This window comes from Pseudomonas sp. HMSC057H01, assembly GCF_001836405.1.
Classification (GTDB): Bacteria; Pseudomonadota; Gammaproteobacteria; order Pseudomonadales; family Pseudomonadaceae; genus Pseudomonas; species Pseudomonas aeruginosa.
The window spans coordinates 1-56,266 of record NZ_KV828500.1 but is presented as its reverse complement, the minus strand read 5'-3'; the positions used below and the strand labels follow the sequence as shown (position 1 = coordinate 56,266).

Annotated in this window: 47 protein-coding genes and 2 pseudogenes (1 of these 49 cut by a window edge); 29 read left to right on the top strand and 20 right to left on the bottom strand. The window is 69.5% G+C overall.

All coding sequences use genetic code 11. The annotated features are described in order from the left end of the window. Positions 1 to 90 carry the final stretch of an NAD(P)/FAD-dependent oxidoreductase gene (locus HMPREF2581_RS20640; RefSeq protein ID WP_003139346.1) on the top strand. 1,146 nt of this gene lie to the left of the window's left edge, so 90 of the gene's 1,236 nt are visible here — the last part of the coding sequence; its start codon lies off the left edge, out of view; its stop codon occupies positions 88 to 90. Positions 91 to 120: 30 nt separating this feature from the next. Here HMPREF2581_RS20640 and HMPREF2581_RS20635 read toward each other — a convergent pair whose 3' ends face one another. From HMPREF2581_RS20635 to HMPREF2581_RS20595, 9 genes are all read right to left on the bottom strand, one after another. Further along, positions 121 to 1,053 carry a carbohydrate kinase family protein gene (locus HMPREF2581_RS20635; protein WP_003139348.1) on the bottom strand — a complete coding sequence of 311 codons (933 nt, stop codon included), beginning with the start codon at positions 1,051 to 1,053 and terminating at the stop codon, positions 121 to 123. Between the two features lie 41 nt (positions 1,054 to 1,094). Next, the gene (gene xylB, locus HMPREF2581_RS20630) at positions 1,095 to 2,603 is read right to left on the bottom strand and encodes a xylulokinase (protein WP_003139351.1); all 1,509 of its coding nucleotides are present in this window, start codon (positions 2,601 to 2,603) and stop codon (positions 1,095 to 1,097) included. Next, entirely contained in the window at positions 2,600 to 4,075 is a 1,476-nt protein-coding gene (locus HMPREF2581_RS20625) for a mannitol dehydrogenase family protein (protein WP_070867375.1), read from the bottom strand. The genes xylB and HMPREF2581_RS20625 overlap by 4 nt, the downstream gene beginning before the upstream one ends. Positions 4,076 to 4,097: 22 nt before the next feature. Then, positions 4,098 to 5,210, bottom strand: coding sequence for an ABC transporter ATP-binding protein (locus HMPREF2581_RS20620; RefSeq protein WP_003089446.1), 1,113 nt, complete (start codon positions 5,208 to 5,210; stop codon positions 4,098 to 4,100). Positions 5,211 to 5,249: 39 nt separating this feature from the next. Continuing rightward, positions 5,250 to 6,083 (bottom strand): carbohydrate ABC transporter permease, encoded by an 834-nt coding sequence (locus HMPREF2581_RS20615; protein ID WP_003139354.1) that lies wholly within the window; start codon positions 6,081 to 6,083, stop codon positions 5,250 to 5,252. A gap of 10 nt (positions 6,084 to 6,093) precedes the next feature. After that, entirely contained in the window at positions 6,094 to 7,026 is a 933-nt protein-coding gene (locus tag HMPREF2581_RS20610) for a carbohydrate ABC transporter permease (RefSeq protein WP_003111701.1), read from the bottom strand. A 75-nt stretch (positions 7,027 to 7,101) separates the two neighbouring features. Next, positions 7,102 to 8,412 carry an ABC transporter substrate-binding protein gene (locus HMPREF2581_RS20605; RefSeq protein ID WP_003139355.1) on the bottom strand — a complete coding sequence of 437 codons (1,311 nt, stop codon included), beginning with the start codon at positions 8,410 to 8,412 and terminating at the stop codon, positions 7,102 to 7,104. Positions 8,413 to 8,569: 157 nt separating this feature from the next. Beyond that, entirely contained in the window at positions 8,570 to 9,475 is a 906-nt protein-coding gene (locus HMPREF2581_RS20600) for an AraC family transcriptional regulator (protein ID WP_003089438.1), read from the bottom strand. Positions 9,476 to 9,697: 222 nt separating this feature from the next. Next, on the bottom strand, positions 9,698 to 10,603 hold the full coding sequence (locus tag HMPREF2581_RS20595; RefSeq protein ID WP_003089436.1) for an AraC family transcriptional regulator: 906 nt from the start codon (positions 10,601 to 10,603) through the stop codon (positions 9,698 to 9,700). Between the two features lie 104 nt (positions 10,604 to 10,707). Here HMPREF2581_RS20595 and HMPREF2581_RS20590 point away from each other — a divergent pair, with 104 nt between their 5' ends. From HMPREF2581_RS20590 to HMPREF2581_RS20565, 6 genes are all read left to right on the top strand, one after another. After that, positions 10,708 to 11,268 carry a carboxymuconolactone decarboxylase family protein gene (locus HMPREF2581_RS20590; protein WP_003089433.1) on the top strand — a complete coding sequence of 187 codons (561 nt, stop codon included), beginning with the start codon at positions 10,708 to 10,710 and terminating at the stop codon, positions 11,266 to 11,268. A gap of 49 nt (positions 11,269 to 11,317) precedes the next feature. Further along, positions 11,318 to 12,385 carry an acyl-CoA dehydrogenase family protein gene (locus HMPREF2581_RS20585; protein WP_003139356.1) on the top strand — a complete coding sequence of 356 codons (1,068 nt, stop codon included), beginning with the start codon at positions 11,318 to 11,320 and terminating at the stop codon, positions 12,383 to 12,385. Next, entirely contained in the window at positions 12,382 to 13,218 is an 837-nt protein-coding gene (locus HMPREF2581_RS20580) for an ABC transporter ATP-binding protein (RefSeq protein WP_003115101.1), read from the top strand. The genes HMPREF2581_RS20585 and HMPREF2581_RS20580 overlap by 4 nt, the downstream gene beginning before the upstream one ends. Continuing rightward, on the top strand, positions 13,184 to 14,383 hold the full coding sequence (locus HMPREF2581_RS20575; RefSeq protein WP_003139357.1) for an ABC transporter substrate-binding protein: 1,200 nt from the start codon (positions 13,184 to 13,186) through the stop codon (positions 14,381 to 14,383). The genes HMPREF2581_RS20580 and HMPREF2581_RS20575 overlap by 35 nt, the downstream gene beginning before the upstream one ends. Further along, positions 14,380 to 15,144: an ABC transporter permease gene (locus HMPREF2581_RS20570; protein ID WP_003089428.1), complete on the top strand. Its 765-nt coding sequence runs from the start codon at positions 14,380 to 14,382 to the stop codon at positions 15,142 to 15,144. Before HMPREF2581_RS20575 ends, HMPREF2581_RS20570 begins: the two co-directional genes overlap by 4 nt. A 225-nt stretch (positions 15,145 to 15,369) precedes the next feature. Then, positions 15,370 to 16,779 (top strand): LLM class flavin-dependent oxidoreductase, encoded by a 1,410-nt coding sequence (locus HMPREF2581_RS20565; protein WP_003107490.1) that lies wholly within the window; start codon positions 15,370 to 15,372, stop codon positions 16,777 to 16,779. Between the two features lie 59 nt (positions 16,780 to 16,838). Here the strand turns inward: HMPREF2581_RS20565 and HMPREF2581_RS20560 are convergent, their stop codons facing one another. The 6 genes from HMPREF2581_RS20560 to HMPREF2581_RS20540 form a co-directional block, all read right to left on the bottom strand. Next, positions 16,839 to 18,074 carry an SfnB family sulfur acquisition oxidoreductase gene (locus tag HMPREF2581_RS20560; protein ID WP_003107493.1) on the bottom strand — a complete coding sequence of 412 codons (1,236 nt, stop codon included), beginning with the start codon at positions 18,072 to 18,074 and terminating at the stop codon, positions 16,839 to 16,841. A 30-nt stretch (positions 18,075 to 18,104) separates the two neighbouring features. Further along, positions 18,105 to 19,364 carry an acyl-CoA dehydrogenase family protein gene (locus HMPREF2581_RS20555; RefSeq protein WP_003139358.1) on the bottom strand — a complete coding sequence of 420 codons (1,260 nt, stop codon included), beginning with the start codon at positions 19,362 to 19,364 and terminating at the stop codon, positions 18,105 to 18,107. Positions 19,365 to 19,581: 217 nt separating this feature from the next. After that, a complete protein-coding gene (locus tag HMPREF2581_RS20550; protein WP_003139360.1) occupies positions 19,582 to 21,207 on the bottom strand; it encodes an NADP-dependent glyceraldehyde-3-phosphate dehydrogenase in 1,626 nt (541 codons plus the stop codon). A gap of 164 nt (positions 21,208 to 21,371) precedes the next feature. Then, a complete protein-coding gene (locus tag HMPREF2581_RS33220) occupies positions 21,372 to 21,515 on the bottom strand; it encodes a hypothetical protein (protein ID WP_003111383.1) in 144 nt (47 codons plus the stop codon). Positions 21,516 to 21,540: 25 nt separating this feature from the next. Further along, positions 21,541 to 22,893: a GntP family permease gene (locus HMPREF2581_RS20545; protein WP_003107128.1), complete on the bottom strand. Its 1,353-nt coding sequence runs from the start codon at positions 22,891 to 22,893 to the stop codon at positions 21,541 to 21,543. 96 nt (positions 22,894 to 22,989) lie between these two features. Continuing rightward, complete coding sequence (locus HMPREF2581_RS20540; RefSeq protein WP_003139362.1) at positions 22,990 to 23,511, bottom strand: gluconokinase, GntK/IdnK-type; 522 nt, start codon at positions 23,509 to 23,511, stop codon at positions 22,990 to 22,992. 194 nt (positions 23,512 to 23,705) lie between these two features. Here HMPREF2581_RS20540 and gntR point away from each other — a divergent pair, with 194 nt between their 5' ends. Next, on the top strand, positions 23,706 to 24,737 hold the full coding sequence (gene gntR / locus HMPREF2581_RS20535) for an HTH-type transcriptional regulator GntR (RefSeq protein ID WP_003111384.1): 1,032 nt from the start codon (positions 23,706 to 23,708) through the stop codon (positions 24,735 to 24,737). Between the two features lie 221 nt (positions 24,738 to 24,958). Here gntR and HMPREF2581_RS20530 read toward each other — a convergent pair whose 3' ends face one another. The 3 genes from HMPREF2581_RS20530 to HMPREF2581_RS20520 form a co-directional block, all read right to left on the bottom strand. Continuing rightward, positions 24,959 to 25,324: a cupin domain-containing protein gene (locus HMPREF2581_RS20530; protein WP_003089408.1), complete on the bottom strand. Its 366-nt coding sequence runs from the start codon at positions 25,322 to 25,324 to the stop codon at positions 24,959 to 24,961. 32 nt (positions 25,325 to 25,356) lie between these two features. Then, positions 25,357 to 26,655 carry an NAD(P)/FAD-dependent oxidoreductase gene (locus tag HMPREF2581_RS20525; protein ID WP_003089406.1) on the bottom strand — a complete coding sequence of 433 codons (1,299 nt, stop codon included), beginning with the start codon at positions 26,653 to 26,655 and terminating at the stop codon, positions 25,357 to 25,359. 103 nt (positions 26,656 to 26,758) lie between these two features. Next, positions 26,759 to 27,652, bottom strand: a complete 894-nt coding sequence (locus tag HMPREF2581_RS20520; RefSeq protein WP_003139365.1) for a LysR family transcriptional regulator — start codon at positions 27,650 to 27,652, stop codon at positions 26,759 to 26,761. Positions 27,653 to 27,769: 117 nt separating this feature from the next. Between HMPREF2581_RS20520 and HMPREF2581_RS20515 the strand changes: the two genes are divergently transcribed. The 3 genes from HMPREF2581_RS20515 to HMPREF2581_RS20505 all read left to right on the top strand — a co-directional run bounded on the left by HMPREF2581_RS20515 (position 27,770) and on the right by HMPREF2581_RS20505 (position 31,000). Further along, positions 27,770 to 28,945, top strand: coding sequence for a serine hydrolase domain-containing protein (locus HMPREF2581_RS20515; protein ID WP_003139367.1), 1,176 nt, complete (start codon positions 27,770 to 27,772; stop codon positions 28,943 to 28,945). Continuing rightward, positions 28,945 to 30,198 (top strand): MFS transporter, encoded by a 1,254-nt coding sequence (locus HMPREF2581_RS20510; RefSeq protein ID WP_070867373.1) that lies wholly within the window; start codon positions 28,945 to 28,947, stop codon positions 30,196 to 30,198. Before HMPREF2581_RS20515 ends, HMPREF2581_RS20510 begins: the two co-directional genes overlap by 1 nt. Positions 30,199 to 30,496: 298 nt before the next feature. Next, on the top strand, positions 30,497 to 31,000 hold the full coding sequence (locus HMPREF2581_RS20505; RefSeq protein ID WP_016254185.1) for a hypothetical protein: 504 nt from the start codon (positions 30,497 to 30,499) through the stop codon (positions 30,998 to 31,000). Between the two features lie 75 nt (positions 31,001 to 31,075). Here HMPREF2581_RS20505 and HMPREF2581_RS20500 read toward each other — a convergent pair whose 3' ends face one another. After that, positions 31,076 to 31,657 (bottom strand): helix-turn-helix domain-containing protein, encoded by a 582-nt coding sequence (locus tag HMPREF2581_RS20500; protein WP_003122724.1) that lies wholly within the window; start codon positions 31,655 to 31,657, stop codon positions 31,076 to 31,078. 54 nt (positions 31,658 to 31,711) lie between these two features. Continuing rightward, a complete protein-coding gene (locus HMPREF2581_RS20495; protein WP_003089396.1) occupies positions 31,712 to 31,870 on the bottom strand; it encodes a hypothetical protein in 159 nt (52 codons plus the stop codon). A 289-nt stretch (positions 31,871 to 32,159) separates the two neighbouring features. On the opposite strand from HMPREF2581_RS20495, the gene HMPREF2581_RS20490 reads away from it, so the two are divergent. From HMPREF2581_RS20490 to HMPREF2581_RS33040, 18 genes and pseudogenes are all read left to right on the top strand, one after another. Further along, complete coding sequence (locus HMPREF2581_RS20490; RefSeq protein WP_003139374.1) at positions 32,160 to 33,047, top strand: TauD/TfdA dioxygenase family protein; 888 nt, start codon at positions 32,160 to 32,162, stop codon at positions 33,045 to 33,047. Between the two features lie 40 nt (positions 33,048 to 33,087). After that, a complete protein-coding gene (locus HMPREF2581_RS20485; RefSeq protein WP_003089389.1) occupies positions 33,088 to 34,110 on the top strand; it encodes an ABC transporter substrate-binding protein in 1,023 nt (340 codons plus the stop codon). 7 nt (positions 34,111 to 34,117) lie between these two features. Continuing rightward, complete coding sequence (locus tag HMPREF2581_RS20480) at positions 34,118 to 34,966, top strand: ABC transporter ATP-binding protein (RefSeq protein WP_003131719.1); 849 nt, start codon at positions 34,118 to 34,120, stop codon at positions 34,964 to 34,966. Between the two features lie 16 nt (positions 34,967 to 34,982). Further along, complete coding sequence (locus HMPREF2581_RS20475; RefSeq protein ID WP_003089385.1) at positions 34,983 to 35,849, top strand: ABC transporter permease; 867 nt, start codon at positions 34,983 to 34,985, stop codon at positions 35,847 to 35,849. 109 nt (positions 35,850 to 35,958) lie between these two features. Continuing rightward, positions 35,959 to 36,576 carry a LysE family translocator gene (locus HMPREF2581_RS20470; RefSeq protein WP_003089383.1) on the top strand — a complete coding sequence of 206 codons (618 nt, stop codon included), beginning with the start codon at positions 35,959 to 35,961 and terminating at the stop codon, positions 36,574 to 36,576. Between the two features lie 95 nt (positions 36,577 to 36,671). Then, entirely contained in the window at positions 36,672 to 40,421 is a 3,750-nt protein-coding gene (locus HMPREF2581_RS20465; RefSeq protein WP_011666649.1) for a non-ribosomal peptide synthetase, read from the top strand. Between the two features lie 28 nt (positions 40,422 to 40,449). Further along, positions 40,450 to 41,538, top strand: coding sequence for a TauD/TfdA family dioxygenase (locus HMPREF2581_RS20460; RefSeq protein ID WP_003139384.1), 1,089 nt, complete (start codon positions 40,450 to 40,452; stop codon positions 41,536 to 41,538). Beyond that, on the top strand, positions 41,535 to 42,554 hold the full coding sequence (locus tag HMPREF2581_RS20455; RefSeq protein ID WP_003139385.1) for a TauD/TfdA family dioxygenase: 1,020 nt from the start codon (positions 41,535 to 41,537) through the stop codon (positions 42,552 to 42,554). The genes HMPREF2581_RS20460 and HMPREF2581_RS20455 overlap by 4 nt, the downstream gene beginning before the upstream one ends. Before the next feature lie 19 nt (positions 42,555 to 42,573). Further along, on the top strand, positions 42,574 to 48,951 hold the full coding sequence (locus HMPREF2581_RS20450) for a non-ribosomal peptide synthetase (RefSeq protein WP_003139386.1): 6,378 nt from the start codon (positions 42,574 to 42,576) through the stop codon (positions 48,949 to 48,951). A 67-nt stretch (positions 48,952 to 49,018) separates the two neighbouring features. Further along, complete coding sequence (locus tag HMPREF2581_RS20445) at positions 49,019 to 49,561, top strand: YbaK/EbsC family protein (RefSeq protein WP_003089366.1); 543 nt, start codon at positions 49,019 to 49,021, stop codon at positions 49,559 to 49,561. 218 nt (positions 49,562 to 49,779) lie between these two features. Next, positions 49,780 to 51,231, top strand: coding sequence for a carbohydrate-binding protein (locus tag HMPREF2581_RS20440; RefSeq protein WP_003139388.1), 1,452 nt, complete (start codon positions 49,780 to 49,782; stop codon positions 51,229 to 51,231). Positions 51,232 to 51,407: 176 nt separating this feature from the next. Further along, positions 51,408 to 52,157 carry a GntR family transcriptional regulator gene (locus tag HMPREF2581_RS20435; protein WP_003089358.1) on the top strand — a complete coding sequence of 250 codons (750 nt, stop codon included), beginning with the start codon at positions 51,408 to 51,410 and terminating at the stop codon, positions 52,155 to 52,157. After that, positions 52,154 to 53,878, top strand: coding sequence for a fumarate reductase/succinate dehydrogenase flavoprotein subunit (locus tag HMPREF2581_RS20430; RefSeq protein ID WP_003139390.1), 1,725 nt, complete (start codon positions 52,154 to 52,156; stop codon positions 53,876 to 53,878). The genes HMPREF2581_RS20435 and HMPREF2581_RS20430 overlap by 4 nt, the downstream gene beginning before the upstream one ends. 85 nt (positions 53,879 to 53,963) lie before the next feature. Beyond that, positions 53,964 to 54,209, top strand: a complete 246-nt coding sequence (locus tag HMPREF2581_RS20425; protein WP_003089354.1) for a 4Fe-4S dicluster domain-containing protein — start codon at positions 53,964 to 53,966, stop codon at positions 54,207 to 54,209. A 149-nt stretch (positions 54,210 to 54,358) separates the two neighbouring features. Then, a pseudogene (locus HMPREF2581_RS20420) lies at positions 54,359 to 54,550 on the top strand (ABC transporter ATP-binding protein); the annotation flags it as partial. Further along, positions 54,547 to 55,512 carry a HEAT repeat domain-containing protein gene (locus tag HMPREF2581_RS20415; protein WP_003139392.1) on the top strand — a complete coding sequence of 322 codons (966 nt, stop codon included), beginning with the start codon at positions 54,547 to 54,549 and terminating at the stop codon, positions 55,510 to 55,512. The pseudogene HMPREF2581_RS20420 and the gene HMPREF2581_RS20415, both read left to right, overlap by 4 nt. Next, positions 55,509 to 55,790, top strand: coding sequence for a DUF971 domain-containing protein (locus HMPREF2581_RS20410; protein ID WP_003139394.1), 282 nt, complete (start codon positions 55,509 to 55,511; stop codon positions 55,788 to 55,790). Before HMPREF2581_RS20415 ends, HMPREF2581_RS20410 begins: the two co-directional genes overlap by 4 nt. 340 nt (positions 55,791 to 56,130) lie before the next feature. Further along, positions 56,131 to 56,266 (top strand): annotated as a pseudogene (locus HMPREF2581_RS33040) (porin); the annotation flags it as partial.

The window sequence follows — 56,266 nt, the reverse complement described above, 5'->3', positions numbered from 1 at the left end:
GCCTGGCTGCTCAAGCGCCACGTACTGCCCTGGGTGTACTGGAACGCCATGCTCAAGGGCCGGGAGTGGCTGGCGCGGCCGGGGCGCTAGACCGGGCGGCAGCCCTCGGCCTGACCGGCCTCAAAGCTCGTGGGCGAACGGCAGGTCCGGCCCCACCCGCGAGCAGGTGACCGCCGCCGCGCGGATGGCGAAGGCGAGCATCGCGTCGATCGCTTCCCGCGACAGCGCGGCTAGCCCGGCCGGGCTGTCGGCGTCGAGGCGGCGGAGGTAGGCGAGGGTCGCCGCCTGGAAGGTATCGCCGGCGCCGACCGTATCGCGCAGCGCCAGGGCGGTATCCGCCGGGCGACTCCAGCTGCCGTGGGTGCAGTGCACGCTGGCGCCGGCGCCGCCGTGGGTGACGAAGACCAGCCGGCAGCGCGGGTTCAGCCAGCCGCGGGCCACCTCGCCGGGATCGCGGTCGGGGTAGAGCAGGGCCAGGTCTTCCTCGCTGGCTTTGATCAGGTGCGCATGACTGGCGAAGGCCTCGACCCGGCGCCGCCAGAGGTCGATGTCCGGCTGCGGGTCGAGGCGCACGTTGGGATCCAGGCTGACCAGGCGCCGGCCGCTCTCGCGCCGGACCAGCGCCAGCAGGGTGTCGGCCACCGGCGTCACCACCAGGGTGTAGGAGCCGACGTGCAGCCCGCGTATCCGCCCATCCAGCGTCGGCAGGTGTTCCAGGCGCACCTGGCGGTCGGCGCAGCCCTCGCCGCGGAACTGGTATTGTGCCGAGCCGCTGGCGTCGAGGCCGACCATCGCCAGGGTGGTCGGGGCGTCGCTGGGCACCAGGAAGCCGCAGTCCACGCCTTCTTCTTCGAGCACCCGGCGCAGCCGCGCGCCCAGGTAGTCGCTGGACAGCCCGCCGAACAGCGCCGCCTCCACGCCCAGCCGGCGCAGGCCGACGGCGACGTTGAACGGCGAGCCGCCGGCGATCGCGGTGAAGCCCAGCTCGTTGCTGCGCGCAGCGCTTTCCAGGCTGAAGACATCGAAAAGGGCCTCGCCACACACCAGGTACATGCAGATCTCCAAAACGCCAGAAGAGGAAGGAAAGCCGGCCATTATCGCGGAGGCAGGTGCTCCAGGTAACGCCGGTAGGCCTGTTCGTAGGCTGCCTGTCGTCGCGCCTGGGGCTGGGTGCGGGTCGCCTCGTCGAGCGCCACGCAGCGCTGGCACAGGGCTTCCAGGCTTTCACCGGCGCCGCTTTCGCGGCCCAGGCTCCAGGCCGCCTGGAGCGCCGCGCCAAGGGCGGCGGCCTCGGTCTGCCGTGGACAGACCAGCGGCAGGCCGAGCAGGTCGGCGAGCGTCCGCCGCCACAGCGGGTTCTTCGCCGCGCCGCCGACCAGGCGGATTTCCTCGCCCGGCAGGCCGCTGGCGCGCAGCAGGTCGAGGCCGTAGCGCAGGCCGAAGGCGGTGCCTTCGAGCACCGCCCGGCAAAGATTGGCGCGGCTCAGGTTGGCCGCGGTCATGCCATGCAGGCTGGCGCTGGCATGCGGTAGCGCCGGAACCCGCTCGCCGTCGAAGAACGGCAGCATCAGCAGACCCTCGGCGCCGACCGGCGCCTGGGCGGCCAGCCGGGAGAATTCGTCGAGGTCGAGGTGCAGCAGGTCCTGTACCAGGCCGCAGGCACCGGTGAGGTTCATCGTGCAGGCCAGCGGCAGCCAGCCGCCGGACGAGGCGCAGAAGGTCGCCAGCTCGCCGTGCGGACTGACCAGCGGCCGCTCGGCATAGGCGCTCAGGGTGCCGGAGGTGCCCAGGCTGGCGGTGAGCAGGCCGGGGCGGATGTTGCCGGTGCCGATGGCGGCGAGCATGTTGTCGCCGCCGCCGCCGGCGACCCGCGTGTGGGGAGCCAGGCCGAGGGCGGCGGCCGCTTCGGGGCGCAGGTTGCCGATGCAGGCGCCGGGCTCGATCAGCTCCGGCAGCGCTGCCGCCAGGCGTCCGCCCGGCTCGACCAGCTCCAGCACGTCGCTGGCCCAGGTGCGCCGGCGCACGTCGAAGTAGCCGCTACCGGAGGCGTCGCCCGCTTCGCTGCAGACGCGGCCGGTGAGCCAGTGGTTGAGGTAGTCGTGGGGCAGGAGGATATGCGCGACGCGGGCGAACAGCTCGGGAAAGCGTCGCTTGCTCCAGAGCAGCTTGGACAGCGTGTAGCCCGGCGCGAGCACCAGCCCCAGGCGTTCCAGCGAGCCGGCCGGGCCGCCGAGGGCTTCCAGCAGCTCGCGGTTCTCCGCCGCGCTCTCGGTGTCGCACCAGAGCTTGGCCGGGCGCAGCGCCCGGCCCTCGGCGTCGAGCAGGAGCAGCCCATGCTGCTGGGCGGAAACCGCCAGGGCGCGGACCTCGCGGCCGTCCACCGCGGCTTCTTCCAGGGCCATGCGTACCGCGCTGGCCATGGCTTCCAGCCAGTCCGCCGGGTCCTGCTCGCGGCGTCCGTCGCGGCCTTCCGGCGGGCGCTGCGCGGCGCTGCCCAGGCCCAGCGTGCGGCCGCTGCCGGCGTCGAGCAGCAGCGCCTTGCTGCCTTGGGTGCCGCAATCGATGCCGAGGAACAATCCGTGCATGCGGCCCTCCGGAGTCATTCGCCGAGTACCTGGCGCAGGGTTTCGCTGACGCCGTGTCGGCGCAGGCTGTCGTAGAGGCGCTCGAAGGCCTCGACGAAGGCCGCCGAGGCCGGGATCGCCGGGCCGAACACGGTCTCCACGCCGAGCAGGCGCCGGCCCAGGCCGTGGCGTTCGGCAACCAGCGCCTGGCATTCGGCGGCGCGCGGATCGGGAATCGGGTAGTGCTCGCCATGCTCGTCGACCCCGCCCAGGTACAGCGCCCAGGCCGCCACCACCAGGGCCACCCGTTCCAGTGGGCGGCCGGCGGCGATCAGCCGATTGGCGGTGGGGACGATGAACTTGGGAAACTTCGACGAGCCGTCCGAGCAGACCCGTTCCAGTTGGTCGGCGATGGCGCGGTTGGCGAAGCGCTCGACCAGGCTGTCCTTGTAGCGCTCCAGGTCGATCCCCGGTACCGGCGCCAGCAGTGGGGCCGCGTCGCGGTCCATGAAGGTCCGCACGTAGCGGCGCAGCAGCGGGTCGCCGAGGGTCTCGTGGACGAAGCGGTAGCCGCGCAGGAAGCCCAGGTAGGTGAGCGCCAGGTGGCTGCCGTTGAGCAGGCCGATCTTCATCTCCTCGTAGGGCGTGACGTCGTCGGTGAACTGCACGCCGACCTTTTCCCAGGCCGGGCGCCCAGCGCTGAAATGATCTTCCAGCACCCATTGCACGAAGGGTTCGCAGACCACCGGCCAGGCGTCTTCCACGCCGTGCCGTTGGGCCAGTTGGCGGCGGTGGGCGGGGCTGGTCATCGGGGTGATGCGGTCGACCATGGCGTTGGGAAAGCTGACGTGCGTCGCGATCCAGCGCGCCAGCCCCGGGTCGAGCCGTTCGGCGAAGGCCAGCAGCGCCTTGCGCGCCACCTCGCCGTTGTGCGGGAGGTTGTCGCAGGACATCACGGTGAACGCCGGCACGCCTGTGTCGCGGCGCCGCCGCAGAGCCTCGCAGAGAAAGCCGAAGACCCCGCGCGGGGTCCGCGGGTTGGCCAGGTCGTGGCGCACCAGCGGCAACTCGGCGAGGAACTCGCCGCTGCCATCGTCGATGCAGTAGCCGCCTTCGGTGATGGTCAGCGAGACGATGCGGATGGCCGGCTCGGCAAGCTTTTCCAGCAGCGCCTCGGCGCCGTCCTCGGCGAGCAGCATGCCGCTGATGGCGCCGATCACGCGAACCTCGGTGTCCGGTTGGTCGCCCAGCTCGTAGAGGGTGTAGAGGTAGTCCTGGGCGGCCAGGGCGTCGCGCATGGCGCGGTCGTCGCTGCGCAGGCCGGCGCCGCAGATCGCCCAGTCGAGGGCTTCGCCGCGGTTCATCAGGGCGTCGGTGTAGGCCGCCTGGTGCGCGCGGTGGAAGCCGCCGACGCCGATGTGGACGATGCCCTGGCGCAGTTGCGCGGGGTCGTAGGACGGGCGGGCGACAGCGGTCGCCAGCAGGGGGAGGTGCTGCCGGTTGAGTTTCATCGGTGGGTTCCCGCTGGCGGCTTCAGGCCGCCTGTTGCAGTCGTTTGTCGAGGGCCTGGCCGTTGCTGTCGAACAGATGGCAGTGCGCCGGATCGAAGCCCAGCTCCAGGGGGGCGCCGTAGTCCGGTGCGAAATCGCCGCGCACGCGCAGGGTGAGCATTTCCCCCGAGTCGGCGCGGACATGGCAGAAGCTGTCGCTGCCCAGGCGCTCGCTGACGTCGGCGGCGACCCGCAGCAGGCCCTGGAAGGCATGGCCCGGGCGGGCGATGTTCAGGTGTTCCGGGCGGATACCGAGGGTCACCGGGCTGCCGGTGGCCAGCTCGCCGGCGCATAGCGGCAGGCCGACGCGCGCGCCGCATTCGAGGGCGACCTCGCAGCGCTCGCCCTGATTGCGGCTGAGATGGCCGCGCAGGAAGCCCATCTTCGGCGTGCCGAGGAAGCCGGCGACGAACAGGTTGGCCGGATGGTGGTAAAGCTCCAGCGGCGAGCCGACCTGCTCGACGCGTCCGCCGTTGAGCACCACGACCTTGTCCGCCAGGGTCATCGCCTCGACCTGGTCGTGGGTCACGTAGATCATGGTCGCCGCCAGTTCCTGGTGCAGCCGCGCCAGTTCCAGGCGCATCTGCACGCGCAGGGCGGCGTCGAGGTTGGACAGCGGTTCGTCGAAGAGGAATATCTTCGGGTTGCGCACGATCGCCCGGCCGATCGCCACTCGCTGCCGCTGGCCGCCGGAGAGCTGGCGCGGCTTGCGCTCCAGCAGCGCTTGCAGTTCGAGGATGCGTGCGGCGGCGTCGACCTTGGCGGCGACCTCGCGCTTGTCGACGCCGGCCAGGTCGAGGGCGAAGGAGAGGTTCCTGCGCACCGTCATGTGCGGGTACAGCGCGTAGGTCTGGAAGACCATCGCCAGGTCGCGTTTCGCCGGCGGGGTGTCGGTGATGTCCGTGCCGTCGAGGGCGATGCTGCCGCCGCTGGCCTCTTCGAGGCCGGCGATCAGGCGCAGCAGGGTCGACTTGCCGCAGCCGGAGGGGCCGACGAAGACCACGAACTCGCGGTCGCGGACGTCGAGGTCGATGCCCTTGATGATGGCCTGGCCGTCGAAGCCTTTCTGCAGGTTGCGGATCTTGAGATCAGCCATGGCGGAATACCTCCGTGGACGAAAGGATGGGGATGCGCTTCATTTCACGGCGCCGAAGGAAAGGCCGCGTACCAGCTGCTTCTGGCTGATCCAGCCGAAGACCAGGATCGGCGCGCAGGCGAGGGTGGAGACGGCCGAGAGCTTGGCCCAGAACAGTCCTTCGGGGCTGGAATAGGAGGCGACCAGGGCGGTCAGCGGGGCGGCGGCCGAGGAGGTCAGGTTGAGCGACCAGAAGGCCTCGTTCCAGCACAGGATCAGCGACAGCAGGAGGGTCGAGGCGAGCCCGCCGCGGGCGATCGGCAGCAGCACGCGGACGATCTCCTGCCAGGTGCCGGCGCCGTCCAGGCGCGCCGCTTCGAGGATGTCCACGGGGATGTCCTTGAAGTAGGTGTACACCATCCAGACCACGATCGGCAGGTTGATCAGGGTGTAGACGATGATCAGCGCCAGCCGCGAATCGAGCAGGCCGAACTGCTTGGCCAGCAGGTAGATCGGCATCAGTACGCCGACCGGCGGAAGCATCTTGGTCGACAGCATCCAGAGCAGCGTGCGCTTGGTGTGGCGGGTCTCGAAGAAGGCCATGGAGTAGGCCGCCGGCACCGCGACGAGCATGCACAGGAGGGTCGCCGAGGAGGAGATCAGCAGCGAGTTCCAGGCATAGGCGAAGTAGTCGCTGCGCTCGTTGATGTGCAGGTAGTTCTCCAGGGTCGGCTGGAAGATGAACTGCGGCGGCGTGGCGAAGGCGTCGATCTCGCTCTTGAAGCTGGTCAGCAGCATCCAGAAGATCGGGAAGAACAGCAGCAGGGCGATGCCCCAGCAGAGCAGGCCGAGCAGGCCGTTGCGCAGGCGGCGGGATTGCTTGAGTGTCAGCATGGCGGGTTCCTCAGCTGCGCTCGGTAAGGTTCTTGCCGATCATCCGCACCAGCACGATGGCGGCGATATTGGCGATCAGCACCGCGATCAGGCCCCCGGCCGAGGCCATGCCGACATCGAACTGCAGCAGCGCCTGGTTGTAGATCAGGTAGGCGAGGTTGGTCGATTCGTAGCCGGGGCCGCCGCTGGTGGTGGTGAAGATCTCGGCGAACACCGAGAGCAGGAAGATCGTCTCGATCATCAGCACCACCGCGATGGGCCGCGCCAGGTGCGGCAGGGTCAGGTGCCAGAAGATCGCCAGCGGACCGGCGCCGTCGAGGCGGGCGGCCTCCTTCTGCTCCTGGTCGAGGGACTGCATGGCGGTCATCAGGATGAGGATGGCGAAGGGCAGCCATTGCCAGGAGACGATGAGGATGATCGACAGCAGCGGATAGTGCGCCAGCCAATCCACCGGCTCGGCGCCGAACAGGCGCCAGACGGCGGCGAGGATGCCCGAGACCGGGTGGAAGATCAGGTTCTTCCAGAGCAGCGCGCTCACCGTCGGCATGATGAAGAACGGCGAGATCAGCAACACCCGCACCGCGCCGCGACCGAAGAACTCGCCGGCCTCCAGCAGCGCGGCGATGAGCACGCCGAACGCCACGCTGATCGCCAGCACGCTGCCCACCAGCAGCAGGGTGTTCAGCGCGCCGGGCAGGAAGCCGGCGTCGGTGACGAAGAAGGTGAAGTTCTCCACGCCGACGAAGGCATTCTCGCCGGGATACAGCAGGTTGTAGCGGATCAGCGAGAAATACAGGGTCATGCCCAGGGGCACGATCATCCACAACAGCAGCAGCGCCACCGAGGGGCTGACCAGGAGCCAGCCGGGTCCGCGCCGGCGGCGCTGGAGGCGACGGTGGGCGGGACGGGCCGGGAGCGGGGTATCGAGGGCCGAGGTGTTCATGGCGACTCCGTCTGGATCTTCAAGGGCAAGCGCTCGAGCAGCGCCGCGCCGGGCGCGGCTGCGCCCGGCGGCGGACTACTTCGGATAGCCGGCGCGCTTCATCTCGCGGGCGGTGCTCTGCTGCGCGGCGGCGAGCGCCTGGTCGCTGCTCATCTGCCCGGTGAGGGCGGCGGAGAACAGCTTGCCGACCTGGGTGCCGATGGCCTGGAACTCGGGGATGGTGACCAACTGGATGCCGACGTAGGGCACCGGCTTCAGCGTCGGATGGTTGGGATCGACGCGCTTCAGCGATTCCAGGGTGACCCGCGCGAACGGCGCGGCGGCCAGGTAGGCCTCGCTGTAGGTCGAGGCGCGGGTGCCGGGCGGCACGTTGGCCACGCCTTCCCTGTCCGCCACCAGCTTGCCGTACGCCTGCGAGGTGGCCCAGGTGGCGAAGGCCTTCGCCGCGTCCTTGGCGCGCGAGCTGGCGGGAATCGCCAGGGCCCAGGAATACAGCCAGGAGGCGCCCTTGTCGGTGACTTCCCGGGGGGCGAAGGCGAAGCCGGTGGCGTCGGCGACCTTGCTCTGGCTCTTGTCGGTGACGAACGAACCGGCGACGCTGGCGTCCACCCAGATCGCGCACTTGCCGCTGTTGAACAGCGCCAGGTTCTCGTTGAAACCGTTGCTGGAGGCGCCGGGCGGGCCGTACCGCTTGAGGGTGGAGACATAGAAGTCGAGAGCCTTCTTCCATTCGCCGCCGCTGAATTCGGGCTGCCATCGCTCGTCGAACCAGCGTGCGCCGAAGGCGTTGGCCAGGGTGCCGATCAACGCCATGTTCTCGCCCCAGCCGGCCTTGCCGCGCAGGCAGATGCCGTACTGGCCCTGGTCCGGGCGGTTGAGCCTGGCGGCGAACTCGCCGAGCTGGGTCCAGGTCGGTTGCTCGGGCATCCGCAGCCCGGCCTGCTGGAACAGGTCCTTGCGGTAGTAGGTGATCGAGGCTTCGGCGTAGAACGGCAGGGCGTACAGCGTGCCCTTGACGGAGAGACCGTCGCGCACCGAGGGCAACAGGTCGTCCAGGGCGTAGTCGGCGGGCAGCCCGCTCATCGGCTCCAGCCAGCCCTTGGCGCCCCACAGCGCGGCTTCGTACATGCCGATGGTGAGCAGGTCGAACTGTCCGCCCTGGGTGGCGATGTCGGTGGTCAGGCGCTGGCGCAGGACGTTCTCTTCGAGCACCACCCATTTCAGCGAGATGTCCGGGTGGCTTTCCTCGAACACCTTGGACAGGCGCTGCATGCGGATCATGTCGTTGTTGTTGACCGTGGCGATGGTCAGGGTCTCGGCGCCCTGGGCCAGCAGCGGCAGGGCGAGGCAGGCGGCGGCCAGGCAGGCCTTGATCGAGTCGTTCATCGGTGAACTCCTCTTCCGGGCCGGCGGGCGGCGCGGAAGACATTATTGTTTTTGTGTCGCTCGCTGCCGATTACACAGGCGCGTCACGCAACCGACAAAGCCTCGACTGCACTTCGACCGATACTTTTTTGCACCGCCGGGGTGGGGCGCTGGAGGCTCAGAGCAGGTTCTGCTCGGTCAGCCGCTGGGTCACCAGGCGCCGGTAGCCGGTGGGCGTCATGCCCTTGAGCTGCTGGAAGCGCCGGTTGAAATTGGACAGGTTGCTGAAGCCCGACTCGAAGCACACCTCGGTCACCGGCAGCTCGCTGCGGGCCAGCAGCTCGCAGGACTTGCTGATGCGCAGGCGGTTGACGAACTCGACGAAGCCGCGCCCGGCGGCCTGCTTGAAGAAGCGCGAGAAGTAGGTGGGGGTCATGCCCAGGTGGGCGGCGACCTGCTCCTGGGTGAGGTCCTGGGCGTAGTGCTGGAAGATGTAGTCCACCGCCCGGTTGATCCGTTCGACGTTGTGCTCGTCGGCCAGTTGCGAGGACGTGACGGTGGAGAGCAACTGGTAGTCCTCGCATTCGGCGAGCTGTTCCATGAGGATAAAAAAGTATCCCAGGCGGGTCATGCCGCCGCTGTCGGCGATGCGTTGCAACAGTCGCCGGCTTTCGCCGATCAGCGCCGGGTCGCGGAACTCGATGCCGTAGCGCGCCCGCGCCAGCAGCGGGGCCAGGCGGTTCAGCTCGGAGAATACGCCGCTGCCGTCCTCCAGCACCTCGTCGGTGAAGTTCACCAGCATGTCGCGCCGGGCCACCACCTCGTCGGGCTCGACCTGGCTGATCCAGTTGTGCGGCAGGTTGGGGCCGGTGAGGAACAGGGTGTCGGGGGCGAAGTTGCCGATGTAGTCGCCGATGAATACCTTGCCGGAGCTGGCGACGATCAGGTGCAGTTCGTATTCCTTGTGGAAGTGCCAGCGCACCAGCGGGCTGGGGAAGCCGTGCTGGCGGTAGATCAGCGAATGGCCTTCGTGGTCGTCCATCAGCTCGTAGGACGGATCGGTGACTTTGCTGGCTCTGGGCATGGGCGCGGGCCGACCGGGGGAACGAAGGCACATCCTAGCCCGAAGCGGCGGGGCTGTGCAGGGGCGGGTAGCGGCCGTGGCGCTGTCCGCCGCCATCCACCCCAAGGCCGGGGCGTGGCGTGTTCCGGGTTGCCGTTGCGGACCGGGCGCTTGACGAGGCGCGCGCTCTTCGACCCCGCTTCAGCGCCGTTGGCCTGCTCGCTGCCGATCGGCCTCCGGCGATCAGCGGCTGGCCTTGCGATAGGCCCCCGGCTGCTGCCCGGTGGCCTTGTGGAAGGCACGGGTGAAGGCGGCGGTGGACTGGTAGCCGACCGCCGCCGCGACCTCGGCGACGCTGGCGTCGGCGCGCAGCAGGGCGCAGGCGCGGTGCATGCGCAGGGCCAGCAGGACCTGTCCCGGCGACTGACCGCTGAGTTCGTTGAAGCGCTTGAAGAAGGCCGAGCGCGAGAGTCCGGTGCGTTCGGCCATCTGTTCCAGGCTCCAGGGCTGTTCGGGTGCCTCGATCAGCGCTTCCAGCAGGCCGGCGAACTGCGGCTGGCGGGCCAGTGCCACCAGGCCGCCGAGGGTCGGGTTGTCGAGCACCTGCTGGCGCAACACGTAGAGGAACAGCAGGTGGCTGAGGCGCTCCAGCAGAACCGGCGACGGCGCCGGCTGGCGGCGGCACTCGTCGACGATCAGGGCGAACAGGCGTCGCGCCGCGTCCAGCGCCGGATCGCCGGCGCGCAGGATCAGCCAGTCGGGCAGGGCGTCGACGATCAGCCCGGACAATCCCGAATGGAAGTGGAAGAACCCGCAGACCAGGCCGGCACCGTCCGCCGCGTTCCACTCCAGCGCCTGCATTTCGCCGCGCGGCTGGCAGCGCGCGGCCTCGGCGGTGGCCTCGCTGGACAGGCGGAACTCGACGTCGCGCAGGAAGAACAGCGCGTCGCCGCTGTCCAGTCGCCAGCCCCGGGCGCTTCCGGCGACGTGCGCCCAGCAGTGTCCCTGCACCACCAGGTGGAAGCTGGCACGCGCCAGGCCGTGGGTGGAGGCATGCCAGCCGCCGCAGTAGCGACCGACATGGAACAGGCTGGTGTCGACTTCGAGGCTGTCTAATAACCAATCGACAAGCGGGTTGGACGAATTCATCTAAGGGAAAGACTCAAGAGCAAGTGATAGCGACTTTAGAATATTGAATGGATTTCTTATTACCAAGAGACTTCTTCGACACCTCAACCACCGGAGTCGAAAGCATGTCACGCGTTCCCGTGCTCACCCTGGAAAACGCCCCCGAGGCGGCGCGTCCGTTCCTCCAGACCGCGCTGAACAACTCGGGTTATATCCCGAATCTGCTCGGCGTGCTGGCCAATGCGCCGGCCGCCCTGGAAACCTACCTCACCGTGTCCGGGCTGAACGCCAAGGCCAGCCTCGGCCTGCCCGAGCGGGAAGTGGTGCAACTGGTGGCGGCCACCACCCATGGCTGCGACTTCTGCGTTGCCGGGCACACCGCGGTGGCGCGCAACAAGGCGCGCCTGCCGGAGCCGGTGATCGAGGCCCTGCGCGCCCGCGGCGAACTGCCCGATGCCCGCTACGAAGCCCTGGCCGACTTCACCCGCGCGGTGATCGCCAGTCGCGGCGCGGTCACCGACGAACAGTTCGAAGCCTTCCGCGCCGCTGGTTTCGACCAGGCCCAGGCCCTGGAAGTGATCCTCGGGGTGAGCCTGGCGACGCTCTGCAACTTCGCCAACGTGTTCGCCCGCACGCCGCTCAATGCCGAGCTGGAGCAATATCGCTGGACCAACCCGCAGGCCTGAGCCTGCGCTTGCCGGGCGGCGTGCCGCGCCGGCGCAAGGAGTGACGACCATGCTTGACCCGACCCTGAGCGACTGGCTCGACCGCCAGGCCGACGCCCTCGACCGCGGCGACGCCGATCCCGCCGCGCTGCTGCCGCGCCTGGCCGCCGCCGGCGTGCTCGGCGTGGCGGTGGAGGAACGCCTCGGCGGCGCCGGCGGCACGCTCGCCGACGCGGTGGAGCGGGTGGCCGCGGTGGCGGCGCGCTCGCTGACCGCGGCGTTCGTCTTCTGGGGCCAGCGCGCCTTCATCGAGTACCTGTTGCAGAGTCCCAACCAGGAACTGCGCCAACGCCTGCTCGGCGACCTGCTGGCCGGCCGCCTGGCCGGCGCCACCGGGCTGTCCAACGCGATGAAGTTCCTTTCCGGGATCGAGGCGCTGCAGGTGGTGGCGCACGCGGAGGAGGCCGGCTGGCGCCTGGACGGTCGCCTGCCGTGGGTGACCAACCTGCGCAGTGGCGATTTCGTGGTGGCGGCGGCGATCGAACGAGGGGAGGGTGGCAGTCCCTTCGTCCTGGCGATTCCCGAAGGCCTCGCCGGCTTGCAGCGCTCGGCGGACCTGCGCCTGCTCGGCCTGCAATGCAGCAACACCGCCGCCCTTGACCTGCGCGCGGTGGCGGTCGGGCGCGACTGGCTGTTGCACGACGACGCCCGGCAGTTCCTGCCACGGGTGCGCCCGGCCTTCCTCGGCCTGCAATGCGGCATGGCCATCGGCCTGGCGCGCCGCGCACTGGACGAAGTGCAGCGGCACCTGGGCGGCAGTCGTTCGCTGCTGGATGGTGAGCTGGCGGCACAGCGCGAAACCCTCGACGGACACGTGGCGGCGCTGCACGCCGGACTGGCCAGCGGCGAGTTCGCCAGCCAGCCGGCACGCCTGTTCCGCATCCGCATCGGGCTCGCCGAAGCCGCCGCCAATGCCGTGCAACTGGAGTTGCAGGCCAGCGGCGGCAAGGCCTACCTGAGCGAGCACGGCGCCGGTTTCGCCCGCCGCTGGCGCGAGTCGGCGTTCGTCCCGATCGTTACGCCGAGCCTGGTGCAACTGCGCGCCGAACTGCAACGCCAGGCCGAGGCCAAGGCATGAGCGAGGCGCTCCTCGACGCTCGCGGGATCGCCCTCGGCTATCCGCGCGGTGCCGGCTGGCAGGCGGTGCTCGGCGATTTCGAATTGCGCCTGGGTGCCGGCGAGGTGGTCTCGATCCTCGGTCCCAGCGGGGTCGGCAAGTCCAGCCTGCTGCGCGTGCTGGCCGGCCTGCAGGAGCCGGCCGCCGGCAGCGTGCGGGTACTCGGCGAGCCCCTGCGCGGCCCGCATCCGGGCGTCGCGGTGGCGTTCCAGGACCCCAGCCTGTTGCCTTGGCTGAACCTGGAGAAGAACGTCGCCTTCGGCCTCGATTTCGCCCGCCAGCCGCACCTCGACGCGGCCACCCGCCAGGCCCGCGTCGACCAGGCGATCGCCGCGGTCGGCCTGGAGCACGCCCGTGCCCGCTACCCGGCACAACTCTCCGGCGGCATGGCCCAGCGCACCGCGCTGGCCCGCTGCCTGGCACGGCAGCCGAAGGTGCTGCTGCTCGACGAACCTTTCGGCGCGCTGGACGAAGTGACCCGCGCCGACATGCAGCAACTGCTGCTGCGGGCGATCCACGAGCGCGGCACCGCCGTGGTCCTGATCACCCACGATATCGACGAGGCCCTGCTGCTCTCCGAACGCATCCTGCTACTGGGTGACAGCCCGGCGCGGACCCTCGGCGAGTGGCGCATCGACCTGCCGCAGCCACGCGCGGAGCTGGTCGAGGAACTGGGCGCGTTGCGCATCGAGATCCTGAAAACCCTACGGCGGGCGAGCCGCACCCATGCCCATCCCATCGCTCAGCCGGAGGCCTCCCATGTGCCTGGACGACCCGACCCATTCCCGACGTGACATCCTCAAGCTCGCCGCGCTGCTCAGCGCCGCCGGCGCGTTGCCGCTGCTGAGCAGCCTGCAGGCGCGTGCCGCCGCCGAACCCGACGCGCCGGTGCGCATCGGCTACCTGCCGATCACCGACGCCACGCCCTTGCTGGTGGCCCATGCCAACGGCCTGTTCGAGGCCGAGGGCATCCAGGCCGAACGGCCGGTGCTGTTGCGTAGCTGGGCGCAGGTGATCGAGGCGTTCATCTCCGGCCAGGTCAACGTCATCCACCTGCTGTCGCCGATGACCGTCTGGGCCCGCTACGGCAGCAAGGTGCCGGCCAAGGTGGTGGCCTGGAACCACGTCGGCGGCTCGGGGCTCACGGTGGCTCCGGAGATCGACGACGTGCGCCAGCTCGGCGGCAAGAGCGTGGCGATCCCGTTCTGGTACTCGATCCACAACGTGGTGTTGCAGCAACTGCTGCGCGACAACGGCCTGCGCGCGGTGAGCCGTGCGGTGGGCGCGGCGCTGGCCGCCGACGAGGTCAACCTGGTGGTGCTGCCGCCTTCGGACATGCCGCCGGCGCTGGCCAGCAAGCGCATCCACGGCTACATCGTCGCCGAGCCGTTCAATGCCCTGGCGGAGAACCTCAAGGTCGGCCGGGTACAGCGCTTCACCGGCGATGTCTGGCGCAACCACGCCTGCTGCGTGGTGTTCATGCACGAACACGACCTGGAGCGGCGGCCGCAGTGGTCGCAAAAGGTGGTCAACGCCATCGTCAAGGCCCAGCTATGGACTCGCGAGCACCGCGCCGAGGCCGCACAGTTGCTGTCCAAGGCCGGAGCCAACCGCTACACGCCGCACGCGCCGGAGGTCCTCGGCCGGGTGCTGGCGCCGGGCGCCGAGGAGCAGCAGGCCTATCTCGCCAGCGGCGCGATCCGCCACGCCGACTGGCAGGAGCGGCGCATCGACTTCCAGCCCTATCCCTATCCGAGCTACACCGAGGAACTGGTGCGGCGGCTGAAGGACACCCTGATCGAAGGCAATAATGCCTTCCTCGCCAGCCTCGATCCGCGCCAGGTGGCCAGTGACCTGGTGGACGACCGCTTCGTCCGCCAGGCCCTGGCAGAGGTCGGCGGGTTGCAGGCGTTCGGCCTCGCCGAGGGCTTCCAGCGCAGCGAGGAGATCAGCCCGTGAGGCAGACCCTGCGCCAGGGCGCGCTGGGCGTTGCCGGGCTGCTGGCGCTGTTCGCCCTGTGGTGGCTCGGCGTGGCCCTGTTCGGCGCCGCCGACGGCCTTTCGGCACGCTTCTCGCCGCAGGCGACGTTGCTCAGCCTGGGTGAACTGCTGGAGCGCCGCGAACTCTACGAGCATGTGCTGGTGAGCCTGAAACGGGTCCTGCTGGGCTTGTTCCTGGCGCTGCTGGTGGGAGTGCCGCTGGGGCTGCTGGTGGGCGCCTCGCGCAACCTGGAAGCGGCGACCACTCCGGCGTTCCAGTTCCTGCGGATGATCTCGCCGCTGTCGTGGATGCCCATCGCGGTGATGCTGATGGGCGTGGGCGACCAGCCGATCTATTTCCTGCTGGCCTTCGCCGCGCTCTGGCCGATCCTGCTGAATACCGCCGCCGGCGTGCGCCAGCTCGACCCGCGCTGGCTGCAACTGAGCCGCAGCCTCGCCGCCACGCCCTGGGAAACCCTGCGCCGGGTGATCCTGCCGGGCATCCTCGGCCATGTGCTGACCGGCGTGCGCCTGGCCATCGGCATCCTCTGGATCGTCCTGGTGCCCTGCGAGATGCTCGGCGTCAGCGCCGGGCTCGGCTACTACATCCTCGACACCCGCGACCGCCTGGCGTACTCCGAGCTGATGGCGATGGTGCTGCTGATCGGCCTGCTCGGCTACCTGCTCGACGCGGCGGCGCGCGGACTCTACCGGCGCTGGGCGCACGGAGCGCTCGGGTAGGACGGGGTACCGGTGCGTTGGCGGATAGCGCCGGGGCGCTATTCGCCCTACGGGGTTCGGGGCTCGGGTGGGGCGGGCGAATGTGTTGATCCACCAACACTTGCCCAGCAGTTGCGCCCGCACAGTGACAGGGGCTTGTCACCCAGGCCTTGTCCGGCGCGGCCCCGCGGCCCGGCACGGGCTGTGCACGGGGTGCCGGATGCACAGGCAAACCAAGGAGTCCCCATGCCGCGCGAAATCCGTCTCAACGCCTTCGAAATGAACTGTGTCGGCCACCAGTCGCCCGGCCTCTGGGCGCATCCGCGCGACCGCTCCTCGCAGTACAAGGACCTGGAGTACTGGACCGACCTGGCGCGGTTGCTCGAACGCGGCCGTTTCGACGGACTGTTCATCGCCGACGTGCTGGGCATCTACGATGTGCTCGACGGCAATGGCGACGCGGCGATCCGCCAGGCCGCCCAGGTACCGGTGAACGACCCGCTGGCGCTGATCACGCCGATGGCCGCGGTGACTCGCCACCTGGGCTTCGGCCTGACCGCCTCGCTGTCCTTCGAGCATCCCTATCCCTTCGCCCGCCGACTCTCGACCCTGGACCACCTGACCAAGGGCCGGATCGGCTGGAACGTAGTGACCTCCTACCTGGAAAGCGGCGCGCGCAACCTCGGCCAGCAGGCCCAGCTCGACCACGACCGCCGCTACGACTATGCCGACGAATACCTACAGGTGCTCTACAAGCTCTTCGAAGGCAGTTGGGAGGACGGCGCGGTGCTCCGCGACCGTCGCCGAAGGATCTTCAGCGACCCGGGCAAGATCCACGAGATCCGTCATGTCGGCGAGCACTTCCAGGTACCCGGCATCCATCTCTGCGAACCGTCGCCGCAGCGCACGCCGGTGCTCTACCAGGCCGGCGCGTCGAGTCGTGGCAAGCGCTTCGCCGCCGAGCACGCCGAGTGCGTGTTCGTCGCCGCGCCATCGAAGACCGTGCTCAAGCAGGCGGTCGCCGACATCCGCCAGCGCGTCGCCGAGGCCGGCCGCGATCCGCGCAAGGTACTGGTGTTCAACCTGCAGACGGTGGTGCTGGGCGAAACCGACGCCAAGGCCAGGGCCAAGTTCGACGAATACCGCGCCTTCGTCAGCTACGAAGGCGCCCTGGCGCTGATCTCCGGCTGGACCGGGATCGACTTCGGCCAGTATCGGCCGGATCAGGTGCTGCGGCACATCCACACCAATGCGATCCAATCGGCGGTGGAAGCGTTTTCCAGCGCCGATCCGACGCGCACCTGGACGGTCCGCGAGCTGGCCGACTGGGTCGGTATCGGCGGCTTCGGCCCGCTGTTCGTCGGCAGCCCGGCGACCGTCGCCGACCTGTTGCAGGAGTGGGTGGAGGACACCGACGTGGATGGCTTCAACCTGGCCTATGCGCTGGCCCACGAAACCTTCAGCGACGTGGTCGAATTGCTGGTGCCGGAGTTGCAGAAGCGCGGGGTGTACAAGACCGAATATGCGCCGGGGACTCTGCGCGAGAAGTTGTTCGGCGACGGCCCGCGGCTGCCGGATTCCCATCCGGCGGCCGGCTATCGCGACCTGCGGGCGCTCTGGGAGAAGGAGGCCGGGCGCAACGCGCTGCCGGCCTGACCTGGGCGGACGGCGGATGACGCCGGTGGCGATATCCGCCCCAGGACCCGGGACGGCTCCTAGAGCCAGGCGTGCCGCGGTGGCTTCACCCCATTCAACTGGTAGTTGCCGATGGCATGGTATTTCCAGCGCACCGGGTCATGCAGGGTGTGGGTGCGGGCGTTGCGCCAGTGGCGGTCGAGATTGAGTTCCTCCAGGGTCGAGCGCGTGCCGGCCAGTTCGAACAGCCGGTTGGCGGCGAGCAGGGCGGCTTCGGTGGTGAGCACCTTGGCCTCGGCCACGGCGATCGAGGCGGCGGCCACGCTCTCCTCGTCGGGGGCGGCGAGCGCCGCTTCGATGGCGTCGGCCGCCAGGTCGAGCACGGCTTCCGCGGCGCGCACGCGGATGCGCAGGTCGCCGACCTGCTGGATGGTGTAGGGGTCTTCCCAGGCATGCTGCTGGTTGGCGTCTATCCATGGCCGCGCGTGGCGGCGCACCTGCTGCACGGTCTCGGCGAGGATGCCACGGGCGATGCCGGCGTCGATGGCGGCCTGGATGAACTGCGATACGGCGCCGGCGGCGGTGGGGCGGTCGAAGGCGCGGTGCACCGGGATGACGTGCTCGGCCGGCACCCGCACGTTGTCCAGGATGACGGTGCCGCTGGCGGTGGTGCGCTGGCCGAAGCCGGACCAGTCGTCGATCACCGTCAGCCCCGGCGCGTCGCGCGGGATGAACGCCAGGTGCGCGCGCTGCTCGGCGTCGAGGCCGACGGCCGGTACCCAGTGGGCGAGCAGGGCGCCGCTCGAATAGAACTTGCGGCCGTCGATGCGGAACCCGTCGCCATCCGCCAGCACTCGTGTCTGGAATTCGGCGACGGTACGGCTGTGGCGTTCGGAGAAGGCGTTGCCGAAGCGCACGCCGTCTAGCACCAGGCCGTAGAAGAAGCGTTTCTGCTCCTCGCTGCCGTCCAGGCGCAAATGGTCGAGCACCGCCAGGTGGTTCTGCGGCAACTGCGCCAGGGACGGGTCTACCGCGGCGATGGTCTTCAGTACTTCGGCCAGGGTCCGGTAGCCGACCTCGGCGCCGCCGTAGGCGCGCGGTACGCTGATGCCCCATAGGCCGCTCTGCGAGAAGGCTTCCAGTTCGGCCACCGGCAGCCGGCGCTGGCGGTCGCGCAGCGAGGCTTCCTCGGCGAACAGCCCGGCCAGTTCGCGGGCGACGCGGATCGCTTCGGCGTCGTCGGCGATGCGCCGGGCCGGGGTCCGTGGCAGCGGTTGCCGATAGGGATCGGCGGCGTTCTTTTCCAGTGCGCTCATGGCAACTCCTTGCGATGGGATAGGCGAGGTTCAGCGGGACGCCGTGGCCGGACCGCTGCCGATCTGCCAGACGTAGGGCGGCTCGCTGCCGTTGATCTCCCAGTCGCCGACGATCCGTTGCTTGTAGATCAGGGGATTGTGCGAGGCGGCGGTGCGCGCATTGCGCCAGTGGCGGTCGAGCTGCTTGCCGCGGCCGACGGCGGAAGCGCCGCTGGCGTCGAACAGCTCGCTGGTGGCCTGCAACACCAGTTCGGCGACGATCGCCTGGGCCTTGGCCGATTCGATCTCGGCGGCGACATTGGCCTCCTTCTCCGCCTGCGGGTCGCCTACGAAACGCGCCAGGTAGGCGCGCTGGGCCGCTTCGGCGGCGCGCAGGGTGGCCGCCTCGGCGGCGTAGACGCGCGCGGCGATGCGCCCGACCACCTGCTGCACCTGGGGATCCTGGCTGACTCGCGGGGCATTGCCGTGGCTGTAGATACGGGTCCGCCCGCGCACCTCGGCGGCGACGTCGCGCAAGGCGGCGCGGCCGGTGCCGGCCAGCACCGCGAGCAGGACCAACTGGTAGAACGCGGTCTGGTACTTGAAGCGGCTGGCGAAGTCGATGAGGTTCTCTTCCTCCACCTCGGCGTCCTCGAACAGCGATGTGCCGCTGCCGGTGGTGCGCTGGCCGAAGCCGTCCCAGTCGTCGCTCTGGCGCACGCCGGGCTGGTCGGTGCGGATCGCCGCGATCACGTCGGCGCCGGTGTCGTCGCGCTGGGCATACAGATCGATCCAGTCGGAGAAGAGGCTGCCGGTGCTGTAGTACTTGCTGCCGTTCACCACCCAGCGACCGTCGTCCTTGCGCGAGACGCGGGTGAGCACTTCGCCCAGCCGTACCGAACCGACCTCGGTCCAGGCGCAGCCGACCAGGTCGCCCTCGACGAAGCGCCGCAGCCAACGGTCGCGGCCAGGGCCGGGCTCGGCATTGAGACGGTCCTCGACGAAGGCGAAGTGGCCGCGCAGGGCCTGAGTGATGTTGGAGTCGGCCTCGGCCAGTTCGATCAGCAACTGAACCAATTGCGCCAGCGAGGCGCCGGCGCCGCCGTGCTCGCGCGGCACGCGCACGGCGCCGAAGCCGGCCTGCTTGAGCCAGGCGATCGCCTCGTGGGGCAGTTCGCGTTGCCGTTCGCGCTCGACGGCGCCTTCGGCGATGCGCGCGAAGATCGGTCGGAAACGCTGGGCGAGCAGTTCGTAGTCGGCGCCTTCGGAGAGACTGGCGGCGGTGGCTTCGGGATGGACGCGGGCGTTCATGCGGACTCCTGGTAGGCAGCGGGGCCGTCCGGTCGACGGCTACCCTGGAGTCCGGGCCGTTGCACAGCCTGTGCCGACCCGCGCAGGCCACTGGTTGCGCGGGTTCGCGCGAGCAGGAGGTGTTGCCGGGGCGGCAGCCTGTTGCGCGGCTGCTGCCTGGCGGACAGTGGGGGAGGTGGCGGCAGGTCCCTCTCCCGGCGGGAGAGGGACAGGCGCTTCAGAAGATGTAGTCGGTGGTGAGGAAGTTCGACGCGCGGTTGCGGATGATCTCGCTGACCAGGGTCTTGTTCGCCTCGGTGTCGCGGGTCGCCACCAGGGTGCGGATGGAGAACACCCGCAGCGCGTCATGGACCGACAGGGTGCCTTCCGCCGAATTCTTCCGGCCGTTGAACGGGTAGCTGTCCGGGCCGCGCTGGCACTGGGCGTTGACGTTGATCCGGCCGACCTGGTTGGCGAAGGCGTCGACCAGCCGGCCGATCTGCGCCGGGTCGTTGCCGAACAGGCTCAACTGCTGGCCGTAGTCGGAGCGCAGGACGTAGTCGATCACCTCGTCCAGCTCGCGATAGGGCACCACCGGCACCAGCGGACCGAACTGCTCCTCGTGGTAGAGGCGCATGTCCGGGCTCACCGGACTCAGCAGAGCGGGGTAGAAGAAACTTTGCCGATGCTCGCCGCCGCCCGCATTGACCACTCGTGCGCCCTTGGCCAGGGCGTCGTTCAGCAGGCCTTCGAGGTAGTCGACCTTGCCCGGCTCCGGCAGCGGCGTCAGCGCCACTCCCGGTTCCCACGGCATGCCCGGCTTGAGGCTGGCCAGGCGCGCGCTGAACTTGTCGAGGAACGGTTGCAGCACGCTTTCGTGGACGAACAGGATCTTCAGCGCGGTGCAGCGCTGGCCGTTGAAGGACAGCGCGCCGGTGACCGCCTCGTTCACCGCGTTGTCCAGGTCGACCTGCGGCAGGACGATGCCCGGGTTCTTCGCGTCCAGGCCGAGGGCGGCGCGCAGGCGGTGCGGGCGGGGGTGCAGCTTCTTCAGGTCGCTGGCGCCGGAATGGGTGCCGATGAAGGCGAACACGTCGACCTTGCCGCTGGCCATCAGCGCCGACACGGTTTCCCGGCCGCGTCCGTAGATGACGTTGATCACTCCCGGCGGGAAGCTGTCGCGGAAGGCTTCCAGCAGCGGGCGGATCAGCAGCACGCCGAACTTGGCCGGCTTGAACACCACCGTATTGCCCATGATCAGCGCCGGGATCAGGGTGGTGAAGGTTTCGTTCAGCGGGTAGTTGTACGGCCCCATGCACAGCGCCACGCCCAGCGGCACCCGGCGGATCTGGCCGAGGGTGCCCTGTTCCAGCTCGAAACGGCTGGAGCGGCGGTCGAGTTCCTTCAGCGCTTCGATGGTATCGACGATGTAGTCGCAGGTGCGGTCGAACTCTTTCTCGGAGTCCTTGAGGTTCTTGCCGATTTCCCACATCAGCAGCTTGACCACCGCCTCGCGTTGCTCGCGCATCCGCGCCAGGAAGCGTTCGACGTGCTGGATGCGCTCGGCCACCCGCAGGTTCGGCCACAGGCCCTGGCCGTGGTCGTAGGCCCGCACCGCGGCGTCGAGCGCGGCGAGCGCGGCGTCGGCGTCGAGCAGCGGGGTGCTGCCGAGGATCACCTGGCGCTCGCCGTCGGCCTCGGCGAGGAATACCGGGCTGCGTACCGGCGCCAGCGGGCCGTCCCAATGTCGCAGTTGGCCGTCGACCAGGTAGTCGCGCTGCTCGATGGGGGCGTCGGGGCGGTACTGCTCGGGAATGGTGTCGAGGCTGGGAAACAGCGAATCGAGGTGGAGCGGGGCGGTCATGGCGGGTCCTCGAATGACGTGGGTGAAAGGCGTGGGACTGTTGTAGCGCGGTCCAGGGTGAAGGTAAATCGTTTCAGCAGGAAAACCGTCGTGTCCTTGCCGGAAGTCAGCCTTTGCTCCCGCTTCGCGGGGAGGCGGGAGCAAAGGCACGGTACCGTCTGGCTTCAGGCGTCGGCGGTAGGCTCTTCGCGGGGCTGCGCCGGCGGCGGCTCAAGCAATTCCTGCTGCTCGGCATAGCGCTGGCGGATATCGAAGTCGCGCGGCCAGCGCGAGGCTTCGTGGTCGGGGCGTTGCATCGGTTCGGTCATGGCTGGACTCCGGTCGGGCTGGTGCTCAGAGCACCAGCGACAGCAACAGGATGAAGACCAGGCCGACCACGGAGAGGATGGTCTCCATCGCGGTCCAGGTCTTGAAGGTCTCGCTGACGCTCATGTTGAAGTACTGCTTGACCAGCCAGAACCCGGCGTCGTTGACATGGGAGAGGATCAGCGAGCCGGCGCCGGTGGCGAGTACCAGCAACTCGCGGTTGACGCCGGGAATCAGGTCGATCACCGGCACCACGATGCCGGCCCCGGTGATGGTGGCGACGGTGGCCGAGCCGGTGGCGATGCGGATCACCGCGGCCACCAGCCAGGCCAGCAGGATCGGCGAGATCTGCGCGTTCACCGCGAGATGGCCGATGACGTCGCCGACCCCGCTGGCCACCAGCATCTGCTTGAAGCCGCCGCCGGCGCCGATGATCATCACGATGGCGGCGGTCGGTGCCAGGCTCTGGTCGAGCAGCCTGAGGATCTTCTTCGAGTCGAAGCCACGGGCGTAGCCGAAGGTATAGAGCGCCACCAGCAGGGCCAGGAGCAGGGCGCTGATCGGATGGCCGATCATGTCCATCCAGGCGCGGAACGCGTGGCCATCGGGGAAGGCGACGTCGGCGAAGGTCTTCAGCAGCATCAGGAACACCGGCAGCAGCACGGTCGCCAGGGTCACGCCGAAGCTGGGCAGGTCCTGGGTCTCGGGCTCGTGGGCGATCTGCTCGACCAGTTCCGCCGATGGCGTGCCGGGGATGTAGCGCGAGACCAGCGCGCCGAACAGTGGGCCGGCGATGGCGGCGGTGGGCAGGGCGACGATCAGGCCGTAGAGGATGGTCTTGCCGATGTCGGCGCCGAACACGCCGATCGCCAGCAGCGGGCCGGGGTGCGGCGGCACCAGACCGTGCACCGCGGAAAGGCCGGCGAGCAACGGGATGCCGATCTTGATCAGGGACACGCCGCTGCGCCGGGCGACGATGAACACCAGCGGGATCAGCAGGATGAAGCCGATCTCGAAGAACAGCGGGATGCCCACCAGGAACGCGGCGAGCATCATCGACCAGTGCACCCGCTCCTTGCCGAAGGCGCGGATCAGGGTGCGGGCGATCTGGTCGGCGCCGCCGGAATCGGCCATCAGCTTGCCGAGCATGGTGCCCAGGGCGAGGATCACGCCGACGAAGCCGAGCACGCCGCCGAAGCCGTCCTGGAAGGATTTGACGATCTTCTCCACCGGCATCCCCGAGGTCAGGCCGAGGAAGCCGGCGGCGATGATCAGGGCGATGAAGGGATGCACCTTGAAGCGGGTGATCAGCACGATCAGGCCGATGATGGTCACCAGGGCGTCGAGGAGCAGGTAGGCATCGTGTGACATGCCGAACATGGAGGGCTCTCCTTTTGTCGTTGTTCTACCGGAGTTGCTGTTTCATTGAAGCGCCTTTTCGGGGTAGCGCTATCTTTGTCGGACAAGCGAAAGACTTCAGGCGGCGGCGTGCTCCAGCCACCAGGCGTGGGTGGCCTGCGCCAGGCATTCCACCGGCAGGGTGGCGTCCAGGCGCAGGGTCAGGGGTTCGTCGAGCGGCGGCTCGAGGGCGGCGAACTGGCTGTCGATCAGGGTCGCCGGCATGAAGTGGCCGGGGCGCTGGGCGACGCGCTCGGCGGCGACCGCCGGGGTCAGTTCCAGGTAGACGATGCCGAGGCCGGGCACCGCGCGGCGCAACCGGTCGCGGTAGGCGCGCTTGAGGGCGGAACAGGTCAGTACCGGCAGCTTGCCGGCGGCCACCGCCTGGCGCAGCTGCTCGGCGAGGGTGTCCAGCCAGCCGGCGCGGTCGTCGTCGGTGAGGGGGATGCCGGCGCTCATCTTGCGGATGTTGGCGGCGGGATGGAAGCTGTCGCCTTCGATGCCGTGGGCGCCGCTGCGCTGGCAGAGGGCCTGGCTGACGCTGGACTTGCCGCAACCGGCGACACCCATGATGACCAGGGCTTGGAGGGATGGATGCATGGAACACCTCAAGCGTGAGACAGCGCTGTCTTTGCGACCTGGAAAAAATCGCGCGAGCCTGGCTCCGCCTTCTTGTCGTTGTGGTCTGTCGAATCCCGCGCGGGCAGTGGCGGACAGGCCGCCTCAGGCGATTGCCCAGGTCGCGAGACAGCGCTACCTTAGTGCCTGGAATTTTGTTTGGCAAGCAGGCCACGATGAGCATCACCAAGAACGACAAGAACACGCGAACCACCGGACGTCCCACCCTCAACGAAGTCGCGCGCCGCGCCGGGGTCAGCCCGATCACCGCGTCGCGCGCGTTGCGCGGCGTCGCCAGCGTCGCCGAAGAACTGGCGCAGAAGGTCCGCGACGCCGCCCGCGAACTCGGCTACGTGGCCAACCCCGCGGCGCGCGCGCTGGCCTCGGCGCAAAGCCACAGCGTGGCGGTGCTGGTGCCGTCGCTGGCCAACCTGCTGTTCATCGAGACCCTCGAGGCGATCCACGCGGTACTGCGGCCGCAGGGCCTGGAGGTGCTGATCGGCAACTTTCACTACTCGCGCAACGAGGAAGAGGACCTGATCCGCAACTACCTGGCCTACCAGCCGCGCGGCCTGCTGCTGACCGGCTTCGAGCGCACCGAGAGCGCCCGGCGGATGATCGAGGCCAGTGGCATTCCCTGCGTGTACATGATGGACCTGGACTCCGGCGCCGGGCTCAATTGCGTCGGCTTCTCCCAGTTGCGCGCCGGCGAGGCCGCTGCCGAGCACCTGCTGGCACGCGGCCGCAGGCGCCTGGCCTACATCGGCGCCCAGCTCGACCAGCGCACCCTGCTGCGCGGCGAGGGGTTCCGCCGCGCCTTGCAAAAAGCCGGCTGCTACGACCCGGGGCTGGAAATCCTTACGCCGCGGCCGTCCTCGGTGGCCCTCGGCGGCGAACTCTTCGTGCAGTTGCTGGCCAGCCAGCCGCAGGTCGACGGGGTGTTCTTCTGCAACGACGACCTGGCCCAGGGCGCGCTGTTGGAGGCCCTGCGCCGTGGGGTCAAGGTGCCGGAACAGATCGCCGTGCTCGGTTTCAACGACCTGCCGGGTTCGGACTGCACGGTCCCGCGCCTGAGCAGCATCCGCACCCCGCGCGAAGCCATCGGCCGGCGCGCGGCGGAGCAGTTGCTGGCGCTGATCGCCGGCAAGGAGGTGCGCGATAGCGCGCTGGACATGGGGTTCGAGCTGATGGCGCGGGAGAGCACCTGAACCCGCGGCCCGACGGTGCGGCCGTTCAGGGATGTGTCGGGGGCTGGGCAGCGCCTCCGGTCGGAACGGCTTGCCGAGTAGGGCGAATAGCGCCGCAGGCGCTATCCGCGGTTACGCCGGGTTTCACGGCGGATAACCGCGAGCGGTTATTCGCCCTACGGGGGCGTGTCGAGGGCTGGGCAGCGCCTCCGGGCGTAATGGCTCGCCGTTACGCCGGTGTCTCAAGCCACCGCGTAGTAATGCTTGACGAAGCCGCCGTCGGCAACCTCCCAGAGCACCGGGGTGCCCTTGCTGACGAACCAGCTGTCGCCGGCCTTGTAGAGCGTGCTCTGGCCGGTGGACTCGTCGGTGAGGCGGACCTCGCCGCTGACCACCGTGGCCTGTTCGCTGAACGGATAGGTCATGCGAAACTTGCCGGCGGTGGTGCCGAAGTAGGCGGCGCTGACCGGGTCGGTGGGGGCTCCGGCGGTCATCTTGCCGAAGGCTTTCACCTCGCCTTCGAGGATCTCCGAGCCGAGGTCGGCGACGCTGCCCCAGGCGTCCAGTTCGTCGAGGGTGATGCCGTGGCGGATAACGGTAATGGCCATGGGAATGCTCCTTGTAGAGTGATCGGTAGGTTTCAGCGCCGGCCGTTCCAGTAGCCGGAGAGCTGGTGCCAGGTCTTGCCCGCGCTGAGCAGCAGCGGGCGGAAGTGGTCCTTGCCGTGGATCGGGATGCGGCGCACCGAGCTGAGCAGGTCGTAGCGCGCCGAGCCTTCGCTCATGCCTTCGGCGAGGACCTTGCAGACGATGTGGCTGGGGGTCACGCCGAACCCGGAATAACCCTGGACGAAGAACGCGTTGGGCCGCCCCGAGAGGCTGCCGATCTGCGGGAACAGGTTGGCGCTGCAAGCCATCGGCCCACCCCAGGCGAGATCGATGCGGACGTGCTCCAGGTAGGGGAAGATCTTCAGCATCAGCTTGCGGTTCCAGGCCTTGAGGTCGCCGGGGATGCGTTCGACGAAGGGCGTGGCGGCGCCGAACAGCAGGCGGTTCTCGTTGGTCACCCGGTAGTAGTCGATGACCGGGCGGATGTCGCTGTAGGCGCCGCGGATCGGGCTGATCCGCTGGATCAGTTCGTCCGGCAGCGGCTCGGTCATCATCTGGAACGCGTAGGTATTGATGGTGGTGCGGTGCAGCTCGGGCTCGAGCCGGTTGAGGAAGCTGTCGCAGGCCCAGAGCAGCTTGTTCGCGGTGACCGAGCCCTTGGCCGTGCGCACGCGGATGCGCTCGCCGTATTGCACCTCCAGCGCCGGGCTGTATTCGAATATCCGTGCGCCGAGGCCGGCCAGCGCCTTGGCTTCGCCGAGCAGCAGGTTGAGCGAGTGCACATGGCCGCCGCCCATGTGCAGCAGGGCGCTGCCGTAGGCGTCCGAGCCGATGATCTGGCGCACCTCGGCACCGTGCAGGTAACGGATCTCATGGGGCGAGCCGAGCGACCGGAACTCCTTTTCCCAGGCCTGCAGGGTCTTCGCCTGGCGCGCGTTGAAGCCCATGTAGCCGTAGCCGTGGCAGAAGTCGGCGTCGATGGCGTACTTCTCGATGCGGCCCTTGATGATGTCGGCGCCGAGGTCGCTGATCTCGAAGATCGCCCGCAGGCCGTCCTCGCCGACGTCCTTGCGGATCTTCTCCAGGTCGTGGCCGATGCCGGCCATGATCTGCCCGCCGTTGCGCCCGGTACCGCCGAAGCCGAGGTGGCGGGCCTCCAGCACGACGATGTCGGTGATACCGTGCTCGGCCAGTTCCAGCGCGGTGTTGATGCCGGAGAAGCCGCCGCCGATCACCACCACGTCGGCGTCCAGGTCGGTTTCCAGGGAGGGGAAGGACAGCTCGTACTTCTTGGTCGCCGTGTAGTAGGTCGGCGTCTCGATGTTGATCATGGATGCGGCCTGGCAAGGGGTGGATGTACCTATTAGACGCTCCGTGGCCGCCGCGGTCTTGTTCCTGTCTGCCGCCGGCTTGACCGGCCCTGCCAGGCGCGCTTCAGCCCAGCGTGGCGATCACCCGTGGCGCGACGAAGTCGATGAAGGCGCGCAGCTTGGGCGAGACCTGGCGGCCGGACGGCCAGAGCAGGAAGAACCGCGCGCGGCGCTCGCAGAAGGCGTCGAGAACGCTGACCAGGCGCCCTTCGCGCAGCGCCTCGCGGATCGAGAAGTCCGGCAGGCAGGCGATGCCCTGGTCGCGCAGGGCGAAGCAGACGCGGGTCTCGATGTTGTTGCAGACCATCGACACCGGGATCTGCGGCGGGGCTTCGCCGTCCGCGCGGCGCAGCGGCCATTCCTCGAGGCGGCCGGTGTTGGAGAAGCGGTAGTGCAGGCAGGTGTGCCGCAGCAGGTCTTCCGGGCAGCGTGGCGTGCCGTGGCGGGCGAAGTAGGTCGGCGAGCCGACCAGCTTCAACTGGAACTCGCCCAGTTCGCGCATGGACAGCCGCGAATCCACCGGCTGGCCGGTGCGCAGGACCACGTCGAAGCCTTCGTCGACGACATCCACCACGCGGTCGCTGAAGTCGAGGTCTAGCTCGATGTCCGGATAGGCCTGCATGAAATCGGCGAGCGTCGGCAGGACCAGCCCGCTGACCAGCGGCAGGCTGACCCGCAGGCGCCCGCGCGGGGTTTCGCGGCTTTGCGACAGCTCCAGCTCGGTGGCTTCGATCTCGGCCAGGATGCGCCGGCTGCGCTCGAGGAACAGGCTGCCTTCGGCGGTCAGGGTGATGCTGCGGGTGCTGCGGTGGAACAGGCGCACGCCGAGCTTCTCTTCCAGGCGGGCGACCCGCTTGCCCACCGCCGAGGCGCTGACGCCGAGGGTCCGGGCGGCGCCGACGATGCTGCGGGTCTCGGCGACGCGGACGAAGACGGTGAAACCGCTGAGGCTGTCCATGCAAGGCTCCGATTACGGACATGAAGGTCCGGATAGAGCGGAACTCTATCCGTCTTTTTCCGCTTTTGCAGCGCTCTTAGCCTGTCCGCATCCTTCATCGTCCGCGGAGAGTCTCGCATGTCAGGTTTCGAACGAGGGCCAGGGCGCAGCCTGGCGGAACATGTCGATCAGGCGATCGAGGCGGCATTCGCCGACCAGCGCCTGGTGGGAGCGGTGGTACTGGTGGCGCACCGGGGGCAGTGGCTCTATCGACGGGCTGCCGGCCTGGCCGACCGCGAGGCCGGCCGGACAATGGGCGAGGACAGCCTGTTCCGCCTGGCCTCGGTGAGCAAGCCGATCGTCAGCGTCGCCGCCCTGAGCCTGGTGGACGAGGGCCGGCTGGCCCTCGACGAGCCGATCGCCGACTGGTTGCCGGCGTTCCGTCCGCGCCTGGCCGACGGCCGCGAGGCGCGCATCACGCCGCGGCAGTTGCTGAGTCACAGCGCCGGCCTCGGTTATCGCTTCCTCGAAGCCGACGCAGACGGCCCCTATGCCCGCGCCGGGATTTCCGACGGCATGGACCTGCCGGGTTTCGACCTGGCCGAGAACCTCCGTCGCCTGGCCTCCGTGCCCTTGCTCTACGAGCCCGGCCGCGCCTGGGGCTATTCGCTGGCCACCGACGTGCTCGGCGCGCTGGTGGCGCGGGTCGACGGGCGGCCGCTGGCGGAAGCGCTGCGGCAGCGGGTCGGGATTCCGGCCGGCATGCGCGACAGCGGCTTCCTCTGCGCCGACGCGCAACGCCTGGCGGCGGTCTACGTCAGCGACCGGCCACGCCCGCGGCGGATGGCCGAGCGGGAGACCGTCACGCCGTTCGAGGACTGCGTCGGCATTCGCTTCGAGCCGCGTCGGGCCTTCGAACCGTCTGCCTATGCGTCCGGCGGGGCGGGGATGATCGGCAGCGCCGGCGACGTGCTGCGCCTTTTGGAAATCCTTCGCCAGGGCGGCGCGCCGTTGTTGACGCCTGGCCTGGTGGAGGAGATGGGCCGCGACCAGGTACCCGGCCTGGAACTGCGGGCCAATCCCGGTTTCGGCTTCGGCCTGGGCTTCTCCGTGCTGCGCGACCCGGCCATCGCGCAATCGCCGGAGTCTCCCGGCACCTGGCGCTGGGGCGGCGCCTACGGGCATTCCTGGTTCGTCGACCGGGCCCGCGAACTGTCGGTGGTGGCGCTCACCAACACCCTGTTCGAGGGCATGTCAGGACGCTTCGTCAACGACCTGCGCGACGCCGTCTACCGTTCCGCGGAGGTGCGCTGATGGGACGCCGCGAAGCATTTCCGGAGAACGCCGGGGCCGCTGCGTCGGCCGTGGCGCCGCGGCTGCCGCTGAGCGCGTTGCTGGCGATGGCGATGTCCGGCTTCGTCGCCATTCTCAGCGAAACCCTGCCGGCCGGCCTGCTGCCGCAAATCGGCGCGGGGCTGGCGGTCAGCGAGGCGCTGGCCGGGCAACTGGTCAGCGTCTATGCCCTGGGTTCGCTACTGGCCGCGTTGCCGGCGGCGAGCCTGACCCAGGGCTGGCGGCGGCGCCGGGTGCTGCTGCTGGCGCTGCTGATCTTCTTCGTCTGCAACAGCTTCACCGCCGTTTCCTCGGATTACCGCCTGACCCTGCTGGCGCGCTTCGGCAGCGGCGTCGCCGCCGGCCTCGCCTGGGGCCTGCTGGCCGGCTACGCGCGGCGCCTGGTGCCGCCGGAGCAGCAAGGGCGGGCGCTGGCGGTGGCCATGCTCGGTGCGCCGCTGGCGTTGTCGCTCGGCGTTCCGCTGGGCACCTGGCTGGGCGGCCTGCTCGGCTGGCGCTGGGCCTTCGGCCTGTTGTCGCTGACCGCGCTGTTGCTGGTCGGCTGGGTGCTGCACAGCGTGCCGGACTTCCCTGGCCAGCCGGCCGGGCGGCGCCTGCGCCTGCTCGGGGTGCTGCGCACGCCGGGCGTGCGTCCGGTATTGCTGGTGATCGTCGCCTGGGTGCTGGCGCACAACATCCTCTACACCTATATCGCGCCGTTCCTCGCCAAGGTCGGCCTGGGCGCCTCGGTGGACCTGGCCCTGCTGGTATTCGGCAGCGCCGCGGTGGCGGGAATCTGGCTGGTCGACGCGCTGGTCGACCGGCACCTGCGGCGGATGGTCCTGGCCAGCCTGGCGCTGTTCGCCGTGGCGGCGCTGGCGCTGTGCCTGGGCGCTCGCTGGAGCTGGCTGGCGTTCGCCGGCCTGGCCCTCTGGGGACTGACGTTCGGTGGCGCGGCGACGCTGCTGCAGACCGCCTCGGCGGACGCCGCCGGGGAGGGCGCCGACCTGGCCCAGTCGATGATCGTGGTGGCCTGGAACCTGGCCATCGCCGGCGGCGGAGCGTTGGGCGGCATGGTGTTGCAGCGCTGGGGCAGCGAGATGCTGCCCTGGACCCTGCTGCCGCTGATCGGCCTGGCCGCGGCGCTGGCCTGGGGCAATGCCGCGCACGCGTTCCGCGTCGGCCCGCGCGGTTTCCCCAGGGCATCGTCCGAACGCCGGAAAGCGGCGGAATAGAGTGGCGCCGCCGGGCAAGGCAAAAAACGCGACGGGTCTTAGAACGTTTATTCACTTGGGTTATTTGGATAGGCCCGATTCGAATATCCATCGCGTCGAAATACCTGCCGCGACGATGCGCTCCTCCGTCATGCAGCGGAATCCGCTGTCATTGCGCCGAACGCCTTCGCTGCCTCGCCGGTAGCCGCCATGCAGCGCCCGGCGCGGCTGTTGCACCGGCATCTTGCCGGTGCGCCGGCGCTGCCTAGAATCGGCCCCAGTCGCACTTACCCCCGCTTCGCCTACAGGAGTTACCGCCATGATGAATGCCATGCAGATGCCGATGAACATGAATGCCGCCATGCCGATGATGCCCATGATGGGCATGCCGATGATGATGGCGAGCATGCAGTGCGAAACGATGGACGACGGCATGCTGTGCAAGATGATGCCGGCGATGGGCATGGACATGGGCCAGTTCCGCAACAGCGCCGAGATGATGGCGATGATGATGAACTGCGGCATGCCCATGATGATGCAGTGCGGCAACCTGGCGATGATGGGCATGTCCCAGGCCTGCATGGCGATGATGCCGACGATGGGCATGGGGATGGGCATGCCGATGATGGGCATGGCTCCGATGAAGTGCATGATGGAGTGCTCCATGCAGGGCGACGCCATGCACTGCAGGATGATGCCGATGCAGGGCATGGACATGGAGATGTTCAAGAACTGCTGCATGCTGATGGCGAAGATGATGGAGTGCGGCATGCCGATGATGATGAGTTGCAACGGCATGCCGATGATGTGCTGCACCTGCTGATCCGTCGCCGGATGGAAAAGGCCCGCCCGGGATGACCGGGCGGGCCTTTCTTCGTCCATGGCAGCAAGGCCGGGGTCAGTCCAGGCGCTCCGGGTAGGTCATCACCAGGTACGCCAGCGCTTCGCTATCGGCGGGGTTGCGGTAGCTGTGCGGCTGGTCGGCGTAGAACAGGATCGAGTCGCCGGTGGCGAGCAGGAAACGCTCTTCGTTGACCCGCACTTCCAGTACCCCTTGCGCCACCACCAGGTTCTCCTGGGTGCCGGGGGCATGGGCCTCGGCGTCTTCCTGGCCGAGGCCGCGCAGGCGCAGTTCGTAGAACTCCACCTGACGCGCCACATCGAAGGGGAACAGCGCGCGGCTGGTGAAGGCGCCGTCGGCGCTGACCAGGCGCTTGCTCTGTTGCGCCGGCAGCACGGCGACGCCGGCGAAGGCGCGATCGTCGAGGAAGGCTGCCACCGACACCTTGAGGCCCTGGGCGATCTTGCACAGCACCTTGATCGACGGCACGCTGCGCCCGGACTCGATCTGCGCCAGCATCGCCCGGCTGACACCGGAAATCCGCGCCAGGGCGTCCAGCGAGAGATTGCGCTTGCCGCGCAGGCGCAGCAGGTTGTGGGCGACGCGCTGGCCAATCAGATCATCGGGTTCGGTATGCACGCCGGCGGCCAGTTCCAGGTGGGCGACGCCATCGCTGGCGGGCAGGTTCATCGGTCAGGCCCGGCGGCTGCGCTCGTCGTGCCTGGCTGGCGGTTGCGGCACGGCGTAGCCGGCCCGCCAGGCGTACACCGCCCACATCATTTCGCCCAGGCGGCGTGCCTGGCGGCGCGAGCGGTAGCGGGCGAAATCGATGACGTTGTCGGTGCGGTCCATGAGGCATTCCTCGGGCGGCGGGTTCGATAGCAGCCAGACTATCCCTTCGCCGCTTAGAGCCATAAATACTAAGTTTTTATTTATTAATTCACTTTTGTGCTTACCAGGAACGCCGAACCGTACCGAGCAGCATATTTATATTCTTTAAAGGTATTTAAATTAATTTTCTTATTCCAATAAATTAAAGACTCTCGCGTACCTGCCGACCAATCGGCGCGCCGCACCGAATCCATGCCGCCTTGCGCGGTATTTCGTGCCCGGCGTGTCCGGGCTTGCGTGGGAGTCAGCGATGTCCGTTTCCCTTCCGGCGCCAGCGCGCGCCGACGTTCCCTTGCAGATCCGTGCCCTCGATGCCGCGTTCGGCGCCGAGGTGCTCGGCCTCGACCTCGGGTTGCCCCTGGCCGCCGAGGACTTCCGCCGTATCCACCGGGCGCACCTGGACCACCATGTGCTGGTGTTCCGCGAGCAGCGCATCACCCCGGCGCAGCAGATCGCCTTCAGCCGGCGCTTCGGTGAGTTGCAGATCCATGTGCTGAAGCAGTTCCTGCTCCCAGGGCATCCGGAGATCCTCATCGTTTCCAACATCGTCGAGAACGGCCAGCCCGTCGGTCTCGGCGATGCCGGCAAGTTCTGGCACTCCGACCTTTCCTATAAGGAGCTGCCGAGCCTCGGCTCGATGCTGCATGCCCAGGAGCTGCCGGAGGAGGGCGGCGATACTCTGTTCGCCGACATGCACAAGGCCTGGGACAGCCTGCCGGAGGCCCTGCGCAAGGCGATCGAGGGACGCACGGCGGCGCATTCCTATACCGCCCGCTACAGCGAACCGCGCTTCGAGGGCAACTGGCGGCCGACCCTGAGCGCCGCCCAGCTCGCCGAGGTGCGCGAAGTGGTCCATCCGATCGTGCGCACCCACCCGGAAAGCGGGCGCAAGGCGCTGTTCGTCAGCGAAGGTTTCACCACCCGCATCCTCGGCCTGCCGGCCGACGAGAGCGCCCAACTGCTCGCCGAGCTGTATGCGCACAGCGTGCGCCCCGAGCACATCTACCGGCATCGCTGGCAGGCGCATGACCTGGTGTTCTGGGACAACCGCTCGCTGATCCATCTCGCTGGCGGTTGCCCGGCCCACCTGCGGCGCAAGCTCTACCGCACCACCATCCAGGGCGACGCGCCGTTCTGACGACGGCGCGCGCTTCCCCCTTTTCGCCAGGAGCGTTTCCATGAACCGCATTCCCCGTTTCACCCGCCTGGTCGCCGCGCTCGGCCTGGGCCTGAGCCTCGCCACCACGCTGCTGGCCAGCCGGCCGGCGCAGGCCGAGGGCGAGATCCGCATCGCCGAGCAGTTCGGCATCGTCTACCTGCTGCTCAACGTGGTCCGCGACCAGCGCCTGATCGAAAAGCACGGCCAGGCCGAGGGCCTGCAAATCAAGGTCGACTGGACCCAACTGTCCGGCGGCGCGGCGGTCAACGATGCGCTGCTGTCCGGGGCGATCGATATCGCCGGTGCCGGCGTCGGTCCGCTGCTGACCATCTGGGACCGTACCCGCGGGCGCCAGAACGTCAAGGCGGTGGCCTCGCTGGGCAACTTCCCCTACTACCTGCTGAGCAACGACCCGCGGGTCAGGAGCATCGCCGACTTCGGCGCCGGGGATCGCATCGCCGTGCCGGCGGTGGGGGTTTCGGTGCAGTCGCGCTTCCTCCAGTACGCCGCGGCGAAGCAGTGGGGCGACAAGCAGTTCGACCGCCTCGACAAGTACACCGTGGCGCTGCCGCACCCGGACGCCACCGCCGCGCTGGTGGCCGGCGGCACCGAGCTGACCGGGCATTTCTCCAACCCGCCGTTCCAGGACCAGGCGCTGGCCAACCCGAAGGTCCACGTGGTGCTCGACAGCTACGAGCTGTTGGGGCCGAATTCGCCGACCGTGCTGTTCGCCACGGAGAAGTTCCGCCAGGACAACCCGAAGACCTACCGGGCCTTCGTCGAGGCGCTGAAGGAAGCGGCGGCCTTCGCCCAGAACGACAAGGCGGCGGCCGCCGATACCTATATCCGGGTGACCGGGGCGAAGATCGACCGCGCCGCGCTGCTGAAGATCATCGCCAATCCGCAGGTGGAGTTCAGCGTCACGCCGAAGAACACCTATCCGCTGGCGGAGTTCCTCTACCGGGTCGGTGCGATCCGCAACAAGCCGGCTTCCTGGCAGGACTATTTCTTCCAGGACGGCGCGCCGTTGCAGGGGAGTTGAGACGCCGATGAACGCCGCCTCCCGCCAACCTTCCACGCTCCCCGCCGACGCCCTGCTGGCGGTGGACGGAGTCAGCCTCGAATACCGCACCCGCTCGCGCGTGGTGCGGGCCACCCAGCGGGTCAGCTTCGAAGTCGACCCGGCCGATCGCTTCGTCCTGCTCGGCCCGTCCGGCTGCGGCAAGTCGACCCTGCTCAAGGCGGTGGCTGGCTTCATCACGCCCAGCGAGGGCGAGATCCGCCTTCAGGGACAGGCGGTCAGGGCGCCCGGCCCCGACCGTATCGTGGTGTTCCAGGAGTTCGACCAGTTGCCGCCATGGAAGACCGTACGGCAGAACGTGCTGTTTCCCTTGCGGGTGTCCGGCCAGGTGGCGCGCGACGAGGCCGAGCGACGCGCCGACGAATGCCTCGAGAAGGTCGGCCTGGCGGGCTTCGCCGAGGCCTACCCGCACACGCTGTCCGGGGGCATGAAGGCGCGGGTGGCGATCGCCCGGGCGCTGGCGATGCAGCCGAAGATCCTGCTGATGGACGAGCCGTTCGCCGCGCTGGACGCGCTGACCCGGCGAAAGATGCAGGAAGAGCTGCTGCGCCTGTGGGAAGAGGTGCGTTTCACCCTGCTGTTCGTCACCCATTCCATCGAGGAGGCGTTGGTGGTGGGCAACCGCATCCTGCTGCTCTCGCCGCACCCGGGGCGGGTCCGGGCCGAAGTGCACGGCCACCCGTTCGGGCTGCACAGCCTGGGTGGCGAAGCGCTGCAAGCCGCGGCGCGACGCATCCACCGCTTGCTGTTCGACGAGGGCGGCGAACCGACGGCGGCCGCGACCCTCGACTTCGCCGACATCCGTCTGGCCCACTGAGCAAAGGAGCCGATCGATGAGTCGAGTCACGCGCGTCCGCGAAGAATACGAAATCCAGCTCGAACCCCTGCTGGAGGTCCCCCTGGAGCGGCGCCTGCCCCTGGGCCAGCGTCTCTGGCAACAGGGCTGGCTGCGCAAGGGGCTGATCCTGGCGCTGCTGGCGCTGGCCTGGGAGCTGGCGGCGCGGGTCCAGGGCAACGACCTGCTGCTGCCAGGCTTCCTGCAGACGGCCAGGGCCCTCGGCGAGGGCCTGGCCAGCGGCGAACTGCCGGCCAAGGCGGGGATCTCCCTGCTGGTGCTGTTCAAGGGCTACCTGCTGGGGATCGTCCTGGCCTTCGTTCTGACCAGCCTGGCGGTCTCCACGCAGTTGGGCCGCGACCTGCTCGGGACCCTCACGGCGATGTTCAACCCGCTGCCGGCGATCGCGCTGCTGCCGCTGGCGCTGCTCTGGTTCGGCCTGGGCCAGAACAGCCTGATCTTCGTGCTGGTGCATTCGGTGCTCTGGGCGCTGGCGCTGAACACCTATGCCGGTTTCCTCGGTGTCTCGGAGACCCTGCGCATGGCCGGGCGCAACTACGGCCTGCGCGGCCTGCGCTTCGTCCTGCTGATCCTGGTGCCGGCGGCGCTGCCGTCGATTCTCGCCGGGCTGAAGATCGGCTGGGCCTTCGCCTGGCGCACGCTGATCGCCGCGGAACTGGTGTTCGGCGCGAGCAGCGGCAAGGGCGGGCTCGGCTGGTACATTTTCCAGAACCGCAACGAGCTGTACACCGACAAGGTATTCGCCGGCCTGGCGGTGGTGGTGCTGATCGGCCTGCTGGTGGAGAACCTGGTGTTCGGCAGCATCGAGCGCCTCACGGTGAAGCGCTGGGGAGTGCAACGCTAGGGCGGCGGACGGGTGGAGTGTTACGGCAACTTTCTCGGCAACTGTTGCGCTGGCGCGGCGGCAAAGCGGAGTAACGTCTTGCCCGCACCCACTTCAAAGGATGGAACGAATGTCGCTCTCCGTGGATCTGCTGCTGGCGTTCTCCCTGTTCGCCTTCGTCACCTCCGTCACGCCCGGTCCGAACAACACCATGCTGCTGGCCTCGGGGGTCAACTTCGGTTTCGTCCGCTCCATCCCGCACATCCTCGGGATCAGTTGCGGCTTCTTCATCATGGTGATGGCGGTGGGCTTCGGCCTGGGCACGGTGTTCGAGGCCTACCCGGTGCTGTACACCATCCTGCGCTACGTCGGCGCGGCCTACCTGCTGTACCTGGCCTGGAAGATCGCCACCTCCGGCCCGGCCGGCAACGACCCGGAGGGACGTGGCAAGCCGTTGAGCTACTGGGGCGCGGCGGCGTTCCAGTGGGTCAACCCGAAGGCCTGGGTGATGGCGGTCGGCGCCATCAGCACCTACACCCCGTTGCAGGGCTACTTCACCAACGTGGTGGTGATCTCGACGGTCTTCGCCCTGATCAACGCGCCGACCATCGGAATCTGGGCCGGTTTCGGCAGCATGCTGCGCAACGTGCTGCGCGATCCGCGCTGGCTGCGGGTGTTCAACGTAGGGATGGCGCTGCTGTTGGTCGCGTCGCTGTACCCGATCCTGGCGGAAAATCATTCGGCCTGACCTGTCACCACCCTATCAGTTGTATTAGCTCGTAACTCGTCGCCATTTCGTGAAGAGTTTTTCGCTCGGTGCCCAGCCTCGGAAGGGGGAGAGCGATGCAGGAGCGACATGGCTTACCGTTACGCAGCTTTTCGTCGGGCAAGGCGCTGACCGCGGGACGCGCAGCGCGCCCGGAGGTTGCGCAGGAGCGACGCTACCTGCAAGGCGCCCCGCTGGGGCTGGAGTTGCCGGGACGAATCGCCCTGCGCGACCCGCATTGCGCCTGGCAATGGTTCGAGCCGGAGGCGGCCGCGCAAGCGTTCCCGGCGGCGCACTGGCTGGCGGCGTTCCTGGTACTGCTGGGACGCTACGGCAACGAAGAGATCACCCTGGGTTTTCCCGAACCGATCACGGTGCGCGGGCGGCAGGCGCCCGCGCTGCTGCGTTCCGCCTACCGGGCGCTGGAGTCGTCCGCCGAACGTAGCGCGCGGCTGGCGGAAGAACTCGATGACGCCCGGCGGCAGCTCTCCGCCGAGGGCCAGGAGCGCGCCGCCCTGGCCGGGCGCTGCGCGGTCCAGGTGCTGGCGGCGCGGCCGACGGCGAGCAGCCCCGGCTGGCTGGCCCTGGTGCTGGCGGCGGACGGCAGCGTCGGCCTGGCTCTGCGCGATCCCCAGTACGACGGATTGCGGCGCATCGCCGGCCATCTCGCGCGCCTGGCGCGCGGCCTGGTCGACGCCCAGGCCTGCGTCGGCCGGCTGCCCTGGCTGGACGCCGACGAAGAGCGCCGTTTGCAGGCCCTGCGCAGCGAGCCGCAGGCCGCGCCGCCGCGCGGCGTACTCCACCATCTGTTCGAGGCCCAGGCGCGGCGCACGCCGCAGCGCATCGCCGTGCACGCCGCCGACCGCAGCCTCAGCTATGCCGAGCTGGAGCGCGAAAGCGCCGCGCTCGCCGCGCGCCTGCGCGCCGCCGGGGTGGCTCCGGAGCAGCGGGTCGGGGTCTGCCTGCGGCGCGACAGCGGCCTGCTGGTCGGTCTGCTCGGCGTGCTCCGCGCCGGCGGTTGCTACGTCCCGCTGGACCCGGCCTACCCGGAGGAACGGGTGGCCTACATGCTCGACGACGCCGACTGCCTGCTGGTGCTGGTCGACGCCAGCACCCGCGAGCGGGTCGCCGCGCTGGGCCGGCCATGCCTGGCGCTGGAGGAGGGCGGCGACCAGGCGAACGAGCTGGCGTCGCCCGCGAGCGAGGTCGGTGCCGAGCACCTCGCCTACATCATCTATACCTCCGGATCCACCGGACGCCCCAAGGGCGTCGCCATCGAGCACGGCAGCGCCCATGCCTTCCTGCGCTGGGCCGGCCAGCACTACGCCGCCGAAGAGTGGAGCGGGGTGCTGGCGGCGACCTCGGTGTGCTTCGACCTGTCGGTCTACGAGCTGTTCGGCACCCTGGCCGAAGGCGGCACGCTGCACCTGGTGGAGAACCTGTTCAGCCTGCCGGACTACCCGCGCCGCGACGAGATCAGCCTGCTCAATACCGTGCCCTCGGTGTGCGCCGCGCTGCTCGCCCTCGGCGACCTGCCGGGCGGGGTGCGCACGCTGAACCTGGCCGGCGAACCGCTGCGCGGCCACCTGGTGCGACAGATTCGTGGCCAACCCCAGGTACGGCGCCTGGTCAATCTCTACGGGCCGACCGAGGACACCACCTATTCGACGGTGCACGAACTGGACCTGCACGCCGAAGCGCTCGACGAGCCGCCCATCGGCCGACCGCTGCCCGGCACCACGGTGGAGGTGCTCGACGGCTTCGAGGCGCCGCTGCCGCTGGGCGTGGCCGGGGAGCTGTACCTCGGCGGCATCGGCCTGGCGCGTGGCTATTTCGGCAAGCCGGAGCAGACCGCCGAGCGTTTCCGCGTCGATCCGGGCAGCGGCGAGCGCCGCTATCGCACCGGCGACCGCGTACGCATGCGCGAGGATGGTGTGCTGGAACACCTCGGCCGACTCGACGACCAGGTCAAGTTCAACGGCTTCCGCATCGAGCTGGGCGAGATCGCCTCGTGCCTGGCGAGTTTTCCCGGGGTGAGCGAAGCCTGCGCCATGCTCACCGAGGACAGCGCCGGCCTGCGTCGGTTGGTAGGCTACCTGGCTGCGCCGTTCGCCCCGCCGCTCCAGGCGCTGAACGAGCACCTTGGGCAAAGCCTGCCGCACTACATGTTGCCGTCGGCGTTCGTGGTCCTGGCGGAGCTGCCCAAGACGCTCAACGGCAAGATCGACCGCAAGGCCCTACCGCGTCCCCAGGCGACCGATGCCGAGCCGCAGGCGCTGCCCGGCGATCCGCTGGAACAGGCGCTGCACCAGGCCTGGCAGGCGCAGCTTGGCGCGCCGCCGCGCGCCGGGCAGGGTTTCTACGCCGCCGGCGGCGATTCCCTGCGGGCGGTGCACCTGCTCGCGACGCTGCGCCAGCGACTGTCCCGCCGCGTACCGTTGCAGGCGTTCGCCGGTGGCCCGGCGACCCCCGAGGCCCTGCTGGAACTGCTGCGCCAGGCCGCGCCCGAGGGCGACGAGCCGGAGCCGAGCGCCGGCGCCGCCGGGCTGAGCCTCGCCGAACGGCGCCTGTGGGTGGCCCAGCAACTGGCGCCGGAGGACACCTCCTACAACCTGCTGGCCCACCTGCGCATAGTCGGCGCCACGGCCGACGCCATCGAACAGGCCTTGCGCCAGTTGCTGGAACGGCATGTGGCGCTGCGCCGGCGTGTCGAAACGGGCGTCGACGGGCCGCAGCCGCATGCGCTGGCGGCGCATGCGGTGCCCCTGCAACGCCTGCTGGCGAGCGACGCCGCCCACGCCGAGCGGCTGCTGGAGGATGGCGTGCGCCGCGAGGGCGCGCGAGTCTTCGACCTCGCCCACGAGGCGCCGGTGCGCCTGCTGCTGGTCGTCACCCGCGACAGCGCGCGCGCCGACCTCCTGCTCAGCGTCCATCACTACGCCTTCGACGATGTGTCGCTGGCGGTCTTCGCTGCGGAGCTGAAGGCGCTGCTCGATGGCGGCCGCCTGGCCGCGCTCGCCAGCACGCCGGAACAGGTCGCCGCCCGCGAGCGCGCGGCGTTGGCCTCGGGCCGCCTGGAGCGCGTCGCCGAGCGCTGGGCGGAGCGTCTGTTGCCGCTGGCGAAGGCTCCCGGCGCCGCGGCGGCGCGCCGGGAGGAGCGCGGCGGGCGCGCCGGCCAGCGCCTTGCCCTGCCGGTTTCCGCCGCCGCCCATGCCGCCTGCCGGACGCTGGCCGAACGCGCCTCGGTAAGCCCGTTCAGCGCTGCGCTGCAAGCCTTCGCCGAAGTGCTCGGCGCCGAACTGGGCGTCGACGACCTGCTCGTCGGCGTGGCCCTGGCCGGGCGTTCGCGCCTGGAAATGCAGGGGCTGGTCGGCTGCTTCGTCAACCTCCTGCCGCTGGCGGTCGGCCTGCGTCCGGGGCAGTCCGCGGAGTGGCGCCTGCGCCAGGTCGGCCATGACCTGCTGGAACTGCTCGAACACCAGGACGTGCCCCTCGAATGCGTGACCCAGGCCCTGCGCCAGCGCGGCGCCAGCGGCCTGCCGATCCGCATCGCTTGCGGCGCGCACAACGGTCGGGCGGCCCCAGCGGTGGATGCCGGGGTGCGCGTCGAAGCCGACTTCATCCCGGTGCCCGGTGCGCGCCTGGACCTGACGCTCTGGCTGGAAGACCAGCCGCAGGGCTGGCTGGCGGTCTGGACCGGGGCCAGCGCGATCTTCGACCTGGACCGCATCGAGCGCCTGCACCAGGCCTGGGAGCGGCGCCTGCTGGCGAACGCCGGCGAACCTACCTCGAAACGCATGTCGCCGGAGGGCTGCAACGCTTCCTGACGACTCGAGTCCCCCACGGAGAACAGCGATGGAACGAACAGCTCCCAGTCTCACCGGTCGCGGCTTCGCCCGGCCGCGCAATCTCACCCCGCGCAGCAGCGAGGCGCTGGTGCGGCGCCCGGCGGCGGAGCGCGACGGCCTGCCGCTGCTGATCGAGGCGCAGGCTCCCGGCCTGTCCCTGGCCGACTGGATCCGCGAGCAGGGCCAGTCCCTGCACGACGACCTGAATCTGGCTGGCGGCCTGTTGCTGAGAGGCTTCGAGGTCGACTCGGCAGAGCGCTTCCGCGCCGCCGCCGCCGCCTTCGCTCCGCAACTGCTCGACTACAAGGAGCGTTCCTCGCCGCGCAGCCAGGTCAGCGGCGAGGTCTACACCTCCACCGAGCATCCGCTGGACCAGCCGATCTTCCTGCATAACGAGCAGTCCTATACCGCCGACTGGCCGCTGTACATCATGTTCCATTGCCAGGTGGCGCCGCTCGAAGGCGGCGCCACCCCGGTGGCGGCCAACCGGTTGGTGCTCCGCCACCTGCCGGACGAATTGCTGGAGCGCTTCGAGCGCCTGGGCATCCTCTACGTGCGCAACTACCGCGCCGGCCTCGGCCTGTCCTGGCGCGAAGCGTTCCAGACCGACAGCCGCGCCGAGGTCGAGGCGTTCTGCGCTGAGCACCGGATCGCCCATGCCTGGATCGGCGACGAGCACCTGCGCACCTGGCAGAGGCGCGCGGCGTTCCAGCGCCACCCGCATACCGGCGAGCGCCTGTGGTTCAACCACGGCATGTTCTTCCATGCCAGCAGTCTCGAGCCGGGCCTGCGCGATGCGCTGTTGCGCAGCGTCGCCGAGGAAGACCTGCCGTACCAGACCTACTACGGCGATGGCAGCCCGATCGAGGCGCAGACCCTGGCGACCATCCGCAGCGCCATAGACCGCGAGACGCGGCGCTTCGACTGGCGCGTGGGCGACGTGCTGATCCTCGACAACATGCTCGCCCAGCACGGCCGCGAGCCGTTCCGCGGGCCGCGCCGGATCCTCACCATCATGTCCACGCCGTATTCCAGCCTGGCCTCCGCCGACGTCCCGCCGACACCTTCGCGCCTGGCGCTCGGAGGTGCTGCATGAGCGCCTCGTTCAGCGCGCCGCGCCTGCGCCCCCGGCAGCTCTCGGCCGGCGACCTGGTGGAGGAGAGCCTGCTCGACCCGGCCAACGACTACCTGCGCATCGTCCGCGCGCGCCAGCCGGGCATGGACCTGCGGCAATGGATCGCCGCCGCCGGCGCAGGGCTACGCGACAGCCTGCTGCGGCATGGCGGCATCCTGTTCCGTGGCTTCGCGGTGGACGGCGCGGAGGGCTTCTCCCAGGCCGTGCAAGGCTTTTCGCCGAACATGCTCGACTACCTGGAGCGCGCGGCGGCGCGCCAGGAAGTGGCGCACCGGGTGTTCACTTCCACCGAGTTCTCGCCGGATGGCTGGATTCCGCCGCACCACGAAATGTCCTACTCGCACAACTGGCCGAGCTACATCCACTTCTACTGCCAGACGCCGCCCGCCACCCAGGGCCGCACGCCCCTGGCCGACGAGCGCCGGGTCAGCGCCCGGATACCCGAGGCGATCAGGCAGCGCTTCCTCCGCCATGGGGTGTGCTACGTGCGCAACTACGGGCCGGAGATCGACCTGACCTGGCAGGAAGGCTTCCAGACCGACAGCCGCGCCGAGGTCGAGGCCTACTGCCGGCAGACCGGTACCCAATGGACCTGGCTCGACGACCAGCGCCTGAATACCCGCCAGGTGCGCCAGGCGATGGTGCGCCACCCGCTCAGCGGCGAGCCGCTGTGGTTCAACCACGCGCACATGTTCCATGTCTCCAACATGCCGCCGGCCCTGGCCCGGGCCTTGCTCGACGAGGTCGGCGAACAGGGCCTGCCGCGCAACGCCTACTACGGCGACGGCAGCCCGATCGAGGCGGAGGTGCTGGACACCATCCGCGCCGCCTACCGCGAGGAAACCCGCGCCTTCGCCTGGGAGCGCGGCGATGTCCTGATGCTCGACAACTTCATCAGCGTCCACGGCCGCGAGCCGTACACCGGCGAGCGCAAGGTGCTGGTGGCGATGACCGACCTGCATGTCCACCAACCCTGAACCCGTGCGAGGGATAGCCATGAGTGCGTCAGAAGACCTGCAATCCGCTGTGCAACCGGCCGCGAGCGAAGCGCTCGAAGGATTCCCGCTGTCCCCCTTGCAGACCCGCGCCTGGCGCCGTCATGCCGAGCGGCCGGAAAATACCGTTGTCGGCGTGCGCCTGCACGCCCCGGCCGATCCCGCGGCGACGCTGGAGCGGCTGCGCCGGGCGCTGGACGGCGAGGCGCAACTGCGCGTGGCTTACCGGACGATGCCGGGCATGAGCCTGCCGGTGCAGGTACTGGATGGACGCGCGGCCGATCTGCTGGTCGAGCGCCTGCCGGGAGACGGCGACTGGGCCGGGCGCTTCGCGCGCGAAAGCGCACGTCTCGCCGCTGCGCCCCTGGGCGGGGAAGGCCAGCCGGTGCTGGCGCTCGGCCTGCTGCTGGACGCCGCCGGAGAGACGCTCCAGGGGCTGTTGCTGGCGGCGCCGGCGTTCGTCGTCGATGCGGCCAGCCTGGCGGCGCTGCTGCGCCGCGGCCTGGGGCAGGCCGGCCCGGCGAGCGCGGACGAGGGGGCCGAGGCGCTGCTGTTCCAGCATTTCTCCGAATGGGCCAACGAGGCGCTGGCCGGCGAAGACGGCGAAAGCGCCAGCGGCTACTGGCGCGAGCAGGCGGCCGTTGCGGCGGAGAGTCCGCTGGCGCTGGCGGACGACCTGGGCGAAGGCGAGTGGACGGCGCGGCGCCTGCTGCCGCGCGCGCTGCTCGAACGCCTGGCCGCCAACGGCTTGCCGGAGGCGGCCGCCCTGCTGGCCTGGACCCAGGTCGCCGGGCAGTTCCAGGGCGACGAGGGACTCCCGCTGGAAATGGCGCGACTGGTCTCGGGGCGCCTGTTCAACGAGTTCGCCGAGCTGGCCGGACCGTTCGCCGGGGTCGCGCCGCTGTGCCTGGAGAATGTCCGCGCGGGCAGCGTCGGCGAGCGGCTCGACGCCCTCCAGGCGGCGATCCTCGCCCAGGAGGAGGCAGCGGCCCTGCGCGATCCCTTTGCCCCCGACTGGCCGCTCGCCGAGTTGGGCTTCGCCTGGCTGGCGGGCGAACTGGATGGCGCCGGGGTGGCCGAGCTGGATTGCCGGCAGCCGCCGCTGGGCGGGTTCCTCGAGTTGCAGGTGCTGCCCCACGGCGAAGGCCGGCTGGCCAGCCTGCGGGTCCGCCGCGACCATGACGGAACGCTGGCCGGGCGCTTGCTCGACGCCTGGGTCGAATGCCTGGAAAGCATCGCCGCCGACAGGCAACTGCCACTGGCCGGGCTGCCGTTGATCGGCGCGGCCGAGCGCGAGCGCTACCAGGCCTGGCAGGGCGAGCGCGTGGAGCCCGCGCCGGTGGAATCCCTGGTGGCCGCGTTCGATCTGCGCGCCGCCCTGCAGCCGCAGGCGCCGGCGTTGCTGGATGCCCACGGCAGCCTGGATTTCGCCACGCTGCGCGCGCGCAGCGAAGCGGTCGCCGAAGCGCTGCTGGCTGCCGGCGTGCGGCCCGGCCAGGCGGTGGCGGTGATGACCGGGCGCAACCGCGAGGCGATCGTCGCCCTGCTCGGGGTGATGCGCGCGGCGGCGGTGTACACCCCGGTCAATCCGGAGTTTCCGGCGGCGCGGGTGGAGCGGATGCGCGAAGCGGGCGGGATCGTCTTCGCCCTTGCCGATGCCGAGTGCGCCGGGCGCGCCCGCGAGGCCTTCGCCGGGGCCTGCCTGGACCTGTCGACGCTGCCGCTTGCCGGCAGCGGCATGAGCCTGCCGGCGCCGGGCGGGCGCGATGCGGCCTACATGATCTTCACCTCGGGCACCAGCGGCCAGCCCAAAGGCGTGGTGGTCGAGCACGCCAGCGCGCTCAACCTGTCCCAGGCCCTGGCGCGCACGGTATACGCGAACGTGGTGGGCGAGGGCCTGCGGGTGACGGTCAACGCGCCGTTCTCCTTCGATTCCTCGATCAAGCAGATTCTCCAGTTGCTCTCCGGCCATTGCCTGGTCCCGGTGCCGCAGGAGGTGCGCAGCGATCCGCAGCGGATGCTGGGGTTCCTCGAAGAACGGCGCATCGACGTGCTCGACTGCACCCCGTCGCTGTTCCGCCTGCTGCTCCAGGCCGGCCTCGACGATGCCCATCCGGCGCTGCCCGGGTGCATCCTGGTAGGGGGCGAGCGCTTCGACGAAGCGTCCTGGGAGGTCGCCGCCGGCTGGCGCCGCTGCCAGGTGTTCAATCTCTACGGTCCTACCGAAGCCACGGTGAACGCCAGCCTGGCGCGGGTCGCCGAGCATGCGCGGCCGACCATCGGCCGCGCCCTGGCCAACGTCGATCTGCATGTGGTCGATGGCCTCGGTCGTCGCAAGACCCGTGGCGCCAGCGGCGAACTGTGGATCGGCGGCGCCGGGGTGGCGCGCGGCTATGCCGGCGACGCCGGCGAGGCGGCCGGGCGCTTCCTCGAGGAGGGCTGGCCGGGCAGCGGCCGCCTGTACCGCAGCGGCGACCTGGTGCGCTGGCGCGCCGACGGTTGCCTGGAGTTCCTCGGGCGGATCGACGAACAGGTGAAGATCAACGGCTACCGCATCGAACTGGGCGAGATCCGCAGCGCGTTGCTGGAACACCCGGCAGTGGGCGAGGCGGCGGTACTCACCGACGAGGCCGATGCGGCCGAGCCGGGCACGGATCGCCGGATCGTCGCCTTCGTCACCGCCGCCGGGGAGACCGCGGACGAGTCCTGGCTGGAAGTCGACCTGCCCAGCGGGCACCGGGTCGCCGGACTGAACCTCAACGAAACCGAGTACGTCTACCAGGAAATCTTCGTCGACGAGGTCTACAGCCGCGACGGCATCGTCCTGCCGCCGGACGCGGTGGTCCTCGACGTCGGTGCCAACATCGGCCTGTTCTCGTTGTACATCGCCAGCCGCGCGCCGCGCGCGCGAGTGGTCGCCTTCGAGCCGCTGGCACCGATCCGCCGGCGCCTGGAGGCCAACCTCGGACGCTACGCACCGCAGGTCGAGGTATTCGGCATCGGCCTGTCCGACGCCGAGCGCGAGGAAACCTTCACCTACTATCCGGGCTACTCGACCTTCTCCGGGATCGCCGAGTACGCCGACGCCAGCGGCGAACGCGACGTCATCCGACGCTACCTGAGCAACCAGGGCGAGGAGGGCGGGGCCAACCTGCTGCTGGACAACATCGACGAAATCCTCGACGACCGCCTGCGCGCCGAAGCCCACCGCTGCCGCCTGCGCCGCCTCGACCAGGTGATCGGCGAACTGGGCCTGGAGCGTATCGACCTGCTGAAGATCGACGTGCAGCGCGCGGAAATGGATGTGCTGCTCGGTCTCGACGATGCGGCGCTGGCCAAGGTCCGGCAGATCGTCCTGGAGGTCCATGACAAGCGCGACGGTGCCACCGCCGGCCGCGCCGATGCCTTGAGCGACCTGCTGCGCCGCCATGGCTTCGAGGTGAGCATCCGTCAGGACGCGCTGCTGGAGGGTACCGACCGTTACAACTGCTACGCGGTGCGCCCGGGCTATGCCGAGTCGCTGGCCGAGCGCATCGACTGGCGCGCGCTCGCGCCGCGCCCCGCCGCGGCCCTTGGCGGCGAGCTGAGCGAGCAGGCCCTGCGTGGCTTCCTCGAGGCGCGCCTGCCGGCCTACATGCTGCCGAGCCGGATCGCCCGGGTCGAACGCCTGCCGCTGACCGCCGAAGGCAAGCTCGACCGTCGCGCGCTGTTGGCGGCGCTGGCCGCCGAGGCGGCCGCGCAGCCCCTGGAAGCGCCGGCCAATGCCACCGAGGCGGCCCTCCTGGATATCTGGAAGAGCGTGCTGAAACGCCCGGCGATTGGCGTCAGCGACAACTTCTTCCAGGTCGGCGGCGACTCCATCCGCCTGATCCAGATGCAGGTCATGGCGCGCCAGGCCGGGCTTGCCTTTACCCTGCGCGACGTGTTCAACCACCAGAGCATCCGCGAACTGGCGCGCCTGCTGGCCGCTCCGGCGAGCCCGGCGGATGCGGTCGGGACCTCGGCGCCGCAGACGCTGGAGCCGTTCGCCCTGTTGTCGGCGGCGGAACGCAAGCGCCTGCCGGAGGGGCTCGACGACGCCTATCCGATGACCAGCCTGCAACAGGGCATGCTCCTGCAAAGCGAGGCCAGCGGCGATCCACGGCTGTTGCACAACGTCGTCCTGCACGAGGTGCATGGACGCCTGGACAGCGAGTTGCTGGCGCGCGCCTGGGCGATCCTGATCGGCCGCCACGCGATCCTGCGTACCGGCTTCGACCTGCACGGCGGCCAGGCGCCCTTGCAATGGGTCCACCCGGCCACGGCGGTCGCCGCCGAAGTGCCGGTGCACGACCTGCGCGGCCTCGATGAGGAAGCCCGGCGCCTGCGCCTGCGTGCCTGGATCGAGGAAGAGCAGGCCACCCCGTTCGACTGGAGCCGCCCACCGCTGGTGCGCCTCGCCGCGCTGGCGCTGGACGAGTGGCGCTTCGCCCTGGGCGTCGCCGAACACCATAGCGTGCTGGACGGCTGGAGCCTGCAAAGCCTGGTGGACGAGCTGCTGGCGGTCTACGCCGACCTCCTCGCCGGTGTCGTCGCGCGGGAAGCGGAAGCGCCCGCGGTAGGTTTCCGCGACTACGTGGCGCTGGAGCGCGAGGCCGAGGCCAACGCCGGCTCGGCGCTGTTCTGGCTCGACTACCTGGCCGGCGCCCGTTACCGGCCGTTGCCCGGCCTGGCGGAGGAGGGGCCCCGGCGGATGGCGGCGGTCCGCGTGGACGTGCCGGCCGACAGCCTGCCGCGCTTGCGCGCCCTGGCCGAACGCAGCGGCTTGCCCTTGCGTTCGTTGCTGCTGGCGGCGCATGGCCGGGCGTTGTGCCGCTTCAGCGATGCCGACGAAGTGGTCAGCGGCTTCGTCAGCCACGGGCGCCCCGAGGAGCCGGGAGCGGACCGCCTGCTCGGCCTGTTCCTGAATACCCTGCCGTGCCGGCTGTCGGCTTCCGTCGATCTGCTCGACAGCGCCCGTCGCGCATTCGACTACGAGCGCGCGAGCCTGGAGCATCGGCGCCATCCGCTGGCGGCGATTCGCAGGCGCAACCGCGAGTTGCGCCTGGACAGCCTGTTCAACTTCGTCGATTTCCACCAGGACGACGCCGCGCCGGCGGCGGGAGTAAGGCACGGCAGCATCCTCGACCAGGTGGTGGTGGACGTCGACGTGCCGCTGGCGGTGGACTTCGAGGTGGCCGGCGAACGCCTCGAGGTGGGCTTCCAGTACGCCGCCGGACGTTTCCCCGCCGAGCGCGCCGAGGCATTGGCCGACGCCTACCGCGAGGCGTTGCTGGCGCTGCTCGAGGACCCGGCGCAGCCGCCCGCGGCGGTCCAGGCCGAGGACAGCGTGGAGCTGCGGCGGGTGCTCAAGGTGTTGTCCCGGGTGCTCGGCCGGCCGCTGGCGGCCGACCAGGGCTTCGCCAGCGCCGGCGGGCATTCGCTGCTGGGCGTGCAGGCGATCGCCGAATTGCGCCGGCTGACCGGCAGGCAACTGAGCCTGGGGCTGTTGCAGGGCGATCCGGATGCCCGCGAAGTGGTGCGCCGCTGCCATGTCGCCGACGCGCCGCCGTTGCCGCCCGCCACCGAGCGCGCCCGGGCCCTGTGGTTGCAGCGCAGCGGGAGCGCGCAGCCGCGCCTGCGCCTGATCGCGCTGCCGCCCGCGGGCGGCAACGCCGGCACTTTCCGCGGTTGGGACGCGCGCCTGCCGGCGGACGTGGAGCTGCTGGCGATCCAGTATCCGGGGCGCCAGGAACGCCAGGACGAGCCGTTCGTCACCGATGTAGAGGCCATGCTCTGTGCCATCGACGACGCGCTCCTGCCATTGCTCGACCGTCCGTTCGCCCTGGTCGGCGCCAGCCTCGGTGGCATGCTCGCCTACGAACTGGCGGCACGCCTGGAAAGCCTGCACGGCCTGCGCGCCAGGCAGTTGTTCGTGATCAGCAGCCGCGCTCCGGGGCCGGACCTGGAATACCCGCGCTTCCATGCGATGGGCGACGCCGAGTTGCTGCGAACCCTGCGCGAGTACGACGTGCTGCCGCTGGAAGTGCTCGACGACCCGGAGCTGCGCGAGATCAGCCTGGCCACCCTGCGCGCCGATTCGCGCCTGGCCGCCGACTATCGCTACCGGCCGCGCGAGCCGTTGGCGATACCGATCACCGCGATCCTTGGCGAACAGGACCCGGGCGTCTCCAGGGCGGCCATCGACGGCTGGCGGCGGCACGCCAGCCGCTACGAGCTGGAGACTCTGGCCGGCGGCCACGGCCTGGTGGTGACGGCGGCGGAGGAGGTCTGCGCGATCCTGCGGCAGCGCCTGGCGCCCGATGTGCCTGGCGGCGTGCCGGCGAACCTGGCAACCTGAACCGCGGGCCCCTGCCGCCCGCCTGGCGGCAGGGGCCGGTGCCGTCCGTCTTCATTCGAGGTTGCCCATGGTTCTGCGCGAATACACCCAACGCCACCGGCTCGACGCCGTCGCCCCGGCCGACTACCACCGCCACCTGCCGGAGCAGGTCGCGCGCGGCCTGCCTTCCGCCGAGCTGGTGGTGTTCCGCGTCGCCGACGAGCATTCCGACACCGCGGCGTTCAGCGCACGCTACGGCTTTGGCCTGGAGGACTGCGCCAATACCCTGGTCCTGCGTTACAAGCGCGACGGCGCCGAAGGCTATGCCGCGGTGGTCAACCTGGGCTCGCGGCGGCTCGACGTGAACGGCGCGGTCAAGGCGCTGCTCGGGGCCCGCCGGCTGTCCTTCGCCGCCCGCGAGGTCGCCACCGAGCTGACCGGCATGCAGTTCGGCGGCATCACCGCGTTCGGCTTGCCCGAAGGCATGCCGCTGCTGGTCGACGCGGCGGTCTTCGAACGGCCGTTGGTGGTGATGGGCGCCGGGGTCCGCGAGACCAAGCTGCTGCTGTCCCCGGCACTGCTGAAAGACCTTCCCGGAGTGGTGGTCGCCGAACTCAGCGAAGCCGGTTGAACCCGGCGCGGAGCATCGCCGCCGCGACTCTGCCAATTGTGGTAGGTGAAGCCTTCCGCCGTCTCTGCAACCATGCCCCCGCCCTGATCGCGACAAACGCCGGAATGCCCTGCGGTAGACGTTCGCGCCTGTGTCTCGAGGCGTTCGCGGCGGCCACGGCGCGGTTCGTCGGACAGCCCCTCCGGATGCGTTTCCTACCTTCATCCGAGGAGCGGTAAATGATCAGGATCGACTTTTCCCAGTTGCACCAGGCCCGCGAAGATGCCGCGGCGGCCATGCCGAGCATCGCCGGCAAGAAGATTCTCATGGGCTTCTGGCACAACTGGCCGGCCGGCGCCGCCGACGGCTACCAGCAGGGCTCGTTCGCCAACATTGCGCTGGAAGACGTGCCGAGCGAGTACAACGTGGTCGCCGTGGCCTTCATGAAAGGGCGCGGCATCCCGACCTTCCAGCCATACAACCTGTCCGACGCGGAGTTTCGCCGGCAGGTCGGCGTGCTCAACGCCCAGGGCCGCGCGGTGCTGATCTCGCTGGGGGGCGCCGACGCGCACATCGAGCTGCACGCCGGGCAGGAGCAGGCGCTGGCCGCCGAGATCGTCCGCCTGGTGGAAACCTACGGTTTCGACGGCCTGGACATCGACCTCGAGCAGAGCGCCATCGACCTGGCCGACAACCAGCGGGTGCTGCCGGCGGCCCTCAAGCTGGTGCGCGAGCACTACGCCGGGCAGGGCAAGCACTTCATCGTCAGCATGGCCCCGGAGTTCCCCTATCTGCACAAGAACGGCAAGTACGTGCCTTATCTGCAGGCCCTGGAAGGCGTCTACGACTTCATCGCGCCGCAGTACTACAACCAGGGCGGCGACGGCCTGTGGGTCCAGGAGGCGAACGGCGGCAAGGGCGCCTGGATCGCGCAGAACAACGACGCGATGAAAGAAGACTTCCTCTACTACCTCACCGAGAGCCTGGCCACCGGCAGCCGCGACTTCGTGCGGATCCCGGCGCAGCGCCTGGCCATCGGCCTGCCGAGCAACGTCGATGCGGCGGCCACCGGCTACGTGATCGATCCCGCCGCGGTGAGCAATGCGTTTCGCCGCCTGGAGGCCGCCGGTCATGCGATCAAGGGCCTGATGACCTGGTCGGTGAACTGGGACGATGGCCTGAACAAGCGCGGCGAGCGCTACAACTGGGAGTTCCGCAAGCGCTACGCCAGCCTGATCCATGACGACGAGGGCGGCGACCAGCGCCCGGCGCCGCCGCAGGGCCTGCGTCTGCTGGAGCGCGGCGAGACCAGCCTGGTGCTGGCCTGGAACGCCTCCAGCGGGCAGCGTCCGATCGATTACTACAGCCTCTATCGCGACGGCGCCATGGTTGGCCAGAGCGCCGCGCTGGGTTCCACCGACAGCGGCCTGACGGCGGACACCCGCTACAGCTATTTCGTCACCGCCACCGATACCCAGGGCAACCAGTCGCTGCCCAGCGAAGGCCTGGAGGTCAGCACCAGCGGCGGGGCGGTGGATCCGCAATTCCCGCAGTGGCGGGAGAACCAGGCCTACCGGGTCGACGATGGGGTGACCTATGAGGGGCTGCGCTATCTCTGCCTGCAGGCGCACACCTCCAACAGCGGCTGGACGCCGCCGGTAGCCTTCACCCTCTGGCGGCCGCTGCGCTGAGGGGGCGGGCCGGTCCGCGCCGCGGGCCGGCCCTTTGGCCGGCGAGAACCACGCACGGGGCGGTGGCCTATCCATATGCGTTTTCGGTATTTCCGCTTGATCGTTCATGGCGTTTACCATCACAGCATAACTTGTTATAACAAGTGTCCGAGCCACTCCGACGAGCGAATCCGACCATGGGCAAACTGCTCCCGCTTTCTCCCGTGCCGCTGTACAGCCAGCTCAAGGAGCTGCTGCGCGGGCGCATCCTCGACGGCGTCTACCCGCCGCTCAGCCGCATGCCTTCGGAGAACGAGCTGGGCAAGGCCTTCGACGTCAGCCGCATCACCGTGCGCCAGGCGCTCGGCGACCTGCAGAAGGAAGGGCTGATCTTCAAGATCCACGGCAAGGGCACCTTCGTCGCTCGGCCGAAGGCGTTCCAGAACGTCAGCACCCTGCAAGGCCTGGGCGAGTCCATGACGCAGATGGGCTACGAGGTCATCAACCGCCTGCACGGCCTGCGCTACGTGCCGGCCGGCGCGCAGGTGGCCGAGCGCCTGCGGGTGGAAGAGGGCAGCCCTGTGTGCGAGATCAAGCGGGTGCGCCTGGTCAACCGCGAGCCGGTTTCGCTGGAAGTCACCTACCTGCCGCAGGCGCTCGGCGAGCGCCTGGAGAAGGCCGACCTGGTGACCCGCGACATCTTCCTGATCCTCGAGAACGATTGCGGCATTCCCCTCGGCCATGCCGACCTGGCCATCGACGCGGTGCTCGCCGATGCCGACCTGACCCGCGCCCTGGCGGTCGAGGAGGGCGCGCCGATCATGCGCATCGAGCGCCTGACCCATGCCGCCGACGGCGCGCCGCTGGACTTCGAATACCTCTACTACCGCGGCGACGCTTTCCAGTATCGCCTGCGCATCGATCGGCAGAAGGGAGAGCGGGCATGAACACCCTGGAGCAGGAATACGACATCGTGGTGATTGGCGGCGGCACCGCCGGGCCGATGGCGGCGATCAAGGCCAAGGAACACGACCGCGAACTGCGCGTGCTGCTGGTGGACAAGGCCAACGTCAAGCGCAGCGGCGCCATCAGCATGGGCATGGACGGGCTGAACAACGCCATCGTCCCCGGCCACGCCACGGCCGAGCAGTACACCCGGGAAATCACCGTGGCCAACGACGGCATCGTCAACCAGGCGGCGGTCTACGCCTATGCCAGCCACAGCTTCGAGACCCTGCGGCAACTGGATCGCTGGGGCGTCAGGTTCGAAAAGGACGAGACCGGCGACTATGCGGTGAAGAAGGTCCACCACATGGGCGCCTACGTGCTGCCGATGCCGGAAGGGCACGACATCAAGAAGGTGCTCTACCGCCAGCTCAAGCGTGCGCGGATCCCCATCGCCAACCGCCTGGTCTGCACCCGCCTGCTCACCGATGCCGAGGGCGCGGTGAACGGCGTACTCGGTTTCGACTGCCGCAGCGGCGACTTCCATGTGATCCGCGCCAAGGCGGTGATCCTTTGCTGCGGCGCGGCGGGCCGCCTGGGCCTGCCGTCCTCGGGCTACCTGATGGGTACCTACGAGAACCCGACCAACGCCGGCGACGGCTACGCCATGGCCTATCATGCCGGCGCCGAGCTGGCCAACCTGGAATGCTTCCAGATCAACCCGCTGATCAAGGACTACAACGGCCCGGCCTGTGCCTACGTCACCGGCCCGCTGGGCGGCTATACCGCCAACGCCAGGGGTGAACGCTTCATCGAATGCGACTACTGGAGCGGGCAGATGATGTGGGAGTTCCACCAGGAACTCGAAGGCGGCAACGGCCCGGTGTTCCTCAAGCTCGACCACCTGGCGGAGGAAACCATCCAGACCATCGAGGACATCCTCCATGGCAACGAACGCCCCAGTCGCGGGCAGTTCCACGCCGGGCGCGGCACCGACTACCGCCAGCAGATGGTCGAGATGCACATTTCCGAGATCGGCTTCTGCTCCGGCCACTCGGCCTCCGGCGTGTGGGTCAACGAGAAGGCCGAGACCAGCGTGAAGGGCCTCTACGCCGCCGGCGACATGGCCGCGGTGCCGCACAACTACATGCTCGGCGCCTTCACCTATGGCTGGTTCGCCGGGCGCAACGCCGCCGAATACGTCGCCGGGCGCGCCTTCAGCGCGGTCGACCGCGCCCAGGTCGAGCGCGAGCGTGCGCGGATCGAGGCGCCGCTGCTGCGCGAGCACGGCCTGCCGGCGGCGCAGGTGGAGTACAAGCTGCGCCGGCTGGTCAACGACTACCTGCAACCGCCCAAGGTGACCCGCAAGATGGAATTGGGCCTGCAACGCATCCAGGCCATCGCCGAGGACCTGGAGCGGATCAAGGCGGACAACCCCCACGAGCTGATGCGCGCCCTGGAGGTCAGCGCGATCCGCGACTGCGCGGAGATGGCCGCGCGCGCCTCGCTGTTCCGCACCGAGAGCCGCTGGGGCCTGTACCACCATCGGGTGGACTATCCGCGGCGCGACGACGAGGCCTGGTTCTGCCACGCGCACCTGAAGAAGGACGAACAGGGGCGCATGGCCAGCTTCAGGAAACCGGTCGAACCCTACCTGTTCGCCATCGACGAGGGCGAACAGCAGGCCTACCAGCGCCTGCGGCTGAGGAACGACGCCGCCTAGGGCCCCGCGCCCCGGCGTAGTACCGCTAGACACCGAGCCCGCCGCCACGAAAGCGGGCCAGATCGAACCACGAGGACCGCGTGCCATGGCCTACCGACCCCAGGACATCTTCTTCCGCAGCAGCGCCCCGGTGACCATCGACGAAGACCGTTGCATCGCCGACAAGGGCTGCACCGTCTGCGTCGAGGTCTGCCCGATGGACCTGCTGGCCATCGATCCGACGACCCGCAAGGCCTACATGGCCTACGACGAGTGCTGGTACTGCATGCCTTGCGAAAAGGACTGCCCGACCGGCGCGGTGAAGGTGGAGATTCCCTACCTGCTGCGCTGACGCCCGCTTCCGGCAAGCGAGGCACAACCTGCCATCCGGCCACTCCCGGACGCCACCCTGAAACACCCCTCGTTTCCCACCACCGTCCGGGTGGCGGAGACGATTCCCATGACCCTGATTCGAGGGGAAACCCCATGCGACTGCGTGCAATCCTGGCCAGCCTGGCGCTGGATTTCCCGCGCCCTCGCGACGCCCGGCTGGTGACCAGTGCCGACTTCGTGCGCCTGAAGCGCCACTGCCTGGAACTGCTCGACCACGACGACGGCCGCCAGTGGCCGCGCCTGACCCCGCTCGGCCTGCCGCCGGGCATTACCTCGGACCGACTGCGGATCGCCATATGACCTGTGAAAACGCCACCCTGCCCGAAATCCTCGAACTGTCGCCGCGCCTGGAGGACGCCGATCCCGGCGTGCGTCGCCTGGCGCTGATCGAACTGGCCGACCTGGAGCTGCCGGAGGCGCTGCCGTTGCTGGTTGCGGCCCTGCGCGGCGATCCCGACCCCGGCGTGCGCGGCGAGGCCGCGCGCCTGCTGGAGGCCTGGGAGGAAGACGCAGTGGTCGATGCGCTTTGCGCGGCCCTGGCCGATCCGCTGCCGGCGGTGGCCGAGGCCGCCGCGCAGAGCCTTGGCGAACTCAAGGAACCGGCCGCCGGGCGGCGCCTGCTGCCGTGGCTCGAGCATGCCGATGCCTTCGTCCGTGCCAGCGTATTGCGTGCGTTGCGCGAACTGCGCCTGGAGGAAAGCGCCGCACCGGCCCTGGCCGCCCTCGGTGACCCGCAGGCGGCGGTGCGCCGCGAGGCGGTGGCGGTGCTCGGCTGGCTCCGCCACCAGCCGGCCCTGGCCGAACTGGCCAGGCTGGCTAGCGCCGATGTCGACCCGGAGGTACGCCGGGCGGCCACCGGCGCCCTCGGCCTGAGCCGCGAGGTGACGGTGCTGCCGGCGCTCTGCGCGGCGCTGGCGGACGCTCAATGGCAGGTTCGCGAAGAGGCGGCGACGACCCTTGGCAAGCTGGGCCGGGAGGAGGCCGGCGAGCCGCTGCTGAAGGCCCTGGCGGACGACTACTGGCAGGTCCGCCTGCGCGCCGCGCGGTCGCTCGGGCGCTTGCGCCACCGCCCGGCGCGGGAGGCGCTGGAAGCATTGCTCGGCCATCCCATCGGCAACCTGCGCAAGGAGGCCGCCCTGGCCCTCGGCGAACTGGCGGACCCGGCCTCGGCCCAGGCCTTGCGGGTCGCCGAAGGCGACGGCGATCCCGAGGTGCGCAAGGCGGTGCGCATCGCCCTGGGGCAACTGCGGGTGCCGGCATGACCCAGCCGCCGCTGCGCCTGCGCAATGCCGCCAGGGACGGCTGGCTGATGCTCGAATGGGCGGACGGTGCGGTCAGCCGGATCGACCATGCCCGCTTGCGCGCCGCCTGTCCCTGTGCGCAATGCCGGGCGCAGCGCCTGCGCGGACGGATCGACGCGGCGGAGCAGGGCGTGCGCCTGCGCGATATCCGCCTGCAGGGCTACGGCGTGCAGTTGCTGTTCGACGATGGTCACGAGCGCGGTATCTACCCCTGGTCCTATCTGCGCGACGAACTCTGAGCGGAGGATTGTTTCGCTATCGGAAACAACGTGAAGCGCGCTCATGGGTATCAGGTTGTTTCCGCGCTCCGCGATCTTCACCGTAGCCGCTCTGCGCCTCGGTCGTCCGGAGCGAGAGCGCCAGGGCTTGGCTTCGTTGTCGTTTATGTAACAGTGTTTTCCAGCCTGAAACGTTTCAGCTTTGCCCGCAAAGTCCTTATCATTCGCAAATTAACCATTGTTCTGCTTGGCTCAGATCATGAGCCCTCTTCATATACCCTTGTTCCTGGCAAGGGTATCGAGGGAGTAGAGCGGTCGCTGCATGCGGCCAGTCGACCATTCGCAACGAGGAAGCGTTCGCGTGAAATCCCATCTTCTCCGTCCGGCCCTGCGCCCCGTGGCGGGCAGCCTGCTGTCCGCCTCCCTGCTGTGCAACGCGGCGCACGCCGCCGAGGCGTTCTCGCCGAACTCGAAATGGATGCTCGGCGATTGGGGCG

Bases quoted from the DNA above. Each gene is read 5' to 3' on its own strand.
- HMPREF2581_RS20615 (WP_003139354.1), bottom strand. From the start codon at position 6,083: ATGCTGACACTCAAGCAATCCCGCCGCCTGCGCAACGGCCTGCTCGGC.
- HMPREF2581_RS20470 (WP_003089383.1), top strand. From the start codon at position 35,959: ATGTCGCTCTCCGTGGATCTGCTGCTGGCGTTCTCCCTGTTCGCCTTC.
- HMPREF2581_RS20510 (WP_070867373.1), top strand. From the start codon at position 28,945: ATGGGACGCCGCGAAGCATTTCCGGAGAACGCCGGGGCCGCTGCGTCG.
- HMPREF2581_RS20540 (WP_003139362.1), bottom strand. From the start codon at position 23,511: ATGCATCCATCCCTCCAAGCCCTGGTCATCATGGGTGTCGCCGGTTGC.
- HMPREF2581_RS20485 (WP_003089389.1), top strand. From the start codon at position 33,088: ATGAACCGCATTCCCCGTTTCACCCGCCTGGTCGCCGCGCTCGGCCTG.
- HMPREF2581_RS20445 (WP_003089366.1), top strand. From the start codon at position 49,019: ATGGTTCTGCGCGAATACACCCAACGCCACCGGCTCGACGCCGTCGCC.
- HMPREF2581_RS20430 (WP_003139390.1), top strand. From the start codon at position 52,154: ATGAACACCCTGGAGCAGGAATACGACATCGTGGTGATTGGCGGCGGC.
- HMPREF2581_RS33220 (WP_003111383.1), bottom strand. From the start codon at position 21,515: ATGACCGAACCGATGCAACGCCCCGACCACGAAGCCTCGCGCTGGCCG.
- gntR (WP_003111384.1), top strand. From the start codon at position 23,706: ATGAGCATCACCAAGAACGACAAGAACACGCGAACCACCGGACGTCCC.
- HMPREF2581_RS20490 (WP_003139374.1), top strand. From the start codon at position 32,160: ATGTCCGTTTCCCTTCCGGCGCCAGCGCGCGCCGACGTTCCCTTGCAG.
- HMPREF2581_RS20530 (WP_003089408.1), bottom strand. From the start codon at position 25,324: ATGGCCATTACCGTTATCCGCCACGGCATCACCCTCGACGAACTGGAC.
- HMPREF2581_RS20585 (WP_003139356.1), top strand. From the start codon at position 11,318: ATGCTTGACCCGACCCTGAGCGACTGGCTCGACCGCCAGGCCGACGCC.
- HMPREF2581_RS20600 (WP_003089438.1), bottom strand. From the start codon at position 9,475: ATGCCCAGAGCCAGCAAAGTCACCGATCCGTCCTACGAGCTGATGGAC.
- xylB (WP_003139351.1), bottom strand. From the start codon at position 2,603: ATGACTCCGGAGGGCCGCATGCACGGATTGTTCCTCGGCATCGATTGC.
- HMPREF2581_RS20590 (WP_003089433.1), top strand. From the start codon at position 10,708: ATGTCACGCGTTCCCGTGCTCACCCTGGAAAACGCCCCCGAGGCGGCG.
- HMPREF2581_RS20565 (WP_003107490.1), top strand. From the start codon at position 15,370: ATGCCGCGCGAAATCCGTCTCAACGCCTTCGAAATGAACTGTGTCGGC.
- HMPREF2581_RS20555 (WP_003139358.1), bottom strand. From the start codon at position 19,364: ATGAACGCCCGCGTCCATCCCGAAGCCACCGCCGCCAGTCTCTCCGAA.
- HMPREF2581_RS20425 (WP_003089354.1), top strand. From the start codon at position 53,964: ATGGCCTACCGACCCCAGGACATCTTCTTCCGCAGCAGCGCCCCGGTG.
- HMPREF2581_RS20525 (WP_003089406.1), bottom strand. From the start codon at position 26,655: ATGATCAACATCGAGACGCCGACCTACTACACGGCGACCAAGAAGTAC.
- HMPREF2581_RS20415 (WP_003139392.1), top strand. From the start codon at position 54,547: ATGACCTGTGAAAACGCCACCCTGCCCGAAATCCTCGAACTGTCGCCG.
- HMPREF2581_RS20635 (WP_003139348.1), bottom strand. From the start codon at position 1,053: ATGTACCTGGTGTGTGGCGAGGCCCTTTTCGATGTCTTCAGCCTGGAA.
- HMPREF2581_RS20610 (WP_003111701.1), bottom strand. From the start codon at position 7,026: ATGAACACCTCGGCCCTCGATACCCCGCTCCCGGCCCGTCCCGCCCAC.
- HMPREF2581_RS20455 (WP_003139385.1), top strand. From the start codon at position 41,535: ATGAGCGCCTCGTTCAGCGCGCCGCGCCTGCGCCCCCGGCAGCTCTCG.
- HMPREF2581_RS20465 (WP_011666649.1), top strand. From the start codon at position 36,672: ATGCAGGAGCGACATGGCTTACCGTTACGCAGCTTTTCGTCGGGCAAG.
- HMPREF2581_RS20520 (WP_003139365.1), bottom strand. From the start codon at position 27,652: ATGGACAGCCTCAGCGGTTTCACCGTCTTCGTCCGCGTCGCCGAGACC.
- HMPREF2581_RS20505 (WP_016254185.1), top strand. From the start codon at position 30,497: ATGATGAATGCCATGCAGATGCCGATGAACATGAATGCCGCCATGCCG.
- HMPREF2581_RS20460 (WP_003139384.1), top strand. From the start codon at position 40,450: ATGGAACGAACAGCTCCCAGTCTCACCGGTCGCGGCTTCGCCCGGCCG.
- HMPREF2581_RS20595 (WP_003089436.1), bottom strand. From the start codon at position 10,603: ATGAATTCGTCCAACCCGCTTGTCGATTGGTTATTAGACAGCCTCGAA.
- HMPREF2581_RS20550 (WP_003139360.1), bottom strand. From the start codon at position 21,207: ATGACCGCCCCGCTCCACCTCGATTCGCTGTTTCCCAGCCTCGACACC.
- HMPREF2581_RS20435 (WP_003089358.1), top strand. From the start codon at position 51,408: ATGGGCAAACTGCTCCCGCTTTCTCCCGTGCCGCTGTACAGCCAGCTC.
- HMPREF2581_RS20625 (WP_070867375.1), bottom strand. From the start codon at position 4,075: ATGAAACTCAACCGGCAGCACCTCCCCCTGCTGGCGACCGCTGTCGCC.
- HMPREF2581_RS20605 (WP_003139355.1), bottom strand. From the start codon at position 8,412: ATGAACGACTCGATCAAGGCCTGCCTGGCCGCCGCCTGCCTCGCCCTG.
- HMPREF2581_RS20560 (WP_003107493.1), bottom strand. From the start codon at position 18,074: ATGAGCGCACTGGAAAAGAACGCCGCCGATCCCTATCGGCAACCGCTG.
- HMPREF2581_RS20515 (WP_003139367.1), top strand. From the start codon at position 27,770: ATGTCAGGTTTCGAACGAGGGCCAGGGCGCAGCCTGGCGGAACATGTC.
- HMPREF2581_RS20450 (WP_003139386.1), top strand. From the start codon at position 42,574: ATGAGTGCGTCAGAAGACCTGCAATCCGCTGTGCAACCGGCCGCGAGC.
- HMPREF2581_RS20620 (WP_003089446.1), bottom strand. From the start codon at position 5,210: ATGGCTGATCTCAAGATCCGCAACCTGCAGAAAGGCTTCGACGGCCAG.
- HMPREF2581_RS20410 (WP_003139394.1), top strand. From the start codon at position 55,509: ATGACCCAGCCGCCGCTGCGCCTGCGCAATGCCGCCAGGGACGGCTGG.
- HMPREF2581_RS20495 (WP_003089396.1), bottom strand. From the start codon at position 31,870: ATGGACCGCACCGACAACGTCATCGATTTCGCCCGCTACCGCTCGCGC.
- HMPREF2581_RS20475 (WP_003089385.1), top strand. From the start codon at position 34,983: ATGAGTCGAGTCACGCGCGTCCGCGAAGAATACGAAATCCAGCTCGAA.
- HMPREF2581_RS20575 (WP_003139357.1), top strand. From the start codon at position 13,184: ATGTGCCTGGACGACCCGACCCATTCCCGACGTGACATCCTCAAGCTC.
- HMPREF2581_RS20480 (WP_003131719.1), top strand. From the start codon at position 34,118: ATGAACGCCGCCTCCCGCCAACCTTCCACGCTCCCCGCCGACGCCCTG.
- HMPREF2581_RS20580 (WP_003115101.1), top strand. From the start codon at position 12,382: ATGAGCGAGGCGCTCCTCGACGCTCGCGGGATCGCCCTCGGCTATCCG.
- HMPREF2581_RS20545 (WP_003107128.1), bottom strand. From the start codon at position 22,893: ATGTTCGGCATGTCACACGATGCCTACCTGCTCCTCGACGCCCTGGTG.
- HMPREF2581_RS20440 (WP_003139388.1), top strand. From the start codon at position 49,780: ATGATCAGGATCGACTTTTCCCAGTTGCACCAGGCCCGCGAAGATGCC.